General features: G+C 69.6%; 53 protein-coding genes (1 of these 53 cut by a window edge). 37 read left to right on the top strand and 16 right to left on the bottom strand.

Going from position 1 to position 56,743, the window contains the following annotated elements:
• From NDR87_RS34645 to NDR87_RS34600, 10 genes are all read left to right on the top strand, one after another.
• On the top strand, positions 1-2,779 hold the 3' portion of the coding sequence (locus tag NDR87_RS34645; protein WP_251918140.1) for a type I polyketide synthase. Its footprint begins 347 nt before the window's first position; only the last 2,779 of its 3,126 coding nucleotides appear in the window; its start codon lies off the left edge, out of view; it ends in the stop codon at positions 2,777-2,779.
• A complete protein-coding gene (locus NDR87_RS34640) occupies positions 2,772-8,414 on the top strand; it encodes a non-ribosomal peptide synthetase (protein WP_251918139.1) in 5,643 nt (1,880 codons plus the stop codon). The genes NDR87_RS34645 and NDR87_RS34640 overlap by 8 nt, the downstream gene beginning before the upstream one ends.
• Positions 8,411-10,192, top strand: a complete 1,782-nt coding sequence (locus tag NDR87_RS34635; RefSeq protein ID WP_251918138.1) for a fatty acyl-AMP ligase — start codon at positions 8,411-8,413, stop codon at positions 10,190-10,192. Before NDR87_RS34640 ends, NDR87_RS34635 begins: the two co-directional genes overlap by 4 nt.
• Complete coding sequence (locus NDR87_RS34630) at positions 10,189-11,145, top strand: hypothetical protein (RefSeq protein WP_251918137.1); 957 nt, start codon at positions 10,189-10,191, stop codon at positions 11,143-11,145. Before NDR87_RS34635 ends, NDR87_RS34630 begins: the two co-directional genes overlap by 4 nt.
• Before the next feature lie 2 nt (positions 11,146-11,147).
• On the top strand, positions 11,148-12,896 hold the full coding sequence (locus tag NDR87_RS34625) for an HAD-IIIC family phosphatase (protein WP_251918136.1): 1,749 nt from the start codon (positions 11,148-11,150) through the stop codon (positions 12,894-12,896).
• Positions 12,886-13,137: an acyl carrier protein gene (locus NDR87_RS34620; RefSeq protein ID WP_251918135.1), complete on the top strand. Its 252-nt coding sequence runs from the start codon at positions 12,886-12,888 to the stop codon at positions 13,135-13,137. The genes NDR87_RS34625 and NDR87_RS34620 overlap by 11 nt, the downstream gene beginning before the upstream one ends.
• Positions 13,134-14,648, top strand: a complete 1,515-nt coding sequence (locus NDR87_RS34615) for an SDR family NAD(P)-dependent oxidoreductase (RefSeq protein ID WP_251918134.1) — start codon at positions 13,134-13,136, stop codon at positions 14,646-14,648. Before NDR87_RS34620 ends, NDR87_RS34615 begins: the two co-directional genes overlap by 4 nt.
• On the top strand, positions 14,611-15,591 hold the full coding sequence (locus NDR87_RS34610) for an ABC transporter ATP-binding protein (protein WP_251918133.1): 981 nt from the start codon (positions 14,611-14,613) through the stop codon (positions 15,589-15,591). Before NDR87_RS34615 ends, NDR87_RS34610 begins: the two co-directional genes overlap by 38 nt.
• Positions 15,578-16,369 (top strand): ABC transporter permease, encoded by a 792-nt coding sequence (locus tag NDR87_RS34605; RefSeq protein ID WP_251918132.1) that lies wholly within the window; start codon positions 15,578-15,580, stop codon positions 16,367-16,369. Before NDR87_RS34610 ends, NDR87_RS34605 begins: the two co-directional genes overlap by 14 nt.
• A gap of 61 nt (positions 16,370-16,430) precedes the next feature.
• Entirely contained in the window at positions 16,431-17,645 is a 1,215-nt protein-coding gene (locus tag NDR87_RS34600) for an AbrB family transcriptional regulator (RefSeq protein ID WP_251918131.1), read from the top strand.
• Between the two features lie 772 nt (positions 17,646-18,417).
• On the opposite strand, the gene NDR87_RS34595 is transcribed toward NDR87_RS34600, so the two are convergent.
• Positions 18,418-18,834, bottom strand: a complete 417-nt coding sequence (locus tag NDR87_RS34595) for a hypothetical protein (protein WP_251918130.1) — start codon at positions 18,832-18,834, stop codon at positions 18,418-18,420.
• Between the two features lie 132 nt (positions 18,835-18,966).
• Between NDR87_RS34595 and NDR87_RS34590 the strand changes: the two genes are divergently transcribed.
• Positions 18,967-19,296, top strand: coding sequence for an MmcQ/YjbR family DNA-binding protein (locus tag NDR87_RS34590; RefSeq protein ID WP_251918129.1), 330 nt, complete (start codon positions 18,967-18,969; stop codon positions 19,294-19,296).
• Here the strand turns inward: NDR87_RS34590 and NDR87_RS34585 are convergent, their stop codons facing one another.
• Positions 19,297-20,274, bottom strand: coding sequence for an ABC transporter substrate-binding protein (locus NDR87_RS34585; protein ID WP_251918128.1), 978 nt, complete (start codon positions 20,272-20,274; stop codon positions 19,297-19,299). It lies immediately after the preceding gene.
• A gap of 128 nt (positions 20,275-20,402) precedes the next feature.
• On the opposite strand from NDR87_RS34585, the gene NDR87_RS34580 reads away from it, so the two are divergent.
• The 3 genes from NDR87_RS34580 (at position 20,403) to NDR87_RS34570 (ending at position 22,776) form a co-directional block, all read left to right on the top strand.
• The gene (locus NDR87_RS34580) at positions 20,403-20,927 is read left to right on the top strand and encodes a cysteine dioxygenase family protein (protein WP_251918127.1); all 525 of its coding nucleotides are present in this window, start codon (positions 20,403-20,405) and stop codon (positions 20,925-20,927) included.
• Between the two features lie 10 nt (positions 20,928-20,937).
• The gene (locus NDR87_RS34575) at positions 20,938-21,330 is read left to right on the top strand and encodes a rhodanese-like domain-containing protein (RefSeq protein WP_251918126.1); all 393 of its coding nucleotides are present in this window, start codon (positions 20,938-20,940) and stop codon (positions 21,328-21,330) included.
• Between the two features lie 78 nt (positions 21,331-21,408).
• Positions 21,409-22,776 carry a DUF2252 domain-containing protein gene (locus NDR87_RS34570; RefSeq protein WP_251918125.1) on the top strand — a complete coding sequence of 456 codons (1,368 nt, stop codon included), beginning with the start codon at positions 21,409-21,411 and terminating at the stop codon, positions 22,774-22,776.
• A 1-nt stretch (position 22,777) separates the two neighbouring features.
• Here NDR87_RS34570 and NDR87_RS34565 read toward each other — a convergent pair whose 3' ends face one another.
• Positions 22,778-23,827: an aminotransferase class V-fold PLP-dependent enzyme gene (locus NDR87_RS34565; RefSeq protein ID WP_251918124.1), complete on the bottom strand. Its 1,050-nt coding sequence runs from the start codon at positions 23,825-23,827 to the stop codon at positions 22,778-22,780.
• A 226-nt stretch (positions 23,828-24,053) separates the two neighbouring features.
• Here NDR87_RS34565 and NDR87_RS34560 point away from each other — a divergent pair, with 226 nt between their 5' ends.
• The 3 genes from NDR87_RS34560 to NDR87_RS34550 all read left to right on the top strand — a co-directional run bounded on the left by NDR87_RS34560 (position 24,054) and on the right by NDR87_RS34550 (position 28,129).
• Positions 24,054-25,865, top strand: a complete 1,812-nt coding sequence (locus NDR87_RS34560; RefSeq protein WP_251918123.1) for a translation factor GTPase family protein — start codon at positions 24,054-24,056, stop codon at positions 25,863-25,865.
• Between the two features lie 69 nt (positions 25,866-25,934).
• A complete protein-coding gene (locus NDR87_RS34555; protein ID WP_251918122.1) occupies positions 25,935-26,939 on the top strand; it encodes an isopenicillin N synthase family oxygenase in 1,005 nt (334 codons plus the stop codon).
• Entirely contained in the window at positions 26,936-28,129 is a 1,194-nt protein-coding gene (locus NDR87_RS34550; RefSeq protein ID WP_251918121.1) for a GNAT family N-acetyltransferase, read from the top strand. The genes NDR87_RS34555 and NDR87_RS34550 overlap by 4 nt, the downstream gene beginning before the upstream one ends.
• A 10-nt stretch (positions 28,130-28,139) precedes the next feature.
• On the opposite strand, the gene NDR87_RS34545 is transcribed toward NDR87_RS34550, so the two are convergent.
• Positions 28,140-28,670, bottom strand: coding sequence for a dihydrofolate reductase (locus NDR87_RS34545; protein WP_251918120.1), 531 nt, complete (start codon positions 28,668-28,670; stop codon positions 28,140-28,142).
• A gap of 329 nt (positions 28,671-28,999) precedes the next feature.
• Here NDR87_RS34545 and NDR87_RS34540 point away from each other — a divergent pair, with 329 nt between their 5' ends.
• From NDR87_RS34540 to NDR87_RS34525, 4 genes are all read left to right on the top strand, one after another.
• Positions 29,000-29,890 carry a DMT family transporter gene (locus tag NDR87_RS34540; RefSeq protein ID WP_251918119.1) on the top strand — a complete coding sequence of 297 codons (891 nt, stop codon included), beginning with the start codon at positions 29,000-29,002 and terminating at the stop codon, positions 29,888-29,890.
• Between the two features lie 87 nt (positions 29,891-29,977).
• Entirely contained in the window at positions 29,978-30,697 is a 720-nt protein-coding gene (locus NDR87_RS34535) for a methyltransferase domain-containing protein (protein ID WP_251918118.1), read from the top strand.
• A 386-nt stretch (positions 30,698-31,083) separates the two neighbouring features.
• Positions 31,084-32,538 (top strand): mannitol dehydrogenase family protein, encoded by a 1,455-nt coding sequence (locus tag NDR87_RS34530; RefSeq protein ID WP_251918117.1) that lies wholly within the window; start codon positions 31,084-31,086, stop codon positions 32,536-32,538.
• A gap of 2 nt (positions 32,539-32,540) precedes the next feature.
• Positions 32,541-33,230, top strand: coding sequence for an HAD family phosphatase (locus NDR87_RS34525; RefSeq protein ID WP_251918116.1), 690 nt, complete (start codon positions 32,541-32,543; stop codon positions 33,228-33,230).
• 544 nt (positions 33,231-33,774) lie between these two features.
• Here NDR87_RS34525 and NDR87_RS34520 read toward each other — a convergent pair.
• Positions 33,775-34,836, bottom strand: a complete 1,062-nt coding sequence (locus NDR87_RS34520; RefSeq protein WP_251918115.1) for a glucose 1-dehydrogenase — start codon at positions 34,834-34,836, stop codon at positions 33,775-33,777.
• 136 nt (positions 34,837-34,972) lie between these two features.
• On the opposite strand from NDR87_RS34520, the gene NDR87_RS34515 reads away from it, so the two are divergent.
• The 3 genes from NDR87_RS34515 to NDR87_RS34505 all read left to right on the top strand — a co-directional run bounded on the left by NDR87_RS34515 (position 34,973) and on the right by NDR87_RS34505 (position 37,007).
• Positions 34,973-36,103 (top strand): NAD-dependent epimerase/dehydratase family protein, encoded by a 1,131-nt coding sequence (locus NDR87_RS34515; RefSeq protein ID WP_251918114.1) that lies wholly within the window; start codon positions 34,973-34,975, stop codon positions 36,101-36,103.
• 88 nt (positions 36,104-36,191) lie between these two features.
• Positions 36,192-36,746: a hemerythrin domain-containing protein gene (locus NDR87_RS34510; protein ID WP_251918113.1), complete on the top strand. Its 555-nt coding sequence runs from the start codon at positions 36,192-36,194 to the stop codon at positions 36,744-36,746.
• Positions 36,747-36,809: 63 nt separating this feature from the next.
• Positions 36,810-37,007, top strand: a complete 198-nt coding sequence (locus NDR87_RS34505; protein ID WP_251918112.1) for a hypothetical protein — start codon at positions 36,810-36,812, stop codon at positions 37,005-37,007.
• Here the strand turns inward: NDR87_RS34505 and NDR87_RS34500 are convergent.
• The 3 genes from NDR87_RS34500 to NDR87_RS37540 form a co-directional block, all read right to left on the bottom strand.
• Positions 37,004-38,299: a diguanylate cyclase domain-containing protein gene (locus NDR87_RS34500; RefSeq protein WP_251918111.1), complete on the bottom strand. Its 1,296-nt coding sequence runs from the start codon at positions 38,297-38,299 to the stop codon at positions 37,004-37,006. The two genes, NDR87_RS34505 and NDR87_RS34500, sit on opposite strands and share 4 nt — an antisense overlap.
• Positions 38,300-38,317: 18 nt before the next feature.
• Positions 38,318-39,127 (bottom strand): SAM-dependent methyltransferase, encoded by an 810-nt coding sequence (locus NDR87_RS34495; RefSeq protein WP_251918110.1) that lies wholly within the window; start codon positions 39,125-39,127, stop codon positions 38,318-38,320.
• Between the two features lie 216 nt (positions 39,128-39,343).
• Complete coding sequence (locus NDR87_RS37540) at positions 39,344-40,126, bottom strand: maleylpyruvate isomerase N-terminal domain-containing protein (protein WP_286014388.1); 783 nt, start codon at positions 40,124-40,126, stop codon at positions 39,344-39,346.
• 141 nt (positions 40,127-40,267) lie between these two features.
• On the opposite strand from NDR87_RS37540, the gene NDR87_RS34485 reads away from it, so the two are divergent.
• Positions 40,268-41,485 (top strand): oxygenase MpaB family protein, encoded by a 1,218-nt coding sequence (locus tag NDR87_RS34485; RefSeq protein WP_251918109.1) that lies wholly within the window; start codon positions 40,268-40,270, stop codon positions 41,483-41,485.
• A gap of 213 nt (positions 41,486-41,698) precedes the next feature.
• Positions 41,699-42,469, top strand: coding sequence for a DUF6319 family protein (locus tag NDR87_RS34480; RefSeq protein ID WP_251918108.1), 771 nt, complete (start codon positions 41,699-41,701; stop codon positions 42,467-42,469).
• Here the strand turns inward: NDR87_RS34480 and NDR87_RS34475 are convergent.
• Positions 42,466-44,004 carry a GGDEF domain-containing protein gene (locus tag NDR87_RS34475; protein ID WP_251918107.1) on the bottom strand — a complete coding sequence of 513 codons (1,539 nt, stop codon included), beginning with the start codon at positions 44,002-44,004 and terminating at the stop codon, positions 42,466-42,468. The genes NDR87_RS34480 and NDR87_RS34475 overlap by 4 nt on opposite strands.
• A 440-nt stretch (positions 44,005-44,444) precedes the next feature.
• Between NDR87_RS34475 and NDR87_RS34470 the strand changes: the two genes are divergently transcribed.
• Positions 44,445-46,187 (top strand): sodium:solute symporter family protein, encoded by a 1,743-nt coding sequence (locus tag NDR87_RS34470; RefSeq protein ID WP_251918106.1) that lies wholly within the window; start codon positions 44,445-44,447, stop codon positions 46,185-46,187.
• Between the two features lie 12 nt (positions 46,188-46,199).
• Positions 46,200-46,442 (top strand): hypothetical protein, encoded by a 243-nt coding sequence (locus NDR87_RS34465; protein WP_251918105.1) that lies wholly within the window; start codon positions 46,200-46,202, stop codon positions 46,440-46,442.
• A gap of 10 nt (positions 46,443-46,452) precedes the next feature.
• Here the strand turns inward: NDR87_RS34465 and NDR87_RS34460 are convergent, their stop codons facing one another.
• Complete coding sequence (locus NDR87_RS34460; RefSeq protein WP_251918104.1) at positions 46,453-46,620, bottom strand: hypothetical protein; 168 nt, start codon at positions 46,618-46,620, stop codon at positions 46,453-46,455.
• 119 nt (positions 46,621-46,739) lie between these two features.
• Here NDR87_RS34460 and NDR87_RS34455 point away from each other — a divergent pair, with 119 nt between their 5' ends.
• The 3 genes from NDR87_RS34455 (at position 46,740) to NDR87_RS34445 (ending at position 48,576) form a co-directional block, all read left to right on the top strand.
• Positions 46,740-47,159 (top strand): MerR family transcriptional regulator, encoded by a 420-nt coding sequence (locus NDR87_RS34455; RefSeq protein WP_251918103.1) that lies wholly within the window; start codon positions 46,740-46,742, stop codon positions 47,157-47,159.
• Positions 47,150-48,010 carry a TIGR03619 family F420-dependent LLM class oxidoreductase gene (locus tag NDR87_RS34450; protein WP_251918102.1) on the top strand — a complete coding sequence of 287 codons (861 nt, stop codon included), beginning with the start codon at positions 47,150-47,152 and terminating at the stop codon, positions 48,008-48,010. The genes NDR87_RS34455 and NDR87_RS34450 overlap by 10 nt, the downstream gene beginning before the upstream one ends.
• Before the next feature lie 125 nt (positions 48,011-48,135).
• Positions 48,136-48,576 (top strand): hypothetical protein, encoded by a 441-nt coding sequence (locus tag NDR87_RS34445; RefSeq protein ID WP_251918101.1) that lies wholly within the window; start codon positions 48,136-48,138, stop codon positions 48,574-48,576.
• On the opposite strand, the gene NDR87_RS34440 is transcribed toward NDR87_RS34445, so the two are convergent.
• A complete protein-coding gene (locus tag NDR87_RS34440; protein WP_251918100.1) occupies positions 48,522-48,755 on the bottom strand; it encodes a hypothetical protein in 234 nt (77 codons plus the stop codon). The two genes, NDR87_RS34445 and NDR87_RS34440, sit on opposite strands and share 55 nt — an antisense overlap.
• A 159-nt stretch (positions 48,756-48,914) precedes the next feature.
• On the opposite strand from NDR87_RS34440, the gene NDR87_RS34435 reads away from it, so the two are divergent.
• The 3 genes from NDR87_RS34435 (at position 48,915) to NDR87_RS34425 (ending at position 50,247) form a co-directional block, all read left to right on the top strand.
• Positions 48,915-49,475 carry a DUF5753 domain-containing protein gene (locus NDR87_RS34435; protein WP_251918099.1) on the top strand — a complete coding sequence of 187 codons (561 nt, stop codon included), beginning with the start codon at positions 48,915-48,917 and terminating at the stop codon, positions 49,473-49,475.
• A gap of 4 nt (positions 49,476-49,479) precedes the next feature.
• Positions 49,480-49,827: a DUF397 domain-containing protein gene (locus tag NDR87_RS34430; protein WP_251918098.1), complete on the top strand. Its 348-nt coding sequence runs from the start codon at positions 49,480-49,482 to the stop codon at positions 49,825-49,827.
• 66 nt (positions 49,828-49,893) lie between these two features.
• Positions 49,894-50,247: a DUF397 domain-containing protein gene (locus tag NDR87_RS34425; protein ID WP_251918097.1), complete on the top strand. Its 354-nt coding sequence runs from the start codon at positions 49,894-49,896 to the stop codon at positions 50,245-50,247.
• Here NDR87_RS34425 and NDR87_RS34420 read toward each other — a convergent pair.
• Together NDR87_RS34420 and NDR87_RS34415 are read right to left on the bottom strand one after the other, a co-directional pair.
• On the bottom strand, positions 50,236-50,808 hold the full coding sequence (locus NDR87_RS34420; protein ID WP_251918096.1) for a TetR/AcrR family transcriptional regulator: 573 nt from the start codon (positions 50,806-50,808) through the stop codon (positions 50,236-50,238). The two genes, NDR87_RS34425 and NDR87_RS34420, sit on opposite strands and share 12 nt — an antisense overlap.
• Positions 50,809-50,828: 20 nt before the next feature.
• Complete coding sequence (locus tag NDR87_RS34415; protein ID WP_308212187.1) at positions 50,829-51,938, bottom strand: agmatine deiminase family protein; 1,110 nt, start codon at positions 51,936-51,938, stop codon at positions 50,829-50,831.
• Positions 51,939-52,148: 210 nt separating this feature from the next.
• Here NDR87_RS34415 and NDR87_RS34410 point away from each other — a divergent pair, with 210 nt between their 5' ends.
• The 3 genes from NDR87_RS34410 to NDR87_RS34400 are packed head-to-tail and all read left to right on the top strand — an operon-like array spanning position 52,149 to position 53,889.
• Positions 52,149-52,535: an STAS domain-containing protein gene (locus tag NDR87_RS34410; RefSeq protein ID WP_308212186.1), complete on the top strand. Its 387-nt coding sequence runs from the start codon at positions 52,149-52,151 to the stop codon at positions 52,533-52,535.
• Positions 52,536-52,540: 5 nt separating this feature from the next.
• A complete protein-coding gene (locus tag NDR87_RS34405; RefSeq protein WP_251918094.1) occupies positions 52,541-53,314 on the top strand; it encodes an ATP-binding protein in 774 nt (257 codons plus the stop codon).
• A gap of 38 nt (positions 53,315-53,352) precedes the next feature.
• Positions 53,353-53,889 carry a TIGR00730 family Rossman fold protein gene (locus NDR87_RS34400; protein ID WP_251918093.1) on the top strand — a complete coding sequence of 179 codons (537 nt, stop codon included), beginning with the start codon at positions 53,353-53,355 and terminating at the stop codon, positions 53,887-53,889.
• Positions 53,890-53,896: 7 nt separating this feature from the next.
• On the opposite strand, the gene NDR87_RS34395 is transcribed toward NDR87_RS34400, so the two are convergent.
• The 3 genes from NDR87_RS34395 to NDR87_RS34385 all read right to left on the bottom strand — a co-directional run bounded on the left by NDR87_RS34395 (position 53,897) and on the right by NDR87_RS34385 (position 56,461).
• On the bottom strand, positions 53,897-54,928 hold the full coding sequence (locus NDR87_RS34395; RefSeq protein WP_251918092.1) for a low specificity L-threonine aldolase: 1,032 nt from the start codon (positions 54,926-54,928) through the stop codon (positions 53,897-53,899).
• Between the two features lie 5 nt (positions 54,929-54,933).
• Positions 54,934-55,878, bottom strand: a complete 945-nt coding sequence (locus NDR87_RS34390; protein ID WP_251918091.1) for an alpha/beta hydrolase — start codon at positions 55,876-55,878, stop codon at positions 54,934-54,936.
• Positions 55,879-55,990: 112 nt separating this feature from the next.
• Positions 55,991-56,461, bottom strand: coding sequence for a DUF1360 domain-containing protein (locus NDR87_RS34385; protein WP_251918090.1), 471 nt, complete (start codon positions 56,459-56,461; stop codon positions 55,991-55,993).
• Positions 56,462-56,743 lie beyond the last annotated feature (282 nt).

Below are 56,743 nucleotides of genomic sequence, written 5' to 3'. Positions count from 1 at the left end.
CGGTGCGGGCATCAGCACCTATCTGCTGCGCAATCTGATCGGGCACGCCGCGACCTTCGACAGCCCGTCCGCGCAGCTGCACGCCCTGCACGGCAACGCCTCGGACTATCTGGCCACCCGAATCTCCTACAAGCTCAACCTGACCGGGCCCAGCGTGTCGGTGCAGACCGCCTGCTCCACCTCGCTGGTGGCCGTGCATCAGGCGGTACAGGCGCTGGTCGACTTCCAGTGCGATGTGGCGCTGGCCGGTGGCGCGAGTGTGCAGGTGCCGCATGAGGCGGGCTACGTCTACGAGGAGGGCTCGATCCTCTCGCCCGACGGGCACTGCCGCGCCTTCGACGCCAATGCCGCGGGCACCGTGTTCGGTTCGGGCGCGGGGGCCGTCGTGCTCAAGCGGCTGTCCGATGCCCTCGCCGACGGCGACCACATCCACGCGGTGATTCTCGGCTCGGCCGTCAACAACGACGGCGGCCGCAAGGTCGGCTACACCGCGCCGGGTATCGCGGGCCAGCGGGCCGTGATCCGCGAGGCGCTGTCGGTGGCGGGGATCGACGCCGCGACCATCGGCTATGTCGAGGCGCACGGCACCGGCACCAAGCTGGGCGACCCGATCGAGGTGGCGGCGCTGACAGCGGCCTACCGCGAGCACACCGACGCCACCGGGTACTGCGCGCTGGGCTCGGTGAAGACCAATCTGGGCCACCTGAACTCGGCCGCGGGTGTGGCGGGCCTGATCAAGGCCGTGCTCACCGTGCGGGAGGGCAGGATTCCGGCCAGCCTGCACTTTTCGCGGGCCAACCCGGAAATCGATTTCGCGGCCAGTCCATTCTTCGTCAACACCGAGTTGCGCTCGTGGGAGGGGCAGCCGCGCCGGGCCGCGGTGAGCGCCTTCGGTATCGGCGGCACCAATGCGCACGTGATCGTCGAGCAGCCGCCCGTGCCCGCCGCCGCACCCGCGAAAGGCCCTCGGGCACTGGTGCTTTCGGCTCGTACGGCCGAGGATGCCGACCGGCTCGCACAGCGGCTGGCGGCTCATCTGACCGATTCGGACCAGGATCTGGGCGCGATCGCGCGGACCCTGGATACGGGTCGGCGACGCTTCCCGCACCGCCGCGCGGTGGTCGCTCGGACCACCGCCGAGGCGGCCGCCGCGCTGCGGCGCCCGAGCGCTGGGCAGGCGCTCGCGGATCCGGCGGTACTGGCGCTGTTCCCGGGGCAGGGGATCGCGCTGGGGCCGCTGTTCGCCGAATTGGCCGGGGCGGTACCGGCATTCGGTGACCGGCTGCGCGAATGCGCGCGGTTGCTGCGGGAGGACAGCGGATTCGATCTGGATGCCGCCCTGCTCGGTGGCGAGGGAACCGAGCAGACCCAGGTGGCATTGTTCTCGATCGAATACGCGCTGGCGGGGATGTGGCGCGAATTCGGCGTCGCACCCCGCGAACTGCTGGGACACAGTCTCGGCGAGTTGGTGTGCGCCACTCTGGCCGGGGTTTTCGAACTCCCGGAGGCGCTGCGCCTGGTGGTGGGGCGCGGCCGGATCATGGCCGCGGCCCCGCCCGGGGCGATGCTGGCGGTCTCGCTCGGCGCGAAGGAGCTGGCCGAGCGGCTGCCCGACGGCGTCTGGCTGGCCGCCGACAATTCCGCCAGCCGCTGCGTGGTCGCCGGAACGCAGTCGGCCGTGGGTCGATTCGCCGAGGCGCTGTCGGCCGAGGGCGTGGCGAACTCACCGCTGCCGGTGGCGCATGCCTTCCACACCCCGCTCATGGACGAGGCCGCCGCGCGGTTCGCCGAACTGGTCGGCACGGTCAGCCGTCAGGCCCCGCGCGAGCCGTACTGGTCCAACCTGACCGGCGCGCCCATCACCGCCGAACAGGCCGTCGACCCGGACTACTGGGCCCGGCAGATGACCAGCACCGTGCGCTTCCGCGAGGCCGCCGAGGAGCTCACCCGCCGCCATCCCGAACTGATCGCGCTCGAGGTCGGCCCCGGCAAATCGCTGATGTCGTTCCTGCGCACCACCTCTCGCGAGGTGGTCGCCGTCGCCACTGCCGGAACCGCCACCGGCGAGCGCCCGGCCGCCCAGGCGATCGTCGAGGCGGCGGGACGGCTGTGGCTGCACGGCGTCGAGAGCGACCTGGCCGCCGTGCACGGCGACACCGAGCGCACCACGGTCAGCCTGCCGACCTACCCCTTCGCGCTGCAGCGGTACTGGATCGACCCGCCGGAGGCCGTGCGCACCCGCCCGGCCGCCCCGCAACGGACCACACCGGTGGTGGCGGCCGAACCCCCCAACGGGGCGGCAACCGCCTTCGCGGCCGCGGCCGACGTCGCCTCCGTGACGGCCCTGTCGTCCGCGGGCACCGCATACCCTTCTGCGGGCAGCGCATCCCCGCCTTCGTCCCCCGCATCCTCGTCCCTGTCCCCCGCCGAAGGCGGGGGCCTCGAAGACGGCGAAGCCGACGTGTTCACCGAGGCCATCCGTGAGCGCGTGGCCGAGATCTGGCGCGAGGCGCTCGGCGCCGACGACATCGCCGCGCACGCGAACTTCTTCGAAGTGGGCGGCGACTCCCTGATGGCCGTGCACGTGGCGACCCGCCTGCGGGCCGTCTTCCCCGTGCAGGTGGTACTCGGCGATCTGTTCGCCCGGCCCACCATCGCGGGCATGGCCGATGTCATCGCCCAGGACCTGATCAACCGGCTCGACGACATGTCCGACAGCGAGGTCGAGTTGCTGCTCGGCGAGCGTGGCACCACCGAGGAGAGCACCGAAAATGCCTGAACTCGCCGATATCCGCGGCTCGCGGCGCAAGCTGCTCGAGCGCTGGGCGTCCGGTCGCACCGACCGCTCGGCCATTCCCCGTCGCACCGACACCGGCGCGGTGCGGCTGTCGGCCGCCCAGCAGCGGCTGTGGTTCCTGGAGCAGCTGTTCCCCGGCCGCCCGACCTACACCATGCCGCTGGCGCTGCGGCTCTATGGCCCACTCGACGTCGACGCGCTGCGTCGGGCCATCGCGGTGATCATCGACCGGCACGACTCGCTGCGCACGAGTATCGAACTGCGCGACGGCATTCCGGTGCAGGTGGTCGGCGCGGCCGGACCGGTGCCGTTCACCGTGGTGGAGCGCGCGGACCTGGACCCGCAGCGGCCCGAGGCCGATGCGGTCGCCCGCGTGGAGCAGTTCAGCCGCACCCTGTTCGACCTGTCCGGCTCGCTGTTCGAGGTGTTGCTGGTCCGGCTGAGCCCCGAGGAGTCGATCTTCGCGGTGGCGATGCATCACATCATCTCCGACGGCTGGTCGCTGGGCGTATTCGCCAGTGAGCTGATGAGCGTCTACGGTGCGCTGGTCGAGGGCGGCACCCCCGCGCTGCCCGAATTGGCCGTGCAGTACCCGGATTACGCGCAGTGGCTGCGTGATCGCGTGGAGCGCGACGACTTCGGCCGCGATCTGGACTACTGGCGCGGTGTTCTCGGTGACGAGCCGCCGCTGGTGACCTTCCATCCGGACCGCCCGCGCGCGCTGAAGCCCGACAGCCGCGGTGCGCGCCTGCCGTTCTCCGTGCCCGCCGAGGTGGTGAACGGGCTGCGCGGCCTGGTCAACGAGGTGCGCCGGAACGACCGTCCCGCAACGCTTTTCGTCGGCCTGATGGCCGGATTCAAGGCACTGCTGCGCTACTACACCGGCGCCGAGGACATCACCGTCGGCACCCCGATCGCCAACCGCACGCGCCCCGAGGTCGAACAGCTCATCGGCTTCTTCGTCAACGCGCTGGCGCTGCGCACCGATCTGTCGGGCAATCCCAGCTTCCGCGAACTGCTCTCGCGCGAACAGGGCGTCATCTTCGACGCCTTCGACCATCAGGAGGCCCCGTTCGACCTGGTCGTCGAGCATGTCCGCCCGGACCGCGAGCTCAGCCACTCGCCGCTGTTCCGCACCGCGGTGGTGCTGCAGAACACCGCCATGCCGGAGCTGACGGTCGCCGGGGTGCGCGCGGAATACCTCGAGGTGCACTCCGGCACAACCAAATTCGATGTGCTGCTAACCCTGACCCCGGTGGGGGAAGAACTCGTCGGCGCGATCGAATACGACCTCGACCTCTACGACGAGCCGACCATCGCCGCCATCCAGCGGCACTTCGTCGCGCTGCTGGCCGCCGCCGTCGCCCACCCGGACACCCCGCTGGCCGAGCTGGACTTCCTCAGTGCCGACGAGGCCGACAAGGCGCTGGCCGCGGCGCTGCCGGTGGACGCCGACGCCGCGCCGCCGGTGCACACCCTGCACGAGCTGTTCGCCCAACAGGTCGCTCGCACCCCCGACGCGGTGGCGGTCAGCTTCGGCGAGGAGTCGGTGAGCTACGCCGAACTGGCCACGGCCGCGGCCGAACTGGCCCGCCGACTGCGCGCCCAGGGCATCGGCCGCGGCGATTTCGTCGGCATCCATCTGGAGCGCTCGGCGCAGGTCGTGACCGCGATCCTGGCGGTGCTCGAGGCCGGCGCGGCGTATGTACCGCTGGATCCGATGAATCCGGCCGAGCGCATCGAGTTCATGATCACCGATTCCGGTGCGCGCCTGGTCATCACGCAGACCTCGCTGGCCGAGCCGCTGCGCGCGGCCGCGCCGAATCTGCTGCTGATCGACGAGCCCGCCGAGGCCATCGCGACGGCCGGCGACCTCGAGCCCGTCACCCCGGCCGACCCCTGCTACGTCATCTACACCTCGGGTTCGACCGGCGTGCCCAAGGGCGTGATCATCGAGCACGCCAATGTGGTTCGCCTGTTCTCGACCACCGCGCGCTGGTTCGACTTCGGCCCGGCCGACGTGTGGACGATGTTCCACTCCTACTCCTTCGACTTCGCGGTCTGGGAGATGTGGGGCGCGCTGCTGCACGGCGGGCGTGTCGTGGTGGTCCCGAGTGAAATCAGCCGCAGCGCCGAATCATTCGCCGATCTGCTCGTGCGCGAGCGGGTCACGGTGCTCAACCAGACCCCCTCGGCCTTCCTGCAGCTGATCCCGACCCTGGACGGCCCGCGCGGCGACGAGCTGGCGCTGCGCTATGTGGTCTTCGGCGGTGAGGCCCTGGACCTGCCGAGCCTGCGCCCCTGGTACGACCGGCACGGCGAGCAGGCCCAGCTGGTCAACATGTACGGCATCACCGAGACGACGGTGCACGTCACCTACCGCGCGCTGAGCCGGGCCGATATCGAATCCGCCGCGGGCAGCCTGATCGGCGTGCCGCTGCCGGATCTGGGCGTGCTCATCCTCGACCCGGCCGGACGCCCGGTGCCGGACGGGGTGTCGGGCGAGATGTTCGTGCTCGGCGCCGGTGTCGGTCGCGGCTACCTCGGCCGCGACGAGCTGACCGCCGAACGCTTCATCCGCCACCCCCTGCTCGGCGAGCGCCGCCTCTATCGCACCGGTGATCTGGCCCGCCGCCGCGCCGACGGCGATCTGGAGTATCTGGGCCGCATCGACCACCAGGTGAAGGTGCGCGGATTCCGCATCGAACTCGGCGAGATCGAGGCGGTCATCGACGATCACCCGGGCGTCGAGCAGTCGGTGGTGCTGGCCCGCGAGGACGCCGGAGGCACGGTGGCCCTGGTCGCGTATCTGACCCCGCGCGCGGAGGTCTACGCCCAGGCCGAGGCGGCCGAGGCCGACCAGGTGTCGGACTGGGAGGTCGTCTTCGACAGCACCTACGGCCAGCACCGCGACGACATCGAGGCCGACTTCAACATCACCGGCTGGAACGACTCCTACACCAACGCCGCCATTCCCGAGGAGCACATGCGGGAATGGGTGGACTCCACGGTGTCGGCGGTACGCGGCTTCGCGCCCCGCAAGGTGCTCGAAATCGGTTGTGGTACGGGTCTTCTGCTGTCGCGGCTGGCTCCCGGCTGCGAGGTCTACGACGGCACCGACATGTCGGCGACGGCGCTCGGGCACGTCCGCGAGAACATCGTCGGCCAGTCTCCCGAGCTGGGCCACGTCCGGCTGTTCCAGGGCGCGGCCGACGAGCTGCCCGCCGAACTGGCCGGCCCCTACGACGTCATTCTCATCAACTCCGTCGTGCAGTACTTCCCGAGCGCGGACTATCTGACCCGGGTGCTGCGGCGCGCGGCCGACCTGCTCGCCCCCGACGGCGTGCTGTTCGTCGGCGACGTGCGCGATCTGGGCCTGCTCGAGGCGTTCCACGCGACGGTCGAGATGTCGGCCGCGCCCACCGCCGGTGCGTCCGAGCTGGCCGGCGCGGTCCGCGCCGCCTGCGACCGGGACGCCGAATTGCTGCTCGCGCCTCGATATTTCGCCGAACTGGCGGCCGAGCACCCGAGGCTCACCGGTTCGCGCATCCGGCTGCGCCGCGGCGAACACCTCAACGAGATGTCGCGGTTCCGCTACGACGCGGTGCTGTACGCCGGCACGCCGCGACGGCCCGCGCTGGCCCGGGTGCTCGACCCGGCCACGACCCCCGCGATGCTGGCCGACCTGCTAAAGCGCGAACAGCCCGAGGCGATCGTGGTGCCCGACGTGCTCGACGCGCGCGTGGCCGGTCCGCTGGCCATCGTCGCCGAGCTGGCGCGCGGGCGCGCGTCCGCCCCGGAGCTGCGCGCCCGCCTCGCCGACTCCGGTGGTGTCAATCCCGAGGCGTATCTCGCACTGACGGATCAGGTGTCGTACCGCGTCGAGGCGCTGCGCCGCGGCGACGGCCGCTTCGACGTGATCGCCACCCGCTGGGATGTCCCGGTCGCCGACGCCCCGGCCCGTGCCGACAAGTGGCGCGACGGTGCGCTGTTCTCGGATCCGTTGCGGGTCAAGGCCCACGACGATCTGGCCGTGGCGGTGCGCGCGCATCTGGCGCGGCGGCTGCCCGCGCACATGGTGCCCGCGGGCGTGGTGGTGCTCGACCGATTCCCGTTGACCACCAACGGAAAACTGGATCGCAAGGCCCTGCCCGCGCCGGTGCTGCGCCGCAACCCGGTCGCCTACGAGCCGCCGCGCACGGTGCTCGAGCAGCGGATCGCCGCGGTGTTCGGCCAGGTGCTGGGCAACCCGAAGGTGGGCCGCGAGGACAACTTCTTCGACCTGGGCGGGCATTCGCTGCTCGCGGCGCAGCTCATGCTGCGGCTGAAGGAGACCTTCGGCGAGGACATTCCGCTCGGCTCGCTGTTCGCCCGGCCGACGGTGGCGGGCGTGGCCGCGCTGCTGTCCGGTGACGCCGCGGTCGAAGAGGCCATCGACTACGAGGCCGAGGTCCGCGCGATCACCGCGAACTGGCCCGCGGGACCGTGGCAGATCACGCCGCACGCCGCCACCGGCGCGGTGCTGCTCACCGGCGCGACCGGCTTCGTCGGCGCGTTCATTCTGCGAGAGCTCTTGGCGCGCACCGACTATCGCATCCACTGCCTGGTCCGCGCGGACAGCCGCGCCGAGGGGCTGGAGCGGCTGGCGCGGACCTTCGACAGCTACGAGCTGCCGCGGGCGGACTTCGACCGGGTGATCCCGGTGCTGGGCGATCTGGCCGCGCCGCGACTGGGATTGAGTGAGAAGGAATTCCTGCTGCTGGGCCGCGGTGTGGACGCCATCTACCACAACGGTGCGCAGGTCAACTTCGCCCTGCCCTACCGGGTGCTGGAGGCGGCCAATGTGACCGGCACCGACGAGCTGATCGAGCTGGCCCGAACCGCCGGTCTGCCACTGCATTTCGTGTCCTCGCTGTACGTGCTGGGGCCGGGCGACGGCGTCGACGGCCGGGTCGAGATCCCCGCGCCGCCGCGGGATCCGTCGCAGCTGCGGCTGGGCTATCTGCAGACCAAGTGGGTGGCCGAGCGGCTGGTGTGCGAGGCCGGTGCGCGCGGCCTGCCGGTCGACATCTTCCGGCTCGGCCGCATCGCGGGCGACAGCACCACCGGCGCCTGCCAGACCAGCGACTTCTTCTGGCTGCTGGTCAAGGCCAGCCAGGAGGTCGGGCTCGCACCCGATGTCGAATTCGCGGTGGATCTGGCCCCCGCGGACTTCGCCGCGGGCGCGATGGTCGAACTGGCGCGGGCGCAGTCGCCCGAACCCGGACCGCACATCTACCACCTGCGCAATCCCGCGCCCGCGGCATTCGCCAACGCGGTCACCTGGATTCGCGACGCGGGCTGGCCGGTGCGCCTCATCGACCCGATGGCCTGGCGCGACGCGGTCGAGGCGCATGCCGCCGCGGCCGGACCGGAGTCGGCGTCCTACCGGGTGCTGAGCCTGCTCGGCACCGGCGAGGGCCTGAGCCCGGCGCTGCGATTCGAGGTCGACGAACAGGTCGCCCGCTCCGGCGTGGCGTGCCCGCCGGTCTCGCACGAACTGTTCGGCCGCTACCTCGACTACTTCCACAAGATCGGTTTCCTGGCCCCGCCGTCCCGACAGGAGGTCGAAGTATGACCGCCACGATTCCGACCGCCCCGGCCGTGCGCTACGACACCATGGTCCGTGCCCTGCGGACGCAGAGTGAGATCCGGCCCGACGCGGTGGCCTACAGCTTCCTCACCTATCCGGATCCGCAGGATCCGCACGGGGTCAAGGAAACCATCAGCTTCGCCGAGATCGACCGTTACGCACGGGCTTTCGCGGTCGGCCTGCTGCAGCTGGCGCGGCCGGGCGAGCGGGCGGTGCTGTTGTTGCCGCCCGGACTGGACTATGTGAAGGCGTTCTTCGGCTGCCTCTACGCGGGCATCGTCGCGGTGCCGCTGTTCCCGCCGAGCACGCACAACGCCAACGGGCGCCTGGACGCGGTCTGCACCGACGCCGATCCGGCCTGCCTGATCACCACCGACGACGAGATGCCCAGGGTCACCGCCTGGCTGGACTCCTCGCCGATCGAAACCACCCGTCTGATATTGAGCACGGGGGAGATCGACGAGGCGCTGGCGGACAAGTGGGAATACCCCCAGATCGACGCCGAGCACATCGCGCTGCTGCAGTACACCTCCGGCTCGACCCGCACCCCGGCCGGTGTGATGGTGCCGCACCGGGGCCTGCTGGCCAACGCGCATCAGATCTACGACGTGTACGCGCGGGTGGGGTTGGATATCGAGGGCGACGACATCGCCTTCGTGAGCTGGCTGCCGCTGTTTCACGACATGGGTCTGATGGTGGGCGTGGTCATGCCGGTCGTCCACGGTCATCACGTGGTGCAGCTGTCGGCGTCGGCGTTCCTGCGCCGTCCCGAACGCTGGCTGCAGGCCATCAGCGATACCCCGCAGCAGACCTTCTCGGCCTCCCCGAATCTGGGCTACGAGCTGTGCACCCAGCGCATCGACGCCGAACAGCGCGACCGACTGGATCTGAGCCGCTGGCGCTACGGCCTGGCCGGCGCCGAACCGGTGCGGGTGAGCACGATGCGAAAGTTCAACGAGCTGTTCGCGCCGCAGGGGCTGCGCGAGAAGACGCTGTGCGCCGGATTCGGTCTGGCCGAGGCCACGCTGATCGTGTCGGCGCCGTGGCGCAGCGGCGGCGGCGTGCAGACGATCACCGTGGACCGCGACGAGTTGGCGAACGGCGTCGCGGTGCCGGTCGAGGGCGACGGCGCGGAGATCGTCGGCGCCGGCTGGGCGGTGCCCGGTGTCGAGATGCTCATCGTGGATCCGCAGACCCGCGAGCCGCTGCCCGAGCACCGGCTCGGCGAGGTGTGGGTCGACGGACCGGCCATTGCCAGCGGCTACTTCAACCGGCCCGAGGAGACCGAGCAGACCTTCCGTGCCGAGTTGGCCCGGCCCGATGGCCGCTACTACATGCGCACCGGCGACATCGGCTTCCTGCACGACGGCGAGCTGTATCTGACCAGCCGCCTGAAGGATCTGATCATCGTCGACGGCCGCAACTTCTACCCGCCGGACCTCGAGGCCACCGCCGAACACGCCCACCCGCTGGTGCTGCCGGGCCGGTGCTCGATCTTCTCCATCGACGAGAACGACAAGGAAAAGATCGTGGTGCTGGTAGAGGCGCGGCTCAACCTGAACACCGACGAGGGCGCGGCGACCGCCGCCGAGCTGCGAAACGCGGTGCGCCAGGCCATCTTCGAGGTTCACGAGGTCGGTGTGCACGATGTCGCCCTGGTCGCCCCCGGGGCCATCCCGCGCACCTCGAGCGGCAAGATCCAGCGCTCGGCCTCGCGCAAGGCCTATCTCGACAAGTCTCTGCGAGTTCTGAGGGCGCGATGACCACACCACTGCTGCACGGCGACAAGCTGACCTGCTTCACCGCGGCGCTGGCCGGGGCGCTCACCGCCCGCGGCGATCAGCGGTGGTGGCGGCCGCTGCTGAGCGAGGGCCCGTATCTGGCGGTGAGCCCGGCCGAGGGGGAGCTGCTGCGCTTCGAGCACCATCCGGCCGCACCGCTGCCCACCCTGGGCCTGCGGATCGCGGGCAGCGACGACTGGGATTGCGCCTATGCCGCACTGGCCGAACAGATCTCGCGCCACGGCGCGGTCGTGCTGCTCGCCGACTACTTCAATCTGCCCTGGCAGCGCGCCCACGGCAAGTTGCACGGCACGCACTGGCTGGCCATCGTCGACCGCGGCAACGGCTGGGTGATCGAGGATCCGCTGGAGTTCGCCACCGATTTGGGGCCGCAGGTCGGCAGCAGCATCGCGATTCCGGATCCGGTCGAATTGCGTTCCTGGGCAACGTCGCTGGGCGACAACCACCCGGCCTCGGCGTTGCGGGAACAGGCCATGGCCGGTCACGCGGACATCGCGCTGGACCGCGCCTACCGCTGGCTGGAGGTCGATCCGGACCCGCTGGTCACGCCCGCCCCGGAGGGCCGCCTGGTGGGTAAGGACGCGCTGCTGGCCCTGGCCGCGCGCTACCGATTCGCCCGCACCCCGGCCGATTTCGCGCAGAGCGAGGACCTGTGGCAGACCATGCGGCAGCGCGAGACGCTGCTGTGGGCGGCGGGACACGACCCCGAGGTGCTCGACGAGGGCGGTCGCGCGCACTGGGAGCGCGCCGTCGCGCGCTGGCAGGCCCTGACCCCGCTGCTGCTGCACGCGCGCCTGCGCGCCGAGCACGGCGGCACCGTGAACACCGGACTCATTGCCGAAACCCTCACCGAGCTGGCCGATTTCGAGGACGAGCACCTGGCCTACGGTGCCCGTCGCACGAAGGGAGATTGATCGTGCACACCCAGCTGGCCACCGAGCTGTCGCCCGCCGACGGCTACGACGCGTGGGTGCGGCGTGCCACCGCCTTCGCGAAGGACAGTGGTGCGCAGGGCAATGCGGTGCGCATCGCGCTGCTGGCCACCCACACCACCGAATTCCTGGCCGAACTGCTGCCGTTGGCCGGGGCCCGCGCGGGTCTGCGGGTGGAACTGCTGCAATTCCCGTTCGGTCAGCTCGAGCAGATCCTGTTCGATCCGCAGACTCCGCTGCGCGAGGGCGATTACGTCGTGCTCGCCGGAACCCACCACGACGTGTTCGACACCGTGGAGGAGACCGTGCGGCGCTGGGTCGGGCTCTGGGACGCGGCGGCCCGGCTGGGCGTGCGCGCGGTCCAGCTCGGCTTCGCCCCACCCGCCACCGACACCTACGGTCCGGTGGCCTGGCGCACGGCCAAATCGCGTTCGGCGCTGGTGCGCGAGGTGAATGCGCAGCTGGCCGAATCCGCCGCGGGCCGAGTGCGTTTCGTCGACGTCGAACAGCTGGCCGCACAGGTCGGGCTGCGCAACTGGGAGGACCCGCGCAGCTGGTACCGGGTACGTCAGCCCTATGCCGCCGACAGCTTGCCCTGGCTGGCCACCGCCATCGCCGATACCGTCGCCTCCGATCGCGGCCTGTCGGCCCGCTGCGTGGTGCTCGATCTGGACGGCACGCTGTGGGGCGGCATCCTGGGCGAGGACGGTATCGACGGCATCCGGATCGGCGCCGGACCCGAGGGTGAGGCGTTCGCCGACTTCCAGCGCTATCTGAAGTCGCTGACCGAGCGCGGGGTGCTGCTCGCGGTGGCCAGCAAGAACGACCGCGAGCTGGCCCTGAAGGCGATCGCCGAGGCGCCCGGCATGGTGCTCGGCGTCGACGACTTCACCTGGATCGTGGCCGACTGGCGGCCCAAATCCGAACAGCTGCGCGAGATTTCGGAGAAGGTCCGGCTCGGGCTGGGCAGCTTCGTCTTCGTCGACGACAATGCCGCCGAATGCGCGCAGGTCGCCGCGGCGCATCCGGAGGTGCGCACGCTGACCCTGCCCGCCTCCCCGGCGAAATTCCCGGCCGCCCTGGCCGCGCTGCCCTGGCTGCACCCGGGCGCGCTGTCGGAGGAGGACTTCGCCCGGCAGCGGTCCTATCAGGCACTGGCCGCCGCCGAGGAGCTGGCGCAGGGGCGCTCGCTCGACGAGTTCCTGGCGAGCCTGGACATGCAGGCCGTGGTCGAGCCGATCAACTCCACCACCATCGACCGGGCCGCGCAGCTGGTCGCCAAGACCAACCAGTTCAATCTGACCACCCGCCGCCACACCCAGACCCAGGTGCTGAAGATCTCCGAGGATCCGCAGTGGTTCGCGGCCACGCTGCGCCTGCGCGATCGGTTCGCCGACCACGGCATCATCGGCGTGCTGCTGGCCGAGGATCGCGGCGGGGTCGCCGAGATCGACACCCTGCTGCTGAGCTGCCGCGTCATCGGCCGCGGCGCCGAGGACAGCCTGCTGGCCGCGGTGTCGGAATGGGCGCTAGCGCGCGGCTGTTCGCGGCTCGTCGGCCGCTATCTGCCCACCGCCCGCAACGGACTGGTCCGCGAGGTGTACCCCACGCGCGGATTCGCCGTGGAGTCCGAGACCGAGCAGGGCGGCTCGGTCTTCGGTTACGACCTGACCGCCGGGGCCCTGCCACGCAGCCCCCATATTCGAGAGGCCCAGCTACAACATGGCCACTGATCAGGTGATACAGCAACTGCTCGAGGTGTTCTCCTCGGTCGTGGGCGAGGACGCCGTACACGGTCCGGACACCGCCCGCGGCGATATGGAGGTCTGGGATTCGCTGGCCCAGGTGCGATTGGTCTACGCGGTCGAGCGCGCCTTCGATGTCGAACTGCCCGAACGACTGCTGACCTCCGAGGTCTCCCTGCTCGACATCGCCGCCGCGGTCGTCGACGCACAGAAGGCGAAGACCCCGTGACCACGCGGGCGTTCCGGCTGACCGACGACGACGTGGCGGACTACGCCATGGCGACCGGTGATCGCAACCCGCTGCACGTCGACGCCGATTTCGCGCGCCGATCCCCGTACGGTCGGCCGATCGCGCACGGCGCGCTGATCGTCACGATGGCGCTGGGCGTGCTGTTCGAGAGCATCGATCCGCGCGTGGTCCGGCAGCTGCGGGTGACCTTCCGGCAGCCCGCGATTCCGGGGCGGCGCTATGAGATCGAGTGGTCGGTCTCCGAGGGCGAGGCCCGCGGCAAGGTCAGCTTCGGCGGCATCGAGGCGGTCGGCATCCGCTGCGCGCTGGGACCGGAACTGCCCGAGACCACCGAGACCGCGCCCAACCTCCCGTACCGGCGCACCGCCCGCCGCCTGAATCCGGCGAATCCGCCGGGCCCCGAGGCGGGTGCGTTCTCGATCGGATACCGGTTGATCTCGGATCTGGTGGAGCGGGTGGTCGGCGGGCGAGTGCCCGAACATCTGGCGACCCTGCTCGGCTGGGTCAGCTACTGGACCGGTATGCACACCCCCGGCCGCGACGCGCTGTTGGTGGCGTGCGCGATCGAGCTGGAGCGCTTCGGCACGGGCGCGATCGAATTCGCCACCGAGACACCGGATATCGACCGGCGCTCGGGGCTGATCACGCTGCGGGCCCGCACCCGCTGTGGCGCGGATGCGGCCGTCACCGTGGAAAGCCTGGTGCGCGAACCGGTTCCGGGTCCGGAGCCGGGCGAGATCGCCGCGGTGCTGCCGGTGTCGCGGTCGCTGGCGGGCCGGACCATCCTGGTCGTCGGCGGCAGCCGCGGCCTGGGCGCGGCCGTCTCGCTGGCGCTGGCCGGACAGGGCGCCCGGGTGCTGGTCGGCTGCTCGCGTCCGCCCGAGACGCTGCTGGCCGCCGCACCCGGCTGGCAGGACCGGCTGATCCCGGTGATCGCCGACGCGCGCGATCCGCGGGCGCTGGCCGCCGCGCTGCCCGACGAACCGCTCGACGGCGTGGTGAGCCTGGCGGCCCCGGCCATTCCGACCCTGCCGTTGGCGCCGGACGCCATCGATCCGGCGGTCGAATTCATCGGCGACAGTTCGCGATTGGTGCTCACCCCGCTGTCGGTGTGTGCCGCGCGGCTGCGACCCGACGCGACGGTCGTGCTGGTCTCCTCGGAGGCCGTGGTCGATCCGCCGCGCTGGTGGCCGCACTATGCGGCGGCGAAGGGCGTGGTCGAAGGGCTCGCCCACTATGTGGCCCGCCACCATCCGTGGCGCGTCGTGGTGGCTCGGCCGCCGCGGCTGTGGACCGAAATGACGAATACCCCCGGCGGGCGTGCACAGAGCAACCCGATCGGCCCGGTCGCGGCCGGCATCGCCGGAGCCTTCCTGGCTCCCGCGGCGCCCGGCGAGGTGACCGTACTCGGGGGATCGAATGCGTGGACGGCACCGAGCGAGGAGGTGTGGCGTGCTGGAAATCCGCGACCTGAACAAGTCCTACGGTAAGAAGAAGGTACTCACCGGAGTCAACCTGACCGTGCGGCCGGGTGAGGTGCTGGGCCTACTCGGACCGAACGGCGCGGGCAAGACCACGACCGCATCGATCGTGGCCGGACTGACCGCCGCCGATTCGGGCACCGTCCGCATCGACGGCATCGACATCCGCAAGGATCCGCGCCAGGCGCGGCGGCGGCTGGGTCTGGCGCCGCAGGAACTGGGCGTGTACCCGACCCTGACGGCCAAGCAGAACCTGGAGTTCTTCGGCCGGATCATGGGCGTGCCGCGCGCGGTGCTGCCCGCCCGCATCGCGGATGTGGCCGAGGCCCTGGGCATTACGCCATTCCTGGGCACCCGGGCGCACAACCTGTCCGGTGGCCAGCAGCGCCGCCTGCACACCGCCGCGGCGCTGCTGCATCAGCCGCCGGTGCTGTGGCTGGACGAGCCGACTGTCGGAGCGGACGTGTCGGCCCGCCAAGATCTGCTCGCCGAGGTCCGCAACCTCGCCGACAGCGGGGCAGCGGTGGTGTACGCCACCCACTATCTGCCCGAACTCGAGGTGCTGAACGCCCGTGTGGTCGTGCTGCACCACGGACGCATCCTGGCCGAGGGAGATGCCGCCGAACTCGTCGAGCGGTACGCGAAATCGGCGGTGAGCCTGGAGTTCTCGGGCGCGGTTCCGGACGGCCTCGGCGCCTACCGGGCCATCCCGGGCGCGAGCGTGACCGACTCCCGGTTGCTCACCATCCCCACCGATAGCCCCGGGCAGTTGCTGGCGCAGCTGTTCACCACCCTCAACGGCGAGACGGACCGATTGCTGTCGGCCGAGATCCACCATCCCAACCTGGAGAACGCCTACCTCGCCATCGTCGGCGCGGCGGAGGCCGAGGCCCGCGCCGAGGCCGAAATCGGTTGGGGCGCTTCACAGAGGAGTTCCGATGCTGTTGCATGACTCCGCACTGGAAAGGGTGCGGACGCTGTCGTGGGCGGATTTCCATCGAATCCGCTCCGATCCGTGGCAGCTGATCATCATGACGCTGCTGCCGATCGGTTTCATGGCCTTCCTGACCCCGATCGACAAGTACCAGCTGCGGCTCGCGGGCGGCTATCCGCACGCCAACGGCGTCGAACAGGCCGGTCCCGGTGCGATCGTGCTGTTCGCCTTCTTCATCACCACCCTGCTGGGCGCCTCGTTCTTCCGCGAACACGAATGGGGCACCTGGGATCGGCTGCGGGCCGCGCCAGTGCGGGCCCCGGAGATCATCGCCGGGAAATCCTTTCCGCTGCTGGTGTTCTCGGCGCTGCAGCTGACCATCGTGTGGGTGGTCGCCTTCCAGCTCTTCGATCTGCACAGCCAGGGTTCGGTGATCTGGCTGGCCCTGCTGACCGCCGCGCTGTCGGTGGCCACGTGGGGATTCGGCATCGCGCTGGTGTCGATCTGCAAGTCCATCGATCAGCTGGCGATCATCGCGCAGCCGATCTCGCTGGCCCTCGGGGGACTCGGCGGCACCATCGCCCCGCGGGACACGCTCCCGGACTGGGCGAAGGCGCTGTCGCCCCTCACGCCGCAGTACTGGGCGCTGAAGGGTTTCAAGGAGGTCATTTTGGACGGCGGTGGCTTCGACGCCGTGGCCACGCCCTGTGTCGTATTGCTCGGGGTCGGGGTCGCCGGAGCGTTGATCGCCGTCTTCCGATTCAGATTGAGTCACGCCAAGATCGGACGGAGTTGATCCGCGGATGTCCGAAGTAGTAGTGCCCCGGCCGCCCCGGGCCGCGATGACGGGGAGACAGGTGATCGGTTGGACAGCGTTGCTGGCGGGGGTTCTCGCCGTTGCCGAATTGCTCGACAAGATACGGTTTCCCGCACCGCAGATGATCGTCGCGATCATTGTCGGGGCGATTCTGGCGTTGGCCGGGCGGCTGCCCGCGCCGCTGCCGCGGCAGGTGTCGGTGGGCGTGCAGGCCATGCTCGGGGTGCTGATGGGCAGCTACCTCGAGGTGTCGCTGCTCGGGTCGATCGGGCTGGCGCTGTTGCCGGTGCTGGCGATCACGGCGGCCACCCTGGTGGTGAGCCTGCTGGTGGCGCTGGTGTTCGCACGTTGCACGCGGGTGGCGTTGCCGACCGCGACGCTGGGGTTGCTGGCCGGTGGGTCGGCGGCGGTGGTGTCGTGTGCCGACGATATGGATGCCGATCCGCGGCAGGTGGCGTTCATGCAGTACCTGCGGGTGCTGCTGGTGGCGGTCAGCGCGCCCGCGGTGGCCGCGCTGCTCGATCCCGGTGAGCACACCGAACACGTCTCGGTCGTGGCCAGCCGGGTCACCAATGCCGCGCTGCCGCACTGGGCGCTGGTCGGGCGGGGTGATCAGGTCGCGGGGCTGTGTATCGCGATCGTGCTGTGCCTGCTCGGCATTCGCATCGGGCGGCTGCTGAAGTTGCCCAGCCCCACGCTCATCGGCCCGATGCTGATCACCGCCGCGCTGACCGCGCTGGGTCTGAGCCACGGGTACGCGCCGACCAACATGTTCAAGGAGTTGCTGTTCGTACTGATCGGATTCGATGTCGGCACTCGCTTCACGCGGGCCGTCGTCATGGAGATGGCACGCATGATTCCGGGCATGACCATCGCCATCGGTGTTCTCTCGATAGCCGTCGCGGCCCTGGCGTACGTGCTGTCGCTGTTCGTCGATCTGGAACTGTCCGATCTGTACCTGGCCACCACCCCCGGCGGCATCAACGCGGTCCTCGCCGCGGCCGAGGGCATGGGCGCGAATATGCCACTCATCACCAGTGTGCAGAGCATCCGCCTGCTGTTCATGGTCGCGATGCTCCCGCTCATGGGCAAACTGTTCCGCCACTGGACCGCCCGCCAGGCCACCACCCGCATCGCCACCCAGATCGCGGCCGCCCAACCCACCCCCGCCCCCGACACCCCGATCGTCGAGGCGGAGGAACTCCCACCCCTACCCCCGGCCGAACCCGAACCGGCCACCGTCAGAACCACCTGACCCCCCTCCGAGTGGCCCGCAACGCCGCGGGACCCACCACTCGTCGAGCCTCTCCGGTCTCCCCGCAATGGCGCGCGGACCGAATTCCCGCAATGCCGCGGACCAAGTTCGACTCTCCGATTACACGAACTCGCCCCCTCCTGTTCGCAATGCGCGGGTCCACCCGACCCCCAGCAAGAACGCCACGCACAGCGCGCGGTAGCCATTCCCGCCGAGCAAACTCCCTTGTGCCCGTAGAACGCCGGTGGTGTTTCCCCGCCGTGCGTGGCTCCCCTTCGTTTCCCGAACGCAGCTCCCATTCCTTCCCCCCCGAATCAGCCTGCTACTTCCCCCGAACGCGGCCTTTCGCACTTCCCCCGAATGCGTCCTCGCACACTTCCCCGAATGCGGCTGCTTACTCGTCCTTCGGATGCGGCCGTTTACTTGTGCCTCCGACGCGGCTGCTTACTTGTGCCTCCGACGCGGCTGCTAATTCTTCCCCCCGACGCGGCTGCTTACTTGTGCCTCCGACGCGGCTGCTAATTCTTCCCCCGACGCGGCTGCTTACTTGTGCCTCCGACGCGGCTGCCAACTCTTCCCCCCGATGCGGCCGTTCACTCTTCCCCAGGACGCGTCCCCTTATTCTTCCTCCGGACGCGTCCCCTTATTCTTCCTCCGGACGCGGCTCCTTACTCTTCCTCCGGACGCGGCTCCTTACTCTTCCCGCGAATGCGGCCCCTTCGTTTCCCCGCCGTGCAGCGCAGCGCGATGCACGGCGGGGATCCACCCCGACCTACCGAATGGAAGCCTGCTGCTGGCCGCCGCCCTGCTGCTGACCCTGCTGGGCGCCACCCTGCTGGCCCTGCGCCTGCGGGTTCGAGCCCTGCTGGCTCTGGCCCTGCTGCTGGCTCTGGTCGCCGCTCTGCTGTTCATCCTGGCTGCCCTGCTGGTTCACGACCTGCTGCCACCAGGCGTCGAAGGCGGCGCGCTGGGCCGGGCTGTAGCCCGCGACCGTCCCGACCGGGCAGGATGTGCCCGCGGTGGGGTCGATCTTCTGGTGCTGCACAACCTCGACGTCGCCCAGCGGGACGATCGTCTCGCACCGGTCCGGACCGGGCATCGGGCCGGTCGGCGCGTCGGCCAGCGCGGTGGCCGGGGCGAACATCAGGATCGCTACCGCGGCCAGGCCTAGCGGTACATGCGTACGCACGAAGGTATTCCTTTCTCGAAAGGTAAGTACTCAGCGGACACGCATGTGGAATGTAACCGGCATTTTGCCTGGTAAGTGGGACCTCGCGACCGGAAGTTTCGGATTCGGCGAACACCTGGGAGGATTTCGCGGGTGAGTGCCACCGGTGACGATGTCCGTAGTTTCGCGCTGTCCTTACCGGAGACGACCGAGCAGTTCCAATGGGGGATGCCGATTTTCCGCGTCGCGGGCAAGCTGTTCCTCACCCTGCCCGAGGCCGAGACCTCGATGGCGGTGCGCTGCCCGATCGTCGAGCGCGACGAACTGGTCCGCGCCGAGCCGGACAAGTTCTGGATCGCCGCGCACGAGGCCAACAACGCCTGGGTTCGGGTGCGGCTGGCCGCGCTCGACGATCTCGACGAACTCGAGACCATCGTGCGCGACTCCTGGCAGCAGGCCGCGCCCCGGCACCTGGTCGATTAGCTACGCGGCCTTGCGCGGCAGGCCGGGCGGATTGACGCGGCTCTGGGCCACGGCCTCGCCCTGCAGCCCCCAGCGCTCCAGCACCCTCCGATAGGTCCCCTGCTCGATGGCGTGGCGCAGGGCCTCGTGCACCGGCCCGATCAGGCCGTTGTCCTTGCGGGTGAGCACGGCGATCTCCGCCTGCAATGCCTCGCCCGCCCCGGAGTAGGTGGCCAGAATCCTGGTCTGCCCCGAGGTGGCCGAGTGATAGACCGCGACCGGATTGGGGCCGAGGTAGCCGTCGATGCGATGCGAGGACAGCGCCAGGTAGTAGTCGGTCGTCTGCTGGAAGTAGGCGATATCGATCGGGGGCAGCCCCTCGGCGACATTGCGCTCGTTCCACTGGACCAGCAGCTGCTCCTGATTGGTGCCGCTGCCCACGGCGATGCGCTTGCCCGCCAGCGAGGTCCGATCCTTGTAGGTCCAGTCGGCGTCCTCGGGCACCTCGAGGGCGATGTTGTCCAGGCGGTAGGTCGCGAAGTCGTACTTGTCCTTGCGCTCCTCGGTCACGGTCACGTTGGAGATGAACGCGTCCACCGCACCGGAGTCGACCGCCACGAAGTTCTGCGCCCAATCCGCCGCGCGCACTTCGAGTTTCAGCCCGAGGATGTCGGCGATGAGCGAGGCGAAGTCGACCTCCGAGCCGATCAGGGTGCGATCGTCGGTGGCGTGGAAGCGCAGCGGTGCGCCCGTGCCCGCCGAACCGGTCACGATCAGCGTGCCGCGGTCGCGAATGGCCCGGGGCACCTGGGCGGCAATGGCCTCCACCTTGTCGGCGCGCACCCGATTCGCCTGTTGCGGAGTCAGATCGAAGCTCTGCCCGTTCACCGCCCGCACCTCGGTCTCGGGATCGGAGGCGCAGGCGCTGACGGCCAGGACCGTGGTGACCAGTGCGGCGGCCAGCGCCAGGTTGCGTCGGACCGTGCGGGAGATGAGCATGCGGTGACGCTAGGTGCTTGTCCGGTTTGTCCGGCAGCATTTTGTTCACGCTGATCGTGGTTCGTGGCAAGCCGCCGCCATGGGCGGACAATTCACCCCAAACGCAATCCGACCCTGTCAGGAGCGCAGTGACCACGTCGATACCGGTGAATCTGAAGCACGCCAAGGATATTCATCCCGGAGTCGACGTGCCGCTGTTACACGAGGCGGTCCATCCGGAGCGCACGCTGTGGTCGCCCGCGGAGTTGCGCGAACTGACCGCCGGGGTGGCCGCGACCCTGGCCGCCCCGCTGCTGGACATCGTCCGCTTCGACCCCGTCCAGCGCTGGTGGACCCGGCTGGCGCTGACCATGGGCGTGGAGCTGTGGCTGCTGTCGTGGGGGCCCGGACAGGGCACCGAACCGCACGACCACGGCGGCGCGTCCGGCGCGTTCACCGTCACCATTGGCGACCTGCACGAGGAGTATCTGCACGCGGGCGGTCCCCCGCGCACCGCGATCTGGTCGGCGGGCGATACCGTCGCCTTCGGCCCGCAGCGCGCGCATCGGCTGCGCAATACCGGTCCGCGCCCGGCCGCCTCGGTGCACGCCTATTCGCCGCCGCTGCGGCCGGTGCGGGAGTACCGCGCGCTGACCGATTTCACGGGATTGTGAGGGAGCCGTCGTGAGTGTCGAGGATCTGCTCGCCCGCGCCCGCGAGCGCCTGCTGCGCGTCGATCCCGCGCAGGCGGCGGCGCTGCAGGCCGAGGGCGCACTGCTCATCGATATCCGCCCGCACGCCAACCGCGCCGCCGAGGGCGAGATTCCCGGTGCGGTCGTCGTCGAACGCATCGTTGTGGAGTGGCGGCTGGACCCCGCGAGCGAACACCGCCTGCCCGGCCTGGCCCCCGATACCCCGGTCGTACTGATCTGCAACGAGGGGTATGCCTCGAGCCTCGCCGCCGCCGACGCGCAGCGGCTCGGCCTCACCCACGCGACCGATCTGGTGGGTGGATTCCGGGCCTGGAAGGCGGCCGGGTTGCCGGTGGTCGCGGGCGGGTCCGCACCGGTTCCGTGATCGCCACGTCGGTAACAGCTGCGAATCGACGCGGCGGGAGCGCGGGCGCGCGGGTCCGGGCGGATTAGAGTCCCGGATATGGCGACGGCGGGTGTGCGGGTGCGGGCCACGGGGGAGGATTTGACGTCGGCGGAGCTGGGGAAGGCCACCCGCAAGCGGGTGCCGCGGTCCTCGCTGGGGCAGTGGACGCCCGCCCCGGATCGGGCGGATCCGATCGATATCCTCGAGCGGCAGGCCGCGACCCGGCTGGCGTATCTGGTGCCGATTCGCTACGGGCGCATGGCCGCGGGCCGGTTCCCGTTCTATCGGGGCGCGCCCGCGATCATGGCCGCCGATCTGGCCACCCGGCCGACTACGGGGCTGACGGTGCAGCTGTGCGGGGATGCGCACCTGTCGAATTTCGGCCTGTTCGCCTCGCCGGAACGGTCGCTGGTCTTCGATGTCAACGACTTCGACGAGACGCTGCCGGGACCCTTCGAGTGGGATGTCGAGCGGCTGGCCGCCAGCGTCGCGGTGGCGGCACAGGCCAACGGCTGCACCGATGCCGAGACCGTCGCGGCCGCGACGGCGGCGGCGACCGGCTACCGCGAGACGATGAACCGGCTGGCCGGACTCGGCGAGACCGATGTCTGGTACGAGATGGTCGATGTCGAGCAGGTCGCGGAGCTGCTGCGCCCGCGGTATCGCAAGCGCACCGAGAAGGTCATCACCAAGGCGCGCCGCCGCACCAGCCTGCAGGCGCTGAACAAGCTCACCGAGCCCGGCCCCGACGGTGAGCCGCGCATTCGCCCGGATCCGCCACTGGTGCTGACGCTTCCGGATGTCGAACATGTGCCGCTGCACGCCGTGCTGGCCGACTACCGCAACTCGCTGCCGGACGAACGCCGGCTACTGCTGGATCGCTACCAGATCCGCGACTTCGCCGTGAAGGTGGTCGGCGTCGGCAGTGTCGGCACCCGCTGCTTTCTCGCGCTGCTGACCGGGCGCACGGTCGGTGACCCGCTGTTCCTGCAGGTGAAGCAGGCCGAAAAGTCGGTGCTGGCACCGTATCTGCCGCGCCGGGGACATCGTCATCAGGGCCATCGGGTGGTGCATGGGCAGCGCCTGATCCAGTCGGCCAGCGATATCTTTCTCGGCTGGGCCACCGGTCTGGACGGGCTGTTCTACTACTGGCGTCAACTGCGCGATATGAAGGGTTCGCTGGCGATCGAGGAGATGTCGCCGGACGAGCTGCGCCAATACGCCGGCATGTGTGGGCGCACCCTGGCCCGCGGCCACGCGCGCTCGGGCGACCGCGTCGCCATCGCCGCCTACCTGGGCAGCGGCGATGTCTTCGACAAGGCGATCGGGGAGTTCGCCCTGGCCTACGCCGCCCAGACCGATGCCGACTACCAGGCGCTGCTGACCGCGATCGACACCGGCCGGATCACCGCCGAGGATGCCTGAATCACCGCTGCGCCAAGGCTTTCAGGGCGCGTTCCACATCATCGGAACCATTGTGGACGTGGAACGACACCCGCAGCCCGCCCGCGCGAGCGGTGGTGATGATCCCGGATTCGGCGAGCCGGTGCACGCGCTCGCCCGCGCCGGGAACGGTGACGATGGGGGAGTCGCCGGGAACCGGACGCAGCCCCAGATCGGCCAGCCCGCAACGGAATTCGGCCGCCAGCGCCCGATCGTGGCGGCCGATCGCCTCGACGCCCAGCTTCTCGATCAGCTCCAGTCCGGCCACCGCGCCGACCACGCCCAGCCAGTCGGGCGTATCGTCGAAGCGTCGGGCGGACGGTGAGAGTCGTTGCGGGCCATACATTTCCGCCCATCGGTCGGCGGCCGCGTACCAGCCGGGCGAGACGGGTCGCGCCGCCTCGGCGACCGTGGGATGCACCGCCAGGCAGCTCACACTGCGCGCGCCGAGCAGCCACTTGAACGTCGCGGCGACCCAGAAGTCGGCGTCGTCGAACCGCAGCGGCAGCCAGCCCGCGGCCTGCGTGGCGTCCAGCAGCAGCCAGGCGTCGTGTGCGCGGGTGGCAGCGCGAAGTTCGGCCGGATCGATCGCGCGGCCGTCGGCCGATTGCACGACGCTCACCGCGACCAGGGCGGTCTGCGGCCGCACCTCCTGGGCCAGGCGCTCCAGCGGGACCGTGCGCACCATGAGATCCCCGCGATAGCGGAAGGGGTTGGGCACCGAGGCGAAATCGCCCTCGGCCACCAGCACCTCCGCGCCGGAGGGCAGCGCGGCGGCGGCCGGGCCGATCAGCGAGCCCACCGAGTGGCCGATGGCGATGTCGTCGGCGGTGGCTCCGGCCAGCAGTCGGACGAAGCTCGCCCGCAGCACCTCGACCCGATCGTCGGCCGCCGACGGCGCGATATGACCCGCCGTCCATCGCTCGGTGACGGCCCGCTCGGCCGCCAGCCGGGACGCGGCGGGAAGCCCGAAGGCCGCGGTGTTGAGATAGGTGGTTTCGGGACGGAACTCGCCGGGTGCCAAGGGATCCATCTTCGCAGTGTCATCCGCGTCGTGGCACCCGGTCCATAGCCACCCGCGCCGCATTGGCCTGATTCGGCGCACCTGCTACGCACTGTGAAAATCGGTTGCGCGGATTCGGCCGGGGGTGCGAATCTGCGGGAAACGGTCGGATTCGCTGGAGGAGCGGGTATGCGCCAGATCTTCGAAGTACTTCGGATGCCTTGTCGGACCGTTACTTTCGAGGATCTCGGCGCATATGCCCATTCATCGCACGCTCAATATCGGGATTGTTGCCCATGTCGACGCGGGTAAGACCAGCCTGACCGAACGGCTGCTGTTCGACCACGGGGTCATCGACGCGCTCGGCAGCGTCGACGCCGGGACGACGCAGACCGACAGCGGGGACATCGAACGGCGGCGCGGGATCACCGTGCGCTCGGCGGTGGTCTCGTTCACCGTGGGACGAACGCATATCAATGTCATCGACACCCCCGGCCACACCGATTTCGTCGCCGAGGTCGACCGGGCGCTGCGGGTGCTCGACGCGGCCGTGCTGGTGGTGTCGGCGGTGGAGGGGGTGCAGGCGCATGCGCGCCTGCTCATGCGCGTTCTGCACGACATGCGGTTGCCCACACTGATTTTCGTCAACAAGGTCGATCGCCGTGGTGCCCGGACGCGCGAACTGCCGGCTGAGATCCGTCGGCGGCTGACTCCGCATGCGGTCGTGATGAATCCGCCCTCGGACCCGATGGACGTGGCGGAAACCCTTGCCGAACAGGACGACTCGATTCTCGCGCGCCTGATCGACGGCCCGCCGCTCGAGCCGGAGGAACTGCGCCGCGCCCTGCGCGATCAGGTCGGCCGCGGGATCGTGCACCCGGTCTACTTCGGTTCCGCCCGTACCGGAGTGGGTATCGACGCGCTGGTGCGGGCGATGGTCGAACTCCTCCCCGTCCCCGTGACGACCGAGGTCGGCCTGCCGCCGCGCGGCACGATCTTCGCCATCGATCGCTCACCCGGCGGAACCAAAACCGCCTACCTGCGGCTGTTTTCGGGCACCTTGGCGGTTCGCGACCGGATCACGTTGCACCGGCGCGATTTCGACGGGATCGTCCACCACCACAGCGGCCGCATCACCGCCCTCGAGGTCGTCGGCCACCCCGCCGCGCGTCTGACCGCGGGAAATATCGGCCGCATCACCGGCATCCCCGACGCCCGCGTCGGCGACACCCTCGGGGCCCCGGCCGATCCCGACCCGGCCCGCGTCCCCATGCCCACGCTGCGCACCACCGTCCGGGTCCGCGGCCAGGCACCCGCGCGCCTGCACGCCGCCCTGCGCGAGTTGGCCGAACAGGATCCGCTCCTGCACGTCCGCGTGGAATCCGACGGCGCGACCTCGATCCTGCTCTACGGCGAGATCCAGCGGCAGATCGTCGCGGCCACGCTGGCCGAGCGCTATGGCATCGACGCCGAATTCCGCAGCACCGAACCGCTGTGCGTCGAGCAGGTCACCGGCACCGGCGAGGCCGTCGAGGCGATGGGTCACCGCGCCCCGAGCCCGAGTGGATACTGGGCGACCATCGGCCTGCGCGTCGAACCCGCCCCCGCGGGCACGGTCTTCGGTTACGAGACCGAACTCGGCGCGCTGCCGCACGCATTCCATTGCGCCATCGAGGAATCCGTATCTGCCACGCTGCGCCGCGGCCCGCACGGGCGGCCGATCACCGGCTGCGTCGTCACGCTCATCCGCTCCGGTTTCGCCGGGCCGGTATCCACCGCGGCGGACTTCCGTGCCCTGACTCCGCTGGTGCTCGAGCGCGCGCTGCGCCGCGCCGGAACGAAACTCCTCGAGCCGATCCACCGCTTCGAGGCCGAGATTCCCGCCGACACCCTGGCCCCGGTCTCCGCCGCCCTGACCGGTCTCGGCGCGCGGATCGAGGACCTCACCCCGGCCTGGACCGTCCGAGGAACGATTCCGGCCCGCCACGCCGACTTCGCCCAGCGCCGCCTGCCCGGTCTCACCCGGGGCGAGGCCGACTGGTGGTCACGGCCGGCGGGCTATCGCTAGGCGGCGCTGCCGAAATCAGCTCGAGTGGAAGCCTTATCTGCCGCGCCGACCGGTTCTAGCATCCGGCGTATGACCGCCCGCCTGCCGCTCATCGATATCTCCCGATTCCGCGGTCCGGATCGGGAGGGATTCCTCACCGAGCTGCGCTACGCCGCGCACGAGGTCGGCTTCTTCTACGTCGTCGGACACGGTGTCCCCGAGGCGCTGACCACCAGGATCTTCGAGGTGGCCAGGCAGTTCTTCGCGCTTGCGCTGCGGCGGCGGCTCGAGATCGACAACATCAACTCCCCGCAGTTCCGCGGCTACACCGTGACCGGACACGAGTACACCGCCGGATCCCCGGACCGGCGTGAACAGCTCGATATCGGACCCGAGCGCGCCCCGGTCGACCTCGCGCCCGGGGATCCGGCGTGGCTGCGGCTGATCGGCCCGAATCAGTGGCCCGCGACCCTGCCGCGGCTGCGCGAGGTCACGTTGGCCTGGCAGGCCGAGGCACTGCGGGTGAGCCGGGAGGTGTTGCGCGCCCTGGCCGCGGCGCTGGGCCAGGACGAGGGGTATTTCGACGCCTGGTTCGACGAGGAGGCGTCGGCGCATGTGAAGATCATTCGCTATCCGGGCCGCGACCCCGGCGAATCGGATCAAGGCGTCGGGGCGCACAAGGACTACGGTTATCTGGCCCTGCTGCAACAGGACGAGGTCGGCGGGCTGCAGGTGCAGGGTCCGGACGGTTGGATCGACGCGGTCCCGGTGCCGGGCAGCTTCGTATTCAATATCGGCGAGATGCTCGAGATCGCCACACAGGGCTATCTGACCGCGACCCGGCACCGCGTGCTGAGCCCCCCGGCCGGGGTGGACCGGTACTCGGTGCCGTTCTTCCTCGGTCCGCGGCTGGACGCCGTGGTCGAACCGCTGGTGCTGCCGCCGGAACTGGCGGCTCGGGCGCGCGGGGTGAGCGCGGAGGCCGACAATCCGCTGCACGCGCGTTTCGGCGAGAACGCGCTGCGCGGCTGGCTGCGCTCGCATCCCGAGGTGGCGCGGCGCTGGTGGTCCGACGTGCTCGCGGAGCGTTCGTGACCACGATCGAGATCCTGGCCGATGACGCCGAGATCCGCGGCGCCCATGGGATTTTCCGCACCGCCATGGTCGGCCTGCCGCCGCTGCCCTCGGACGCCGAGGGATTGTGGGAGCCGGGCCGCGTCCTGGGCGCCCGCATCGACGGTGAACTGGTCGGCACCGCCAACTCCTACACCAGCTGGTTGGCCGTGCCCGGTGGTGAGCGGATCGCGCATGCCGCGGTCACCCACGTCGGCGTCCTGCCCACCCACACCCGCCGCGGCGTGGTGACCGCGCTGCTGCGCCATCAGCTCGCCGACTTCGCCGCGCGCGGTGAGATCGTCGCGACGCTGCGGGCGTCGCAGGGCGGCATCTACGAGCGCTTCGGTTACGGCGTCGCCACCGCGATGGCACGGGCGGAGCTGGATCCGCGCCGGGCCCGGCTGCGCGACACCGTGCCCGCCTCCGGCCCGGTGCGCTTCCTCGACCTCGATGTAGTGTGGGAATCGCTCGCCAAGATCTATGCGGCCCAGATCCTTTCGCGACCGGGTGCGATCGGTCGTTCGCAATACTGGTGGCGGCTACAGGAACTGACCCACGCCAGCCCGGGATACGTGGTGGCGCACGGGCTTCCCGGCAGCGAGGACGGCTTCGCCCGCTACCGTCCCCGGGACACCACCGACTGGCCCCGCAGTCCCCATCGCACCATCGTGGTCGACGACCTCGTCGCCGCCACACCCCGAGCCCAGGCGGGCCTGGTTCGCCATCTGCTGTCCATCGACGTGGCCGACACCATCGTCTTCCCGACTGTCGCCCCGGACTTTCCGCTGCGCCACCTGCTCACCGACGAACGCGCCACCACGCTGTCCGCGATCCGCGACGAGACCTGGCTGCGCCTGATCGATGTGCTCGCAGCCCTGCGCCGCCGCACCTACCGCCCGGGCTCCGAGCTGGTCCTAGCGGTCACCGACCCGATCCGCACCGCCAACTCCGGCGCCTACCGGATCTCGGCCGAATCGGTAACGCGCACCACCGAAACCGCGGACCTGACCACCGACATCGCCGCGCTCTCGGCCGCCTATCTCGGCGGCACGAGCTGGCGGCACCTGGCCCTGGCCGGCCGTGTCCGCGGCGGAGATCCCGAGGCCGTCGCCCGCGCCGACGAGCTGTTCGGCGTCGGCGAAGCACCGTTCAGCGGAACCTGGTTCTGAACTTCCCGGACTACTTGCGGGCGTAGCTGCGGAAGACGTAGTCGTCGCGGCCGTTGACCGAGCGGCGGGAGCCGATGGTGTAGGTCATCATGAAGTCCTCGGACGGGACCTCGGGGGCCAGGATGTCGCCCTGATAGGCGGTGTTCAGCTCGGTCACCGCGATGACGGTCGCGAAGGGCACGGCCGCGCGCAGGATCTCGCCGCCGCCGAGTACCCACACCTCCTGCGGATCGGTCAGGGCCAGCGCCTCGGCGACCGAGGCGGCCCGCTCGGCGCCCGGGGCGAACCAGTCCGGCTGGCGGGTGACCACGATCTTGCGGTTGTTCGGCAGTGGCCCGAACAGCTCCTGCGCGGACTCCCAGGTCTTGCGCCCGAGCACGACCGTGTAGTCGGAAACGGTCTCGAGCAGATGCTCCCGATATTCGGGCAGGTCCCAGGGAAGACGGCCACCCGCCCCGCTCGCGCCGATCACGCGGCCGCGGGTCTGTGCCCAGATCAACCCGACCGTCCGCTTACTGGTTTCGATCATGTCCGAGCTCATAACCCCAGGATAGTGGTCGCTACCGCCGCTAACTTTCTCGATCGTTGCGGGAGCGGGAGGCAGTGGTCGATCTCACGTCCGGCTTGCCCGGAACTGCCCGATGGGTGCGCGAGCAACGATGATTGCTCTAGTGTTGCTATCGGTGGGAAAACGATTTCTCGCGAGGTTATTGTTTCCATTCGGAATCATTTTCTCGACCCCCTTGTCCCCGCCCCCATTTTCGTGGGCACACGGTTGTCGAACCCGTCTGTCATCGTGATCGGCGTGGATGGATTCGCGGTGTTACGGGGTGGGGATGTCAGGGGCGGGACGGGGTGGGGGGTTGTGCGGTGACGCAGCGGGGGTGGGTGCTGTTTCTGGTGTTGGGTGTGATCTGGGGCGTGCCGTACGCGATGATCCGCGTGGCGGTGCGCGATTTCGATCCGGTGGTCGTCGCGGGCGGGCGGACGGCGATCGGCGCGCTGCTGCTGTTGCCGATCGCGCTGTACGGGCGCTCGCTCGGTCCGGTGCTGCGGCGCTGGCCCTGGCTCGTCGTCTACACGCTGGTCGAGATCACCGGCCCGTGGCTGCTGCTGGGCCACGCCGAGACGAAGCTGAACAGCTCGACGGTCGGGCTGCTCGTCGCCGCCGTTCCGCTGGTGGCGGTCGTGCTGATCATGGCGCTGGGGCATGAGACGTTCGACAGCCGCCGCCTGGTCGGCCTGCTGATCGGACTGGCCGGCGTGGTGGCGCTGGTCGGATTGGATGTCGATCTGTCGGACTTCGGGGCCGTCGCCGCGGTCGCGGTGACCGCGATGGGCTATGCCGTGGGGCCGATCATCATCAATCGCAAACTCGCCGACCTGCCGCCGATGGGCGTGGTCACCGGCTCGCTCATCCTGGCCGCGGTGATCTATGCGCCGTTCGCGCTGTGGCGCTGGCCCGAACGGATCACCGCGGCGGCGAGCTGGTCGGTGCTCGGGCTGGCCGTGATCTGCACGGCCCTGGCATTTCTGGTGTTCTTCGCCCTGATCGGCGAGGTCGGTCCGGCGCGGGCGACGGTCATCACCTATATCAATCCCGCGGTCGCGCTGGCCATCGGCGTGAGCCTGCTCGACGAGCCGCTGACGGCCGGTATGGCGATCGGCTTCCCGCTGGTCATCGCCGGTTCCATCCTCGGCACCGCCAAGGCGCGGGCGCGCGCGGTCGCCGAGCCGCAACCGGTCGACACCGTCGGCTGAGCGGGCCGGATCCACCCGCGCCCGATTCGAGATCACGGGCGCGGGTATCCGGCAGCTGGAATCGCACGCGGTGCACAGGAGGACCCGATGACCCTGCCCCTCACCGAGATGTCCGCGCGGCGCTGGCAACTGCGCGACGAGCAGCTGGCCGGGGCGGTGGACGAGCTCATCCGCCACGACCGGCGGCTGGACGGCGTCGAGGTGAGCGTGGAGTTCCGGCGCGGGGTGGCCCATCTGACCGGCCGGGTGGAGTCGTCGCGCTGCCTGGCGCTGCTGCGCGAACTGGTCGGCCGGTTCGCGGGCGTGCTCGCGGTGTGGGATCGGGTGCGGGTCAACGGAAATGCGCCCCGGATCCTCGATATCGGCTGCGGTGGTACCAAGCAGTATCCGGACAATGTCGGTGTGGATATGCGACCGGCGCCGGGAGTGGATGTTGTCGCGGATTTGCGAAAAGGAATTCCATTTGCTGACAATTCATTCGATCGCGTATTTGCGGTTCATGTGCTGGAGCATTTAGCGGACTTTTTGCCATTGGTGGACGAGTGTCATCGGGTGTTGCGTCCGGGCGGGGTGCTGCACGTGCTGTCGCCGTGGTGGCGCTATGTGAACGCGGTGGCCGATCCCACGCACCTGCGACTGCTGGACGTGCAGACCTTCAAGGGCGTCTGCGCGCGTCCGGGCAGCTCCAGGCGGTGGTATCCACTGCACGCGGGCTGTGACGGTGCCAGCGTATTCGCGGACCTGCAGCGTCTGGAACCGGGGGAGCCAGAACCTTCTGATCTGCAACTGGCTCGATTCTTCGACTAGTGGTCTGGTTTGAGGGGGTGTAACCGGACGTCGGTGAGCAAGGTCACCCACCCCGTCGTCCGGGGCTGTCCACCGGCTCGCCCGCGGGCCGGTGCGCCGCCCCTGAAATGGGCTTTTACGGCTTGTTTGCGCCCGGTGCCGAAATGCTACGAAAACGTTAAAGCCGGCCGTCTGAGACCCGCGTCGCTCGAAATCTGCGGCGGTCCCGTCTACCGTCGCAAATGTTGCTGAGTCAGTGCTGACCGCAGCTTTGAAAGCAGCTACGAAACCCAGACGGAGGCTCGTGCATGCTTATGGCACGGAACACCGTTCTCGCCGAACCGGCGTTGACAGAAAATTCTGATCCTGAATTGGTTCCCCGCCTCTCGGCGGAAAGACTTGCCACGTTGCCGCCGGCCGTGACCCGGCCGCGGTTCGCGCCGCGCAGCCTGACCACGGGCATCGTGCACCTGGGCTGCGGCGCCTTTCACCGCGCCCACCAGGCGCTGGTGACCCAGCACGCCATCGAGCAGACCGGCGACCGCCGCTGGGGCATCGCCGCCGTTGCCATGTCGCGCCCGGACGTCGTGAACGCCCTGCGCGCCCAGGACAACCTCTACACCACCCTGCTGCACGACGGCAGCGACGTGCGCGCCGAGGTGGTCGGCACCATCCGCGAGGCCGTGCACGCGCCCTCGGATCACATCGGTGTCGCCCGCCGCATCGCCGATCCGCGCGTCAAGATCGTCACCCTGACCGTGACCGCGAGCGGCTACTGCCTGTCCCCGGCCACCGGACGGCTGGACACCGGCTGCGATTCGGTGCGCCACGATCTGCAGTGCCGCAGCAATCCGCACAGCTCGATCGGCATGCTGGTGGAGGGCCTGGCCGCGGTGCGCCGCGGCGGCGGCACCCCGCCGACGGTGATCAGCTGTGACAACATGACCGCCAACGGGCGTCAATTGCGCCGGGCCGTCATCGATTTCGCGGCGCTTCGCGACGATCGGCTGGCCGATTGGATCGAGCGCAATGTGCAGTTCCCGTGCAGCGTGGTGGACCGCATCGTGCAGCCGGTCACCGCGACCGATGCCGCGGTGACGCGAAACTGGTTGGGCGGCATCGAGGATCGCGTACCGGTCTCGGCCGAGCCGTTCCTCACCTGGACCATCGAGGACTTCGAGGGCGAGCGCCCGGCCTGGGAACTGGGCGGCGCGCAGTTCGTCAGCGACGTCACCGACTACGAGCTGGCGAAACTGCGTCTGCTCAACGGAACTCACATGCTGCTGGCCTATCTCGGCGGCCTCGCCGGACACGGCACCATCGCCGAGGCCAGCTCCGATCCGGCGCTGGGCGCACTGGCGCGGCAGTTCATGCTCGCCGAGCAGGGCCCGACCGTCTCGCTGGCCGCACCCGAATTGCGGCGCACCGTTGACGATCTGATGCGCCGGTTCCGCAATCCGGCCATCCGCCACGATATGACGCGGGTGGGCCGCAACGGTTCGGACAAGATGATTCCGCGCGTGATCGACGCCATGTCGGAGAACATCCGCGCCGGTCGCCCCACCCCGGGTGCGGCGCTGTTGGTCGCGGGCTGGATACGCTGGTTCGACGCCTGCGGCGCCGACGATGCCGTCATGGAGCTGATCGACGACCGCGCCGACTCGCTGACCGAGCTGGCCCGCACCGTCACCGATCCGCACCGGCGGGCGAGTGAATTCCTGCGGCGCGCCGACATTTTCGGCACGCTGCCCGAACCGCGGCGCGTGGAGCGCGAGGTCGGCGACGCCCTGGCCGAGCTGACCCGCGACGACGTCGCGAGCGTCGTGCGCCGCCGGTTGGTGCCCGAATTCGACAAGGAGTGAGGATGACTGCCGAAAAACCCGTGCAGGCCGTGGTCTTCGATATGGACGGACTGCTGCTCGACTCCGAGCGGCTGGCCATCGAATCGCTGACCCTGGCGGGCGCCCAGCTCGGCTACGATATGCCGCTCGAGTTCTGCCGCAGCCTGATCGGTATGCCCGCCGACCGCTGCCGCGAGTTGGCCGCCGAGGCATTCGGCGCCGAATTCCCCCTGGACGACTACTTCGCCCGGCACGACACCACGCTGACCGGTCTGGTCGACCAGGGCCGCCTGGAGACCAAGACCGGCGTGTTCGAACTGCTCGACGAGCTGGACCGGCAGGGTATTCCGCGCGCCATCGCCACCTCCTCCGGCCGCGAGCGCACGGTCCACCACCTCCAGGTGGCGGGCATCGGCGACCGCTTCGACGCCATCGTCACCCGCTCGGACGTCACCCGCGGCAAGCCCCACCCCGAGCCCTACCTGACCGCCGTAGCCGCCCTCGACGCCGACCCGGTCCACACCATCGCCGTCGAGGACTCGCCGAACGGCCTCCGAGCCGCCCACGCCGCGGGCCTGCGCTGCCTACTCATCCCCGACCTGGTAGCCCCCACCCCCGAAACCCGCCAACTGGCCCACCGCGTCTTCCCCGACCTCCACCAGGTGATCGACTACATCACCACCGCCAACGCGGCCACCGCCCCGGCGAAGTAAGCCTCACCCCTGCCTCGGCCGCTGGGGCGGCCGAGGCAGGGGAATTCGGAGGCGGCGCACCGCGTGATGGGTTGCGTGTCGCGCGACGGATTGGTGTGTCGCGTGACAGGGGGTGCACCGCGTGACGGGTTGGTGCGCGCGTGACAGGGGGTGCACCGCGTGACGGGGCGCGTGCCGCGTCACGGGGTTGCGTGTTGCGGACGCGGTGCGTGCGGGATGGCCTGTTGTGTGACGGGACGCGGGGTGGCGTGTTGCGTGCCGGGGTGTGTGTTGCGTGCGGGGTGGCGTGTTGCGTGCCGGGGCGTGTGCTGCGTGCGGGGTGACGTGTTGCGTGCCGGGTGGCGTGCTGCGTTGCGGGGGTGTGCTGCGCGACGGGACGGCGTGCTGCGGGTTGGGGTGTAGCGCTGCGTTTTCGGAGTGATGTGCCGCGTGATTGGGTGGCGTGTTGCGTGCCGGAGGTGGCGTTCTTGGGTGGCGGGGTGATGACCGCGTGGGGTGCGCATGTAGCAGGGCGGCGAAACGCACCGGCGTGGCATCGGGGTGGTCAGAGTTGGGTGTCGTCGAGGGCTATGACTGCTTTTACGTCGTCGTGGGTGGGTGGGAAGGATTTGGGGAGGTCGTCCAGGGGGATGCGGCGGGTGATCAGGGATTCGAGCCAGGTGGGGTCGGCTGTGGAGAGGGTTGTTACGGCTTGGGTGTAGTGGGCGGGGGCGGCGTTTACCGAGCCGACTACTACCTCGTTGTCCAGGACCAGGGTGCGGTTGAGGGTGTTCGCGTCGATGGTCAGGGTGCGGCCGCGGGGGGAGACGCCGGTCAGGCAGACGATGCCGTTGGGGCTGGTTCCGGCGATCACGTCGAAGACCACGTGGCCCACGCCGGTGGCCTCGATGACGACGTCGGGGTCCAGGTCGCGGCACAGGTCGCCCGGGTCGGTGTGGTGGTAGGTCGCGCCCAGAGCGCGGACCAGGTCGGGTTTGCGGCCGGCGGCGACGATGTCGAGGACGTGGACGTCGAGGCCGCGCTGGGCGGCGATGAGGGCGGCCAGCAGGCCGATCGGTCCGGCGCCGGTGACGAGTGCGCGGCGGGGGACGAAATAGCTGCGGCTGCCGATCGCGTCCACCTGCGCCCACGCCTTGGCCACCACGCTGGCCGGTTCGGTCAGCACACCGGTGCGCTCCAACTCCTTCGGTAGTAGTACCGCGTAATCGACGGGGACACACCACATCTCGCTGCCGTACCCGTCGAGATCCTTGATGCCGCGCTCGGTATAGCGGCCGTTGCGGCACATGTCGAACCGCCCGTGCGCGCACGCCTCGCACGGCACCGGGTCCGGCCGCCGCACCATCCCGACCACCAGATCCCCGACGGCGAACCCGCTGCCCTCGGGCGCCCGCTCCACCCGTCCGAGCGACTCGTGCCCGAGCACCAGATACTCCCGCCCCGGCGGAGCCGAGCCGTACTCGCCCCCGGCGATCTCCCGATCGGTGCCGCAGATGCCCAGGGCCAGCCCGCGCACCAGCAACTCGTCGGAATCGGGACGGGGATCGTCCACCTCCCGGACCGCCAGCGAATCCGCCTCGCCCGGAACAACTGTCAATGCGCGCATAGTCGCCCGTCCTCGATCTCGGCCGATATCGACGTGCTCGTCGTTCCCGGCGCCGCGCGACACAAACGCCCCGCGCGTGTGCCCTCGCTCGCAGCGGGTACGCGCCGAATGACAACCGTCGCCGTGAGGAGGACGTATGCGCGTCGTGATAACTGGTGCCACCGGCAATGTCGGCAGCCGGGTCGTCGCCGCCCTGGCCCGGGACCAACGAATCGATTCCGTCCTCGGACTCGCCTGCCGCATACCGCACTGGCGACCGGAGCGGACGGACTGGGCGCGCGCCGACGTCCGCACCGACGACCTGACCGCATGGTTCCGCGATGCCGACGCCGTCATCCACCTGGCCTGGCTGATCCAGCCGTCGCGACGACCGCTGGACACCTGGCGCGCCAATGTGCTCGGCAGCGCGCGCGTCTTCGACGCCGTCGCCGCCGCCGAGGTGCCGACGCTGGTCTACGCCTCCTCGGTGGGCGCGTATTCGCCCGTGCGGCATGACCTTCCGGTGGACGAGCGCTGGCCCACGCACGGCTGGCCCGCGGCCGCCTACACCCGTGAGAAGGCCTATGTGGAACGCCTGCTGGACACGTTCGAGCGCGCGCACCCCAACCGCCGCGTGGTCCGGCTGCGGCCCGGCTTCATCTTCCAGCGCCAGGCCGCCAGCGCCCAGCGTCGCCTGTTCCTGGGACCGCTGCTGCCCAATCCGCTGGTCCGTCCGGGCCTGGTGCCGATCGTTCCGGCCGTGCGCGGCCTGCGTTTTCAGACCGTGCACGCCGACGATGTGGCACAGGCCTTCCGCCTCGCCGTCACCGGCGAGGCACGGGGCGCGTTCAATCTGGCCGCCGATCCCGTGGTCGACCCGCACCGGCTCGCCGAACTCCTGGGCGCCCGGGTGGTTCCGGTTCCGGCCCGCGCGCTGCGCTCGGCCGTGGCGGCGGCCTGGCGGCTGCGGCTGGTCCCGGCCCCGGCCGATCTGCTCGACGCCTTCCTGCATCTGCCGCTCATGGACGCCACCCGGGCGCGGACCGAACTCGGCTGGTCGCCGCGGTTCGGCTCGCTCGAGGCGCTGACGGAGCTGCTCGACGGCCTGCGCACCGGTTCGGGCGGTCCGACCCCGACCCTCGCGACCGATGCGGGCGGTCCCTTCCGGGTCGACGAATTCCGTTCGGGCATAGGTGGTTTCGATATCACCGATCACCGCCTGGGCCTGCCGCCCAGCGACGGCACCGAGGAGATACCACCCGTGACCACCATCGGAACTCTCGGCTGATTCCAACCGTTTGCGCCCGCATGGCCCGGGTACGGCATCGATGGGTGGTTACCAGCCCGGCCACCCGGCCGACCAGGAGGTATCAACCATGGCACAACGCATCGAAAGCTCCGCCGACGTCGTCGAATTCCTGCTGGAGCAACACAATCGGATTCGTCAGCTGTTCGCCGAGACCGCCGCCGCGGCCCCGGAGGACCGCGAGGAGAAGTTCGTCGAGCTGCGCCGACTGCTGGCGGTGCACGAGACCGCCGAGGAGGAGATCGTTCATCCGCGCGCCCGCCGCGTCATCGACCACGGCAAGGAGATCGTGGACGCGCGCCTCGAGGAGGAGAACAAGGCCAAACACGCGCTCGCCGAATTGGAATCGATCGACGTGTCCTCTCCGGAGTTCACCGTGAAACTGGCCAAGCTGCGCGACGCGGTGCTCAACCACGCCGGGAACGAGGAGAGCGAGGAGTTCCAGCAGCTGCGCGTCAAGCTTGACCAGAGCGATCTCGAACGAATGCGCCGCATCGTGGAATTCGCCGAGAAGACCGCGCCCACCCGCCCGCACCCGGGCGTGGAGTCCGCGGCCGCCAATATGCTCGTGGGCCCGTTCGCGAGCATGCTCGACCGCGCGCGCGACGCGATCTCCAAACCGTAACGCCGATCGGCGCTTTCGCGTAGGCGGAGCACTGCCGGGTATGCCGGGGGAGAGGAGGCGATCATGTCGATCCGGGAAACCATCGAAAACGCGGTGGCACAGGTCAAGGCCAAGCTGGGCGGTTCGGACCCCCGGCCCACGCACACCAGCGACGCCGAAATCGGTGACGAGCACGGCTCGGTCACCACCGACCCCCGGACCGACGATCCCCCGGGCGAGCCGGAGTCCTCCCCCCGCGGGATCGGCGGAATGGATATCTAAAGCCGTTGACGCGAACGCGGTTTCGGCCGGTGCCGCGTGGCCTTGTCGCGGTACATGGCCGTGTCGACGGTGTGCAGCAGATCGTCGACGGCCTCGGGTCGGCGGTCGACCAGCGTCGTGCCGACCGAGGCCCCGACCGAGATCGCCCGGCCGCCCAGGGCGATGGGCTCGGCCAGGCCGCAGAGCAGCCGCTCCGACAACTCCACCAACTGTTCGTGCCCGGTGCAGTTCTCGATCAGGACGATGAACTCGTCCCCGCCCAGCCGCGCCACCAGGCCCTCGGGCGCGGCGGCCGCCCGCAGCCGCGCGGCGACCACCGCCAGCACCTGGTCGCCCACGGTGTGGCCGTGCTCGTCGTTGACCTCCTTGAAGCCGTCCAGATCCAGGTAGCACAGCCCGATCGGCGGCGTCGCCCGCGAGAGCCGGTCGAAGAACAGCACGCGATTGGCCAGCCCGGTGAGATTGTCGTGATGCGCGTCGTGCCACAGCCGATCCGACAGCGCCTTGCGTTCGGTGATGTCCACGGCGACCCCGACCAGGAAGCGCACCCGGCCCTCGGCATCGCGCACCGCCGACATGGACAGGTCGATGATGGTGTGGTCGCCGTCGGGACGGAGGTGGTCGGTCTCCAGCCGGAACCGGTCGATGGCCCCGGTGAGCAGCTGCTCGAATTGCGCATAGGCGTGGCCGATGTTCTCCATACCCAGCACGTCGGCGACCGATCGGCCCGGAATCTGCTCGACCGGAACGCCGAGCATGTCGGCCAGGGCGACATTCACGTCCAGGACGGTTCCGGTGGTCACATCGATGGTTCCGATGCCCACCGAGGCCCCGGCGAAGATCGCCGCGAACCGGGCCTCCGACAGCTGCCGCTGGGCCTGGGCCTCCTGGGCCGCGGCCAGCGCCGCGACCAGGGTGGTCTCCTGCTCGGCCAGGGCCGCGGTCCGCAGCGCGGCGGTGAATCCCGCGGCGAATTCGGCCGCGACGGTGACCGCGCGATCGCGGACGCGGTGGTATTCCGGCTCGTTTCCGGTCGGGCAGAGCACGTCGACCATATCGCGGCAGATGAACGCGACCGACCGACTGACCGCCGCCTCGTCCCGGTAGTTGACCGCGACCAGCGTCGAGGCCGCCAGCCGCGCGGCATCGGTTCCGCCGGTCCCGGCCAGGGCCGCCAGCAGCTCCTCGCCGAGCCCGGCCAGCAGGGCCTCGATCTGGGTGCGAGTGAGGGTGGGGGCCACGATGCCGTCGAGCGCCTCGGCCCAGCGCACCGCCAGCTCGTACGAACCCACCGTCGACCCCTCGCGCGCTCAGGCCTTGCGCCCGACGCCCGCCAATCCAAGCGAGCGGCCCGGGGTTTCGTGCAGGTCGCGCTCGGATTCGGGGTGCCACAGCGGTAATTCGACCACGCCGGGTTCCACGAGTTCCCAGCCGTCGAACAGGGCGGTGATGGCCGCGCGGTCGCGGAACTGGATGCCGACCCGGCTCACACTCGCCGAGTTGTGGCCCAGCTTGGCCGCGTCCTCGGGCCGCTGCGCGGAGGTCAGATGCGAGATCGCCACATGGGAACCGGCGGGCACGGCCGCGCGCAGCGCCGCCACCATCTCCGCCGGGCGCTCCTCGTCCTGCAGCAGGTGCAGGACGGCGACCAGCAGCAGCCCGACCGGCTCGGTGAAGTCGATCAGCCCGGTCTCGCCCGCGCGGGCCAGCAGCTCATCGGGTTTGCGCAGATCGGCCTGGATCGCACCGGCCCGGTCGTTGTCGTGCAGGATCGTTCGCGAATGGGTCACCGCGACCGGATCGATGTCGACGTAGAGGACCCGGATTTCGGGATCGATCGACTGCGCGACCTCGTGCACGTTGCCCGCGGTCGGAATGCCCGAGCCGATATCGAGGAACTGCCGGATTCCCGCGTCGGCCAGGAAGCGCACGGCCCGGCGCAGAAACGCCCGATTGCTCAGCGCGAGGCGGGGCAGATCGGGGACCAATTGCTTACCCATTTCCGCGGCGCGGCGGTCGACCTCGAAATTGTGCGAACCGCCCAGCAGGGCGTCGTACATCCGTGCCGGGCTCGCCTGTGTCATGTCGACGCCCTCGGGCGCCCATGCCGGCCTGTTCACTTCAAAAACCCCTCTTGCGCTTGCCGATCGAGTCGCCGCGACCGGCGACCCCGCCCCCTGCGGATGCTGTCCCCTCGATCACCCGCACGGGTGTACTGCGCATCGTAGTCGCGTTCGCCCACTGCCGGAGCGCCGATCTCGATCTTGGCCCGGTGACGGCATTCGCCGTCGGCGCTGGTCGGGACCGTCCGGGCGACCACGGATGCCGGAGGGCCGCTAGACCAGGTTGATCGAATCCAGCACGCGCGCCCCGAGCTCCGCATCCCCGCTCACCGCGACCGCGCAGGCGCGCCAGGGTATTCGGCGGGTACTCCACTGTGGGAACTCCAGTGCCAGTCCGGCGATGTGAGCCGCGGCCCCGGCCGCCCGGCCGGGGTGCACGTGCAGGCGGCCCGCGTGGGGTTCGATGCGCCAGGTGCCGCCGCCGGGGCCGGTGAGGGTGAGGGCTACCGGGGTGTCCAGCCAGCTCAGGGCCTCGCGGTGGGAGCGGGACAGCAGGGTGGTCAGCCAGCCCAGGATCGCGGTCATGCGGCGCGGGTCGGTGGGCGGGGGCGGGCGGTCCAGGGCGGGGGCGATGTCGTGGCGCAGGTGGGTGTGCCAGTCGAAGACGAACATCGCGGGCACGATGCGTAGCGGATACCAACCCAATTCGCCGATCGGAAGGCGAATCAGGTTGGGGCCGGGGGCCGTCAGCACGCCCAGCGCGCGGCAGCCGCGCGAGCTCCACGCGGCGAAATCGCGCAGCAGGTATTTCGTCGTGTGCGAGCGCCGGTCGTCCACCAGCTGATCGTTGAGGCGTTCCACATCCCGGGTGGTCAGCACCGCCGCGACCGACGGGGTGACGAGCGCGCGGACCGTGGTGGTCATGTGCAGCAGCACATCGCCGATCGACCAGCCGGGCGCGGCGCTGGGCGCGGCCCAGTCCGCCGGGGACAGGTCGCGGCAGAACTCGAGTACGGCCCGGCGCTCGTCGTACAGCGCGAGCACCGATGTCCTCATGGGATCCGGAGGGTACCGGGTGTAGATGTCACCCATGTGACGCCGGACACGGCTTGACTCAATGAGAGAAAGTTGCCTACATTATTTCATGTGGCGTGCCGCACAGTCGCGGCCCGGCAGTCGGCTCGAAGGAGAGCAGCGATGAACGCGACCATCCCCCGTCGGCATCCGGACGCGCCGCGCAAGGTCCCGGGCCTGAAGCCGTTCGCGGCGGTGCTGGGCATCGGCAAGCCCTCGCCGCGGCAGTGGCGGGAGCTGGGGGAGGCGCTGATGATCGGCGACGCGCCGATGGATCGCCTGGTCGAGTGGATGTACGCCGAGGGTATGGACCGGACGCGACCACTGTTCGAGCGAGCCCTGGCCGAGGGGATCGCCGCCGTGCCGGACGCGCCGGAACCCCTGCGCGCGTTCTTTGTTCGCTACGAGACCCCGCCGCGTTGGGTGGACTGGGACAAGATCCGCCGGGCCGAGCGGGTGTTCCGGATGGGCGGCACCGACGGCCTGTACATCGCCCGTGACGTGGCGCTGCTCGGCGGTTATCTGGCCTCCGGGTTCAACAAGACCCTGGTCCGCACCGGCGCGCTGGAGAAGGGTCCGGCCAAGCGCTTCGCCGAAACCCTGCAGTGGGCCCTGGACGTCACCTCCGACGACGGGATGCGGCCGGGCGGGCTCGGCTACCGCTCGACCATCCGCGTGCGGCTCATCCACGCCTTCGTCCGGCGGCATGTGGCGGCGCTGCCGGACTGGGACGCCGCGGAGTGGGGCGTGCCGATCAATCAGACCGATATGGCCGCCACCCTCGTCGGCGCGCTCATCTCGCCGTTCCTCGGAGCGATGCCGATGGGTATCGTGCCCACCCGGGCCGATCTGGACGCCTCCGCCCATCTCACTCGCTACGTGGGCTGGCTGATCGGAGTGCGAGAGGAGTGGCTGCCCAACGGTTTTCGCGACGCCGTGCGCATCCTCTACCACGCGATGTGCGCGATCACCAATCCCGACGAGACCACCCCGCAGCTGGCGATGCCGATGGGGGACGATCCGCTGGGCTGGCACTACCGCAATTTCCCGGCCCTGCGCGGGCGGATCGCCCGCGCCCAGCACCTGTCCATCGCGAGCGCCTTCCTCGGCCCGGCGGCCATGCGGCGGCTCGGCCTGCCCGCCTACATGCCGCCGTGGTATCCGCTGCTGCGTATTCCGGTCAATCTCACCAGAAGCGGTGCTGCGTTGTTGCTGCCGGGTGGGGCGGATCGCGCGGCCGTGCGCGGTCGCCGCGACCAGGAGGCGTTCCTGCGCACGCTCATCGGCGATCGCGCGGCCGTCATCGGAGACTCCGTGCGTCATGTGAGCCACGCGGCCTGAGTCTTTCGCGGATCAGGTAAATCCGGCAACCGGCAGCGCGCGGCGGTGCGAGCACCTACGATCCATGACGATCGGTGGGGTCGTACAGCTATGTAGCTCAGTCGTTGCCGGGCCGGTTTGCGCGGTCCGGGTGAACCGGACGATGTGGACTTGTCGGTGGGATGGGGCATGCTCTTGACACGCAGATGTCTACGAGCCCGTCCGGAGTACACCATGTCGTCCCGTCGAACCAAGCCACAACCGCTGTCCGACACCGAGATTCGGCAGATCGCCACGGATATCGCCGGTGGTCGGCCGCCGATGGTGTGGTTCACCGCGGCGGCTGTCGGCGTACCCGAGGGCCGTTCCGGAAAGGTCGTCGCGCTCGGTGATCCCGCCGAGGGCGATTTCCTCCAAGTGCGGCCCACCGGGTCCAAGGACGTGCTGTCGTTCTCGCCCACCGAGGTGACGCTGACCAAACCGGCCCGCCGCACGCCGAGTGCGACCGGGCAGTCCGCGAAGCAGACCAAGGCAACCAGGAAGGACACCGCAGTGACCATGCCGTCGACAGTGCCCCCGTCCGTCGCCCCGTCGCCGACGCCGCCGAGCCCCGCCCCGGCCGAATCCGCCTCTGCCGAGCCGAAACCGGCCGCGAGCCCCGCCGCCGACAAGCCCGCCGCCAAGTCCGCCCCCGCGGCCAAGCCGAAGGAGAAGGCCGGACCCGCCGCCCGCAAGGCCAAGACGCCGGAGGTCACCGTCACGCTGTCCGGCACCGCCGACGGTGAGTGGACCGTCGACGTGGTCAACGGCAAGAAACGCACCGTGCGCGGCCTCGCGGTCTCCGGGTCGGCCGTCGCGCAGGCGGCCAAGCTGCTGCATCCGGAGGTCGCCGAGGTGGTCGACTCGGTGCTCGAGTCGGTGCGCAGCACCCAGCGCGCCAAGGTCGAACAGCTGCAGGCCGAACTCGAACAGGCCCGCAAGATGCTCGACGAGCTGTCCGGCTAGACCGCGGTCTCCCGGCGCCAGCCGCGGCGTCCCGCGTCGGCGGGGCCGCGGTGGGGCACATCGTCGCCGAAGGCGTACCCCAGCCCGTAGGCCTTCGCGTGGTACATCGCCGAATCCGCCTCGCGCAGCAGGTCGTACACGGTGGGGTCGGCGGCACGCGGGCCGCCGCACGCGATGCCGATGCTGGCCCCGATCGACACCTCACCGACGCTGAGCTCGAACGGGGTCGCGAAGGCGGCCAGCAGCCGCTCGGCCAGCACGGCCGCCGCGGCGCGATCGGCGGCGGCGAGCACCACGAACTCGTCGCCGCCGTAGCGGGCGGCCACGTCCTCGCGCGGAATGATGCGCCGGATGCGGGCCGCCGCGTTGGCGATGAGTTCGTCGCCGACGGTGTGGCCGTGGGTGTCGTTGATCGCCTTGAAGCCGTCCAGATCCAAGAACAGCATGCACAGCGGGCGTCCGGACCAGTGCTCGCGATTGCGGGCGGGCGTGCGCAGCAGGGCGGAGCGATTGAGCAGGCCGGTCAGCATGTCGTGGTCGGCCTGATATTGCGCGCGCCGCTCGCTGCGGGCGCTGCGCACGATGGCCCGTTCGCTGCGCACCAGCACGCCGATCAGCAGCACCGCCAGCAGCGAGGAGACCACGAGCCGATCGATGCTGCCCAGCCGCTCGCCCACGGTCGGCACCAGCGAGGCCACCACCAGCGCCACCGCGATGACGCTGGCGCGCCGCCGCGACCGCTGGGCCACCACCCGTCGCGGCCGCCCGAGGGTGACCATCGTCGGATGCAGGGCCGCCAGCCCGAGCAGCGCATACGCCAACAGCATGGGGACCGTGAGCAATTCGCGATCCAGCCGTAGGGTGCCCGCTGTGCTCAGGCCGTGGCCGAGGTCGGCGACCAGGATCGCCAGCAGGCTCGCGTGCACCAGCCGCAGCGAGATCTCCGACCGGCTCGACGCCACCACCGAATGCGTGACCAGGGTGAGCAGCAGCGCGTCCAGCACCGGATAGGCCGCGCCGAACAGCAGCGCACCGGTCGGCCCGTGCGCGTGGTGCAGTACCGGTGAGATCAGAAAGGTCCACGAGGCCAGCAGCGCGCCGAGTCCGATCAGACCCGAGTCCAGGATCTGATCCGGCGTGCAGCTCTGGCCGCGCCGCGGCCGCAGCCACAAGAATGCCGCCACACCCACCCCGGCATAACCCGCCAGGGTGGCGATGTCGTCGAGCGGATGGGCGCCGCCGCCGAAATCGTCGCGCAGCAGCGCGCCGACGGCGAACAGCAGCGCGGACGCGCCGAGTGAGTACCAGGCCCACGGCACCGGCGGCCGATAGCGCCGCACGCCGATGCCGATCATGGTGATGCTCGCGAGCACGACCACGATCACGGTCGTCACCGCCACCGCCGCGGTGTCGTACAGCAGCGGCAGCGCGATGACCGCCGCGCCGGACGCGGCCAGCACGATGCCCAGCAACTTCCCGGGCGGTGCCCCCAGCAGATGCCGGGCGCCGACCACGGGCAATGCGCCGAATATCATTCAGCCCCCCTTGTCTCCGTGAAACCTGCACAGCGACTTTCACATTCGCGCGCGCGTCGACCGGTCGCTCGCCGCGAACATGAACCGAGAGGTGGTGTGCGAACAGACGAGCCGACGGTCGAGCCGCCGCCAGGATCTGGACAACCGACTTGATCATGTCATGAAAGCGCCCATCCGTGGCCCGTTTCCGCCCGACACGCTGGGCCTTTCCGCTCGGAAGCGATCCGTGTCGCGCCCGGTGTCCGGCCTCCCTCTCCGTCCTTCCCGGCATCGGTCGCGTCGGAACCCGGTCTAGTCCTGCTCCCGGAGTTCTTCCAGCCCAAGGAAGTGAGGGCGGGGCGGGCCACGCGGCGGAACCGGACCTGTGAGCGCTAACAACCCGCTAGTATCCGGACACGGCCCGACCGGTCACACCATGAACACCTCGACAGGAGAGCTGTATGCCGCCCGCCGCCGCACCCCCAGGACTGCTCGATTCGGTGCCGACCGGGGGTCCGGCACACACCCTGCTGGCCGAAGGCTCCACCCTGCGCCTGGATGCCGCGCCCGTCGACTATGCTCTGGTCGCAATCTATTTCGTCTTCGTGCTCGGTATCGGTCTGCTGGCCCGCCAGCGGGTGTCGTCGAGTATCGACTTCTTCCTGTCCGGCCGCTCGCTGCCCGCCTGGGTCACCGGCCTGGCGTTCATCTCCGCCAATCTGGGCGCGGTCGAGATCATGGGCATGTCGGCCAATGGCGCGCAGTACGGCATGCCGACCATGCACTACTTCTGGATCGGCGCGGTCCCGGCCATGCTGTTCCTCGGCGTGGTGATGATGCCGTTCTACTACGGTTCCAAGGTGCGCAGCGTGCCGGAGTTCATGCGGCGGCGCTTCGGCACCGGCGCGCATCTGGTCAACGCGATCAGCTTCGCGCTCGCCCAGGTGCTCATCGCGGGCGTGAATCTGTATCTGCTGGGCTCGATCCTGAACGTGCTGCTGGGCTGGCCGCTGTGGGTGTCGGTGATCGTGGCCGCGGTGATCGTGCTGTCCTACATCACCCTCGGCGGTTTGTCGGCGGCGATCTACAACGAGGTGCTGCAGTTCTTCGTGATCGTGGCCGCGCTGCTGCCGCTGACCCTGGTCGGCCTGCACCGCGTCGGCGGAATCGGCGGGCTGAAGGACAAGGTGACCGCCTCGCCGGGCGGCGCGGAGCAGTTGCACTCCTGGCCCGGTAACGAGCTCAGCGGATTCGGCAGCAACATCCTCTCGGTCGTCGGCATCGTGTTCGGCCTGGGCTTCGTGCTCTCGTTCGGCTACTGGACGACGAACTTCGTCGAGGTGCAGCGCGCGCTGGCCACGCATTCGATCTCCGCGGCGCGGCGCACGCCCATCATCGGCGCCTATCCGAAGATGTTCGTACCCTTCATCGTCGTGGTGCCCGGCATGATCGCCGCGGTGCTGGTGCCACAGGTGGCCCAGTACAAGGCGACCGGGCAGGGCGATGTCACCTACAACCAGGCGCTGCTGTATCTGATGAAAGAGGTGCTGCCCAACGGGTTGTTGGGCGTCGCCCTGGCGGGTCTGCTCGCCGCGTTCATGGCCGGTATGGCGGCCAATGTCTCGGCGTTCAACACTGTGTTCAGCTACGACCTGTGGCAGCAGTACGTGGTCAAGGACAAGCCGGACGGCTACTACCTGACCGTCGGGCGGCTCGCGACCATCGGCGCGACGGTCGTCGCGATCGGCACCGCGTTCATCGCGGGCAGCTTCTCGAACATGATGGACTATCTGCAGACGCTGTTCTCGTTCTTCAACGCGCCGCTGTTTGCGACGTTCATCCTCGGCATGTTCTGGAAGCGGATGACGCCGACGGCCGGTTGGGTCGGCCTGGTGGGCGGAACCCTCTCGGCGGTGGTGATTTTCGTGCTGCACCAGGCCGAGGTGTTCCACCTGTCCGGACAGGGCGCGAGCTTCCTGGCCGCCGGTGTGGCGTTCGTGGTCGATATCGTGCTCAGCGTCGTGGTGAGCCGGGTGACCGCGCCCAAACCCGCCGCGGAGCTGGTCGGCCTGGTGTACTCCGAGACGCCGAAGGAGCAGTTGCAGGACCCCGAGGCGGCCACGCTGCCCTGGTATCAGCGCCCGGTGCTGCTCGCCGGAATCGCCCTGGTCATCGTCATCGCGCTGAACATCCTCGTCGGATAAGGGAGTGCCGCAATGCTTTTCGACATTCGCACCATCGTCGGCGCCCTGCTCGGCGTCTACGGCGTCATCCTGATCGTCACCGGCCTGGTGAACAACACCGAGGCCGATCAGGTCCGCACCGGCGGGTGGAACACCAACCTGTGGGCCGGTATCGGCATGGCCGTGGTCGCCCTGGCCTTCCTCGCCTGGGTGCGGCTGCGCCCGGTCAAGGAACTGGTCCACGAGAATCCGGAAACCCCGGCGGCGTCCGAATAGGACCGCGGGTTCAGCCGCCGTATCGGGAGGCGTCGACCACCGGATCGGTCTCCGGCGCGTAACTGACCGCCGTGGGCTCGACCGGCTTCTCCTCGATCCACATCGACGGCGCCGGGGGCAACCGCCGCCAGCGCGCCCGCGGATCGGGCTCCTGAAGCGAAGGATCTGTCGTGGACATCTGCGCACCTCCCGGGTTCGTCACTTCAGGATAGACGCGCGAAATACGGTGCGCCCGATCTTGCTTTGACATCGGTGACAACCTTTAGCGTTGCCGCCGTTGTGTGGTGAGGAGGGCGAATGCTGATCGGGGAACTGGCCGATCGATCCGGGACGAGCGCCCGCATGCTGCGCTACTACGAGCAGCAGGGACTGGTGCGGGCGCGCCGCTCGGCGAGCGGTTACCGGGTGTACGACGAGGACGAACTGCGGATCGTCCACAAGATCCGGGCCCTGCGGGAGCTGGGTTTCGAACTCGCCGACGTGGGTCCGTTCGTCACCTGCCTGCGGGCCGGACATCGGTCCGGCGACGAATGCCCGGACTCGGTGCAGACCCTGCGCCGGCGCCTCACCGAGGTGGACGACGCGATCGACGAACTCGGCGCGGTCCGGCGGCAGTTGCGCAGGCGCCTGGCCGACGCGCAGACCGAACGGCAGGCGCCGCCCGCATGCGAACTCACACAACACCTTCCCGACGCACATCCGAAGGAATGTCTGTGAAATTCGCGATCAGTTACAGCACGCCGTTCAACGGAACCGACCCCGACCGACTCGCCGCCTTCGCCCGGCATGCCGAGGGTTGTGGTTTCGAATCCCTGTATCTGCAGGACCACATCGCGCTGTATCCCGGCGCGTCCTACGGCGGCGGTGAATTGCCGCCGACGCTGGCCTATTTCGATCCGCTGGACGCGCTGAGTTTCGTCGCCGCGGTCACCGACCGGCTGCTGCTCGGCACCGGCGTGCTGCTGCTGCCGTACCGCCACCCGGTGGTGCTCGCCAAGCGGCTGGCCACCATCGATCACCTGTCGCGGGGCCGCATGCGGCTGCTCACCGTCGGACTCGGCGCGCTGCCCGGCGAGGCGCGGGCGCTGGGGGTGGATTTCCGGTCCCGCGGCCGCCGCGCCGACGAGGCCATCGATGTGTTGCGGCTGCTGTGGTCGGGCGGCCCCGAAGGGGTGAGTCATCGCGGCGAGTTCTTCGACTTCGACAATCTGTGCAGCTATCCGAAACCGGTTGATGCGAGGGAACTTCCGATCCACGTGGGCGGCTCCAGCCGAGCCGCCGCCCGCCGCGCCGGTCGGCGTGGCGACGGCTACTTCGCGGGTGGCCTGCTCGCCGAGGACGAGCGCGATCGGCAGCTCGACCTGGCCCGCGAGACCGCCGCCGAGGCGGGCCGCGACCCGGCGGCGCTGGAGTACACCCGCTGGGGTTCGGCGAGTGTGTCGGTCGAGCGAGTCGAGGAACTCGCCGCGCACGGCGTGACCCGCATCGTGGTCAATCCGACCGCCGAGACAGCGGCCGAGCAGCACGATCAGATGTCGGAATTCGCGCAGCGATTCGGCCTCACCTGAGTTGCGCCGCCCGCCTGGCAGGATGGGCCCTGTTCGACCTCGCCGAAAACCGATCAGGAATCGAGAAGCGCTGGTCATCGCCCGCTAACTAGCGTCTTCAACACCGATCCACGGAGGAGGACGCAATGAACTGGAACAAGCGCATCCGGCAGACGCACCGCTGGCTGGCCGTGCTCTTCACGGCCACCGTGGTCGTCACCGTGGTCGTCCTGGCCGTGGGCGGGCCGGTCTGGATGTCCTACTTACCACTGCCCCCACTCGCCCTGCTCCTGTTCTCCGGCCTCTACCTGTTCGCCCAGCCCTACCGCACCAAGCGCCGCCCCACCCGCCCGCACACCTTCGCCGGTTGGGCCCGGCAGGCACACCGCTGGTCGGCAGTCGTCTTCACCGCGACGGTCCTCGCCACCTTCGTGGCCCTGTCCCTGCCCAACCCGATCGTCTGGGTGTCCTATCTCCCCCTGATTCCGCTCGCGGCCCTACTGTTCTCGGGCCTGTACATGCTCACGCTGACCTATCGCACCCGCCGCCGGGCGAGCGCGCCCCTGCCCAGCGGGTCCGGGGTGTAGGTCAGGGCTCGGGTGAGAACAATCGGCTCGCACGGCAGGCGCGGAATCGAGCCGACATCCTCGACGAGGTCGACGATCAATTCGACGAGATCGCAACGGCAGCGATGAAACTCCCGGACGAAGACCCGCGCGACCGCCGGGCTGGCGAGATAGTCGAAGGCGATGTCCCCCAGCCACACTCACAGATGAACGTCGCGCCCGGCTGACCGCGCGTCATCGCCGCCCACGTCGCCCGCTCGGTGCCCGGTGCCTGCCCGCTCGACGGTGACGCGGCGGTGGACCGGGCAGCTCGAGGGTGGTGAGCCACGCCGCGAGGACGAGCAGAACCGGAAACCCGAATGCGGTTCTACGGACTGGAAGACGGTGCCGTGAGTATCCGTAGCGTTGAAAGTGGCGTCATACCAGGGCTATTGCAGACCAAGGACTACATCCGTGCACTGCTGCTCTCTCCGCTCTCGACTGGCCGCCCGACCGATGCCGGGCAGCGGACGCGAGCTCGTCTGCAACGGCAGCGTCGCCTGGATGGGCCGGATCCACTCCAATTGTCGGTGGTCGTTGGCCAAGCGCCTCTGATGCAACAGATCGGAGGTCCGGAGGTTCAGAGAGAACAGCTTCGACACCTCCTCGACCTGATAGACCGATACCCGGACACCCTCGACATCCGGATTCAACCCTTCTCGGGTGCGAGCCTGAACGCATCGACCTTTCACTTACTGGACTTCGAAAGCCCACGCCTGCCTACTCTGGGGTGGGTGGAGACTGCGATCTACGGCGAGATCCTCTATGACCCGAAAAGAGTGGAGGCCCTCAGCTTCCTCCACGAAAGAGTGGAGTCCATCGCCCTTGATCGCAACGAGTCCGCACGTCTCATCGAGCAAATCGCAAGCAAGATAAGGTAGCTAGGTGCACACAGAGTGGTACAAATCGACCTTCAGTGGCGAAGCGCAAACCTGCGTCGAGATCGCTCATCGTTCCGCCGCCGTGCTCATCCGCGACAGCAAATACTCCGGCTCCGCAGCTGGCCAACCCATAATCTCCGTAACCCTACGAGACTGGGAGCCGTTCCTTTGCCTCGCCCTCGCCAACTCCTCCGGCACCCTCGGCCACGGTCTCGGTGTCACCGTGAATGTCAATGGCAGTGCAACGATCAAAACTCGCACCGTCACACTGACCTACACAGCGGAGGAGTGGGACGCCTTCCGTAAGGGCATAGCCGACGGTCAGTTCAGCCGCCCTCGGACGGACCAGTAGACCTACCAATTGCATTGCTGCCCTTGATCCTTCGCTGCCTTCAGCAGGCCGAGTACGATAGGCCGTGTGAGCACCCGCTTCTTCAAGTCGACACATAGCGGTGCGAACGGGACCTGCGTGGAGATCGCTCATCGCGCCGACGCCGTGCTCATCCGCGACAGCAAGTACTCCGGCCCGGCCGCCGACCAACCGATCATTGCGATCGCTGCGCGGCATTGGCACTCTTTTCTCGACACCGTCCGCTCCGGTGCCTCCGGCCTTGTCGCCGAGGATATTTCGTTGACGGTCGACAGTGATGGCAGCGCGAGGATCGCCGATGGCGCCGTCGTGCTGGCGTACGATGCGGCCGAATGGGACGCCTTCGTCAAGGGTGTGGCCGATGGCCAATTCGGCCGCCCGGTGGAACTGTCAGGGGTGTAGTTCTACGGCGATGGCGCCGGTGAGCAGTTCGCGGGCGCGGGCGAGGGTGACCGAGCCGCTGTGCCAGCGTTCGCTGAGGCCCTCCACCAGGGCGGTGAGGCGTTCGGCCGCGGCGGCGGGGTCGATGTCGGGGGAGATGGTTTTGGTGGATTGGGCCTGGCGGATGAGGGTTTCCACGTCTTGGGTCCAGGCCCTCGTGCTGGCCGCGAGGGGGGCGCGGAGGTCGTGGTGGAAGGTGGCGCTGGCGCGTAGTTCGCCCCAGGCGATGCTGTTGAGGCGGATGTGCTCGTCGTTCTGCAACTCCAGCAACAGCATTCGCTCGACCTGGGTGCGTGGATCGGCGGTGGTGGTGAGGGCGGGGTCGGTGTAGTGGCGGGCGGTCTGGTTGACGTGGTCGAGGGCGGCGCGCAGGATTCCGGCGCGGTCGGTGAAGTGGTAGTAGATCAGCGCGGTGGATACGCCCGCCTGCGCGGCGAGCTTCTCGACGCGCAGGCCGCGGACGCCGTCCTGGGAGATGACGCGAACGGCGGCTTCCAGGATCTGAGTTCTACGCTCGGACATGGCTTCTCACAGTAGGTGGCTCAGGCGGGATCTTGCTGGGTGGTGCAGTGGATGCCGCCGCCGCCCGCCGCGATGGCGTCGATATCGAGCTGCACGACCTGGCGGCCGGGGAACAGGCGGGTGAGGGTGTCGCGGGCCGCCGCATCGGCCTCGACATCGCCGAACTCCGGTGCGATCACCGCGCCGTTGCAGACATAGAAGTTGATGTAGCCCGCGGCGAAATCGTTGCTGGCGAAGCGTTCTCGCACCCGCGACGGACCCGCCAGCACCTCCACCCGCAGCGGGCGGCCGTGTGCGTCGGTGGCCGAGCGCAGGATGTCGAGATGGCGGCGGGTGACGTTGTGATCGAAGGACCGCGGATCGTTTTCCAGCCCCGCGACCACCACGCCCGGACCGGTGAAGCGGGCATAGAAATCGGTGTGTCCGTCGGTGATGTCGTGCCCGGCGATGCCCGGCAGCCAGATCACCTTCTCGATCCCGAGCAGATACCGCAGCTCCGCCTCGACCTCGGAGCGCTGCCAGCCGGGATTCCGATTGTCGTTGAGCACACAGCTTTCGGTGACGATCGCGGTGCCTGCCCCGTCGACCTCGATCCCGCCGCCCTCGAGGATCAGCTCGGTATGCACCGCGCGCGCCCCGGCGCGCTCGGTGACCAGTCCCGCCACCTTCGCGTCGCGCCGGTGCTCCTGTTTGTCGCCCCACCCGTTGAAGTTGAAATCCACACCGGCCGTACCGCTTTCGTCGCGGACGAAGACCGGCCCGGTGTCGCGCATCCACAGATCGTCGATCTCCGCCGCGATCAGCTCCACATTCGCCCCGACCAGGCTCTGCGCCAGCCCGCGCTCCGTCGGCCGCACCAGCATGGCGACCGGTTCGAAGCGGGCGATCGTGGTGGCCACGGCGGCGAGATCGCGCTGCACCCGGGGGAGCAGCTTCGCGCCCCAAATGTCCTCGCTTGCCCCGAATGCCATCCAGGTCCGCCGATGCGGCTCGCCCTCGTCGGGCATGCGCCGGGCCGGGCTGTCGGCGCGGGCACGACGCGCGGCGCGCGGCCGGTCGGGCGCATCGCAGGCCGTGAGCAGGCTTGCGGCCGCGGCCAGCGAGCCGCCGACGAATGTGCGCCTGCGCATCCCGTTCTCCTTCCGAATGGCGAGAGCCTAAATCCTGACTGAAAAGTTAGTCAAACTTGTGACCGGCGTCACCAACCTTTCACCGCCCTCGAATGCGCAAGCATCGAACCAATTGACTTGCCGCTCCGAGCTCTTGACCGCCCTGGTTGTCGACGCCGCTTGACCGGGATCCGCCTGACCCGCGACCGGCGGTGCCCTAGGCTGAACTCCGTGAGGCGTGAGGGGCTTCCGTTGCACGGCTGTGCGGGGGTACGCGCCAGGGTCGATCGGGACTGTCGGAACGCATGCGGGATCGTGCGTGTGTCCGGTGAGGTCGACCTGTGCGGCGTATCCGAATTCGCCACGGCCGTATACGCCGCGCTGCGGCAGGCCCGGTGGAGCCGCAGGCTGGTGGTGGATCTGCGCGAGGTGACGCTGTTCGGCGCCGCGGGCCTGCACGTGCTGGACGATCTGCAGTTCCGCTGTACCCGCGAGGCGGTGCGATTGTGGGTTCTGGCGAGCGATGCGGCGGTGATCGGTCCGCTACGCGCTACCGGTCTGGACAAGCATTTGTGCGTGGTCGCGGCGGATGCCTGCCACACGGGACGGGGCAGGTGAGCGTCGTGCACGAGATCGAATGGACGCAGCGCGAGATCTCCCAGGCGCTGGTCGTCCGCCCGAGCGGGATGTTGACGACCGCGACCTACCGCGGGTTCACCGACGCGCTGGTGAAGTACACGATCGACGAACCCCGCGCGGTGCTCGTGGAACTCGACGATCTGCGCATCGCCGCCGAACCGCTGCTGGCCGCGTTCGTGAGCGCGTGGATGCGGGTGAGCCAATGGCCGTCGGTCCCGATTCTGCTGGTCGCCGCGCACGCGCCGCTGCAGCGGTGGCTCGTCGCCAGCGCGGTGAGCCGGTTCGTACCCGTGCACACCAGCGTCACCGCGGCGCTGGCCGCCGCCGATGTGCCGCCGCCCCGGCGCTGCGCCCGCACCACCGTCGCCCCGGCCGGTGACTGCGGCCAGCGCGCGCGGCGTTTCGTCGGCGACATCTGCGACTGCTGGCAGCTGCCGGCGCTGTGTATCGCCCAGGTCCGGCTGGTCACCACCGAACTGGTCGAGAACGCGTTCCTGCACGCCCGCGGCAACGAGGAGATCGGCCTGCGCCTGGAGCTGTGGAAGAACCGTCTCACCGTCGCCGTGAGCGACAGCGACCCGCGCGAGGCCGTCCTGCGCGAACCTCGCCCGGGCGCGCATCGCTCTTACGGCCTCTACGTGGTCGCCCGCGCCTCCTGCGCCTGGGGCTGCGCCCCGCGCTGGCCCGACGGCAAGGTCGTCTGGGCCACCCTCCCCACCGAATCCGCCACCCTTGCCGGATGGCGCTCATCGCGCTAGCCGGAAAACGGCTTGCCCCAACCTCGTACAGTAGCCGCGTGGACATCTGCGTCTTCCTCTCCGCGGCCGAACTCGACGAGCGCTACACCCGACCGGCCCGCGAATTCGCCCAGCTGATCGGCAAGGGTGGGCACACCCTGGTCTGGGGCGGGTCCGACGTCGGATTGATGAAGCTGGTCGCCGACGGGGTGCAGGAGGCCGGTGGGCGGCTGGTGGGGGTGTCGGTGGAGTTCCTTCGGCACAAGGCCCGCGCCACTGCGGACGAGATGATCATCGCCGCCGATCTGGCCGAGCGGAAGGCCCGGCTGCTGGCGCGCGCCGACGCGGTGGTGATCATGGTTGGCGGCACCGGGACCCTGGACGAGGCCACCGATATTCTCGAGCTGAAAAAGCATGGCCTGCACGACAAACCGATCGTGCTGCTCAATACCGCGGGCTTCTACGACGGCCTGCGTCAGCAGCTCGAGCGCATGGACGCCGAGGGCTTCCTGCCGCGCCCGCTGGCCGAACTGCTGTACTTCGCCGACAACGGCGTCGATGCGCTGAACTACTTGGAGCGGAAGGTTTCTCGCTGACCCTGCCTCAGGCCGCGACCCGTTCGGCCGCCCGTGCCAGGGCGTCGACATCGTCGGCGGTGGTGGCGAACGAGGTGACGAAGCGGCAGATGCCCGGCCCCCAGCGATCGGCGTGGAAGCCGAAGCCGAGTCCGTGCAGATCATCGATGATCCGTTGCGGCAGTTGACAGAACACGATGTTGGCCCGCGGATCGCCGACGATGGCGAATCCGACGGCCGCGAGTCCGGCCCGCAGCCGCGCGGCCATGGCATTGGCGTGGCGGGCGTTGTGCAGCCACAGATCGTCGGCGAGATAGCCGAGGATCTGGGCCGCCTGAAAGCGCAGCTTCGAGCCGAGCTGACCGGATCGTTTGACCCGATAGGTGAGTTCGGGGGCGAGGTCGCGGTCGAACAGCACGATCGCCTCGGCGGTCATGGTGCCGTTCTTGGTGGTGCCGAACGAGAGCACGTCGACGCCCGCGCGCCAGGTCAGCTCCGCCGGAGTGCAGTCGAGTGCGACCAGGGCGTTGGCGAAGCGTGCGCCGTCCATGTGCACCCGCAGTCCCGCCTCCTTCGCGATGCCGGTGAGGCGGCGAATCTCGGGCAGCGTGTAGACGCTGCCGGTCTCGGTGACCTGTGTGATGCTCAGCGCCGACGGCTGCACCTTGTGCGGATCGCCCGCGCCGCGCCGCACGGCCGCCGCCAATTCGTCTGGATCGATCTTGGTGTTCGCGCCACCGAGGGTGACGAGTCTGGCTCCCGCGGTGAAGAATTCGGGCGCACCGCATTCGTCGCCGATCAGATGGCTGTCGCGGTGACACAGCACGCCGCCCCACGGCGGGGTGAGGCAGGCCAGGCTCAGCGCGTTGGCCGCGGTGCCGGTGTTGACCAGCGTGATGTGCACCTCGCGCTCGAAGATCTCCCCGAGCCGCCGCTCGAGACTCGCCGTCCAGCTGTCGGCGCCGTAGGGCGGGGCCTGCCCGGCCGCCGCGGCGGCGACGGCGTCGAGGATCTGGCGCGGGGTGCCCGCGGTGTTGTCGCTGCCGAATTCGGTGTTCACGATCTCTACTGATACCCGACCAGCCCGCGGCGCAGCGCCTCGGTGGAGTCGGTCAGGATGCGCCGGGAGATGGCCGCGTCGGTGAGGTAGGAACCGTGGTATGTGCCCGGATAGCAATGGAATTCGGTGTTCACCCCGGCCTGCAGCAGCCGCTGGGCGAACTCGATCTGCTCGTCGCGCAGCGGGTCGAACTGCATGGCGGTGAGATAGGTGGGCGGTAGCGCCGAGAGATCTTCGGCGCGAGCGGGAGCGGCGTAGGGGGAGACCTCGGCGGAACCGGGGACCCCCGCACCCAGGTAGTAGGACCAGCACTGCTCGTTGATGGCCCGATTCCAGACCGGGGTGTCGGTGTAGGCGCGTGCCGACGGGGTTTGGCTGCGGTCGTCGAGCATGGGAATCATCAAGCGCAGGAAGCGGATCGACGGTCCGTGCTCGTCGCGGGCGCGCAGCGCGACCGCCGCGGCCAGGCCGCCGCCCGCGCTCTCGCCGCCAACGCCGATCCGGCCGGGGTCCACGCCGAGTTCGGCGGCGTTCTTCGCCGTCCATTCCAGGGCCGCGAAGCAGTCGTCGAGGGCGGCGGGGAAGCTGTGCTCGGGCGCGAGTCGATAGTCGACCGAGATCACCACCGCGCCCACCTCCGCCGCGATCCGGCGGGACTCGAGGTCGGAATCGGCGACGGCGTTGACGATGAATCCGCCGCCGTGGAAATACACCACCCCGGGCAGCGGGCCGGTTCGCTCGCGGGGGGCGTAGATCCGCACCGGGACCTCGACGCCCGCGGCGCCGGGGATCGTGCGGTCGGAAATCTCCAGGTCGATCGGCGATCGATACCTCGGTAGCCCGGCCATCGTCTGCGCGGAATTGCGGCGGGTCGCCGCCACGTCGGCGAAGGAACCGCCCACCCGTGCGGCCGCCACCTCGGCGAGTTCCGGATCGTAGCGGTAGGTCATGGCCGCACCTCGCTTTCCACTCGCTGTTGGATTACCGACTGGTACGCCTACATCATCCCGCTCCGGTGACGCGTTTCGCCAGGTCTGAAGCTACCGAAATCGGTGAGTTGGCTCACCGCTCGGCCACTCGCTGGGCGGCGGCGTAGGCGAGATGCAGGAAGTCGGCCCCGGCCAGTGCGGCCATCGCGTCCACCAGCACGCGCGTGCTCCGGGGTGCGAACAGATGCCCGATGCTGAGCCCGGTCACCGCCCAGACGTCGAAGCAGAACGGGCAGGTGAGCAGTTCGCCGAGGCTGCGCTCGGCTCCGGAGGAGCTCTTCGGTTCCTCGTTCACCTCACCCGGGCCGCCGTCGTCGCGAGGCCGGGTGACCGGGGCCCGCAGCGGCGCGGTGACGGCGGCCTTGGTCACCAGTCGCGAAACCTTCTGTGCGGCAAGGGCGGTGGTGAAAACCTCACGCAAACCCATGCCGCGCGGAAGCTGCCGACCGGTGAGTCGTACCGCGACGGCCGTCGCGAGGACGAGTACGCCGTAGACGATCAGCACGACCCGATATCCCGTCAGTGACTGCCGCTCATCGCTCATGACCCAACCGTTCCCTTCGATCCGGCTACCGGTCCGCCTTACGTCCCCGGCTTCCCGGACATCGGCGAGCGAAACCGGCGCGGCCACCCCGCATATGCCGCACCCGTGAGCTGGCGAACCCGCGTTTTCGTGTTTGCTGCGTTTAAGCTGATCGACTAGGGCGTGTCCTGTAAGTGGTTGTGCGGGTTTGGGTGAGTCGGTGTCGTGGTTGTGTTAGCTGTATGCGGTGGTTGGTCGAGGTGAGGTAACTGATCGGGCCTGGGCTCGGATCGAGCCCATGCT

The sequence above is a fragment of the Nocardia sp. CDC159 genome (assembly GCF_023740735.1).
Classification (GTDB): domain Bacteria; phylum Actinomycetota; class Actinomycetes; order Mycobacteriales; family Mycobacteriaceae; genus Nocardia; species Nocardia pulmonis.
Note: the sequence above shows the minus strand (reverse complement) of the source record. Positions and strands in the feature narration are given on the sequence as shown.

Coding starts and splice junctions, on each gene's coding strand:
- NDR87_RS34480 (WP_251918108.1), top strand. CDS start 41,699: ATGTCGTCCCGTCGAACCAAGCCACAACCGCTGTCCGACACCGAGATT.
- NDR87_RS34415 (WP_308212187.1), bottom strand. CDS start 51,938: ATGCGCAGGCGCACATTCGTCGGCGGCTCGCTGGCCGCGGCCGCAAGC.
- NDR87_RS34465 (WP_251918105.1), top strand. CDS start 46,200: ATGCTTTTCGACATTCGCACCATCGTCGGCGCCCTGCTCGGCGTCTAC.
- NDR87_RS34475 (WP_251918107.1), bottom strand. CDS start 44,004: ATGATATTCGGCGCATTGCCCGTGGTCGGCGCCCGGCATCTGCTGGGG.
- NDR87_RS34555 (WP_251918122.1), top strand. CDS start 25,935: ATGACCGCCCGCCTGCCGCTCATCGATATCTCCCGATTCCGCGGTCCG.
- NDR87_RS34635 (WP_251918138.1), top strand. CDS start 8,411: ATGACCGCCACGATTCCGACCGCCCCGGCCGTGCGCTACGACACCATG.
- NDR87_RS34460 (WP_251918104.1), bottom strand. CDS start 46,620: ATGTCCACGACAGATCCTTCGCTTCAGGAGCCCGATCCGCGGGCGCGC.
- NDR87_RS34455 (WP_251918103.1), top strand. CDS start 46,740: ATGCTGATCGGGGAACTGGCCGATCGATCCGGGACGAGCGCCCGCATG.
- NDR87_RS34535 (WP_251918118.1), top strand. CDS start 29,978: ATGACCCTGCCCCTCACCGAGATGTCCGCGCGGCGCTGGCAACTGCGC.
- NDR87_RS34585 (WP_251918128.1), bottom strand. CDS start 20,274: ATGCTCATCTCCCGCACGGTCCGACGCAACCTGGCGCTGGCCGCCGCA.
- NDR87_RS34560 (WP_251918123.1), top strand. CDS start 24,054: ATGCCCATTCATCGCACGCTCAATATCGGGATTGTTGCCCATGTCGAC.
- NDR87_RS34525 (WP_251918116.1), top strand. CDS start 32,541: ATGACTGCCGAAAAACCCGTGCAGGCCGTGGTCTTCGATATGGACGGA.
- NDR87_RS34510 (WP_251918113.1), top strand. CDS start 36,192: ATGGCACAACGCATCGAAAGCTCCGCCGACGTCGTCGAATTCCTGCTG.
- NDR87_RS34390 (WP_251918091.1), bottom strand. CDS start 55,878: ATGACCTACCGCTACGATCCGGAACTCGCCGAGGTGGCGGCCGCACGG.
- NDR87_RS34520 (WP_251918115.1), bottom strand. CDS start 34,836: ATGCGCGCATTGACAGTTGTTCCGGGCGAGGCGGATTCGCTGGCGGTC.
- NDR87_RS34445 (WP_251918101.1), top strand. CDS start 48,136: ATGAACTGGAACAAGCGCATCCGGCAGACGCACCGCTGGCTGGCCGTG.
- NDR87_RS34640 (WP_251918139.1), top strand. CDS start 2,772: ATGCCTGAACTCGCCGATATCCGCGGCTCGCGGCGCAAGCTGCTCGAG.
- NDR87_RS34450 (WP_251918102.1), top strand. CDS start 47,150: ATGTCTGTGAAATTCGCGATCAGTTACAGCACGCCGTTCAACGGAACC.
- NDR87_RS34470 (WP_251918106.1), top strand. CDS start 44,445: ATGCCGCCCGCCGCCGCACCCCCAGGACTGCTCGATTCGGTGCCGACC.
- NDR87_RS34620 (WP_251918135.1), top strand. CDS start 12,886: ATGGCCACTGATCAGGTGATACAGCAACTGCTCGAGGTGTTCTCCTCG.
- NDR87_RS34385 (WP_251918090.1), bottom strand. CDS start 56,461: ATGAGCGATGAGCGGCAGTCACTGACGGGATATCGGGTCGTGCTGATC.
- NDR87_RS34570 (WP_251918125.1), top strand. CDS start 21,409: ATGGCGACGGCGGGTGTGCGGGTGCGGGCCACGGGGGAGGATTTGACG.
- NDR87_RS37540 (WP_286014388.1), bottom strand. CDS start 40,126: ATGAGGACATCGGTGCTCGCGCTGTACGACGAGCGCCGGGCCGTACTC.
- NDR87_RS34485 (WP_251918109.1), top strand. CDS start 40,268: ATGAACGCGACCATCCCCCGTCGGCATCCGGACGCGCCGCGCAAGGTC.
- NDR87_RS34545 (WP_251918120.1), bottom strand. CDS start 28,670: ATGAGCTCGGACATGATCGAAACCAGTAAGCGGACGGTCGGGTTGATC.
- NDR87_RS34630 (WP_251918137.1), top strand. CDS start 10,189: ATGACCACACCACTGCTGCACGGCGACAAGCTGACCTGCTTCACCGCG.
- NDR87_RS34420 (WP_251918096.1), bottom strand. CDS start 50,808: ATGTCCGAGCGTAGAACTCAGATCCTGGAAGCCGCCGTTCGCGTCATC.
- NDR87_RS34605 (WP_251918132.1), top strand. CDS start 15,578: ATGCTGTTGCATGACTCCGCACTGGAAAGGGTGCGGACGCTGTCGTGG.
- NDR87_RS34565 (WP_251918124.1), bottom strand. CDS start 23,827: ATGGATCCCTTGGCACCCGGCGAGTTCCGTCCCGAAACCACCTATCTC.
- NDR87_RS34515 (WP_251918114.1), top strand. CDS start 34,973: ATGCGCGTCGTGATAACTGGTGCCACCGGCAATGTCGGCAGCCGGGTC.
- NDR87_RS34435 (WP_251918099.1), top strand. CDS start 48,915: ATGCGGTTCTACGGACTGGAAGACGGTGCCGTGAGTATCCGTAGCGTT.
- NDR87_RS34505 (WP_251918112.1), top strand. CDS start 36,810: ATGTCGATCCGGGAAACCATCGAAAACGCGGTGGCACAGGTCAAGGCC.